General features: G+C 67.2%; 60 protein-coding genes and 3 pseudogenes (1 of these 63 running past the window's edge). 40 read left to right on the top strand and 23 right to left on the bottom strand.

All coding sequences use genetic code 11. From position 1 onward, the window contains the following. Window positions 1-346 precede the first annotated feature (346 nt). The gene (locus tag ACEXOX_RS28575) at window positions 347-1,360 is read left to right on the top strand and encodes a zinc-binding dehydrogenase (RefSeq protein WP_406524022.1); all 1,014 of its coding nucleotides are present in this window, start codon (window positions 347-349) and stop codon (window positions 1,358-1,360) included. Between the two features lie 86 nt (window positions 1,361-1,446). Here ACEXOX_RS28575 and ACEXOX_RS28570 read toward each other — a convergent pair. Beyond that, window positions 1,447-2,549, bottom strand: a pseudogene (locus tag ACEXOX_RS28570) (M24 family metallopeptidase). Window positions 2,550-2,737: 188 nt separating this feature from the next. On the opposite strand from ACEXOX_RS28570, the gene ACEXOX_RS28565 reads away from it, so the two are divergent. After that, complete coding sequence (locus ACEXOX_RS28565; RefSeq protein WP_406524021.1) at window positions 2,738-3,610, top strand: GyrI-like domain-containing protein; 873 nt, start codon at window positions 2,738-2,740, stop codon at window positions 3,608-3,610. Window positions 3,611-3,634: 24 nt separating this feature from the next. On the opposite strand, the gene ACEXOX_RS28560 is transcribed toward ACEXOX_RS28565, so the two are convergent. Then, on the bottom strand, window positions 3,635-4,009 hold the full coding sequence (locus ACEXOX_RS28560; RefSeq protein ID WP_406524020.1) for a hypothetical protein: 375 nt from the start codon (window positions 4,007-4,009) through the stop codon (window positions 3,635-3,637). Window positions 4,010-4,196: 187 nt separating this feature from the next. On the opposite strand from ACEXOX_RS28560, the gene ACEXOX_RS28555 reads away from it, so the two are divergent. The 4 genes from ACEXOX_RS28555 to ACEXOX_RS28540 all read left to right on the top strand — a co-directional run bounded on the left by ACEXOX_RS28555 (window position 4,197) and on the right by ACEXOX_RS28540 (window position 7,719). Further along, window positions 4,197-4,706 carry a hypothetical protein gene (locus tag ACEXOX_RS28555; RefSeq protein WP_406524019.1) on the top strand — a complete coding sequence of 170 codons (510 nt, stop codon included), beginning with the start codon at window positions 4,197-4,199 and terminating at the stop codon, window positions 4,704-4,706. A gap of 72 nt (window positions 4,707-4,778) precedes the next feature. Then, window positions 4,779-5,081, top strand: coding sequence for a hypothetical protein (locus ACEXOX_RS28550; protein WP_406524018.1), 303 nt, complete (start codon window positions 4,779-4,781; stop codon window positions 5,079-5,081). 130 nt (window positions 5,082-5,211) lie between these two features. After that, on the top strand, window positions 5,212-6,450 hold the full coding sequence (locus ACEXOX_RS28545; protein WP_406524017.1) for an amidohydrolase family protein: 1,239 nt from the start codon (window positions 5,212-5,214) through the stop codon (window positions 6,448-6,450). 345 nt (window positions 6,451-6,795) lie between these two features. After that, window positions 6,796-7,719, top strand: a complete 924-nt coding sequence (locus ACEXOX_RS28540; RefSeq protein WP_406524016.1) for an FkbM family methyltransferase — start codon at window positions 6,796-6,798, stop codon at window positions 7,717-7,719. 70 nt (window positions 7,720-7,789) lie between these two features. On the opposite strand, the gene ACEXOX_RS28535 is transcribed toward ACEXOX_RS28540, so the two are convergent. From ACEXOX_RS28535 to ACEXOX_RS28510, 6 genes are all read right to left on the bottom strand, one after another. After that, complete coding sequence (locus tag ACEXOX_RS28535) at window positions 7,790-8,470, bottom strand: hypothetical protein (RefSeq protein ID WP_406524015.1); 681 nt, start codon at window positions 8,468-8,470, stop codon at window positions 7,790-7,792. Between the two features lie 47 nt (window positions 8,471-8,517). Continuing rightward, window positions 8,518-9,180, bottom strand: coding sequence for a hypothetical protein (locus tag ACEXOX_RS28530; protein ID WP_406524014.1), 663 nt, complete (start codon window positions 9,178-9,180; stop codon window positions 8,518-8,520). A gap of 9 nt (window positions 9,181-9,189) precedes the next feature. Next, window positions 9,190-10,785 carry a putative T7SS-secreted protein gene (locus tag ACEXOX_RS28525; protein ID WP_406524013.1) on the bottom strand — a complete coding sequence of 532 codons (1,596 nt, stop codon included), beginning with the start codon at window positions 10,783-10,785 and terminating at the stop codon, window positions 9,190-9,192. A gap of 282 nt (window positions 10,786-11,067) precedes the next feature. Continuing rightward, entirely contained in the window at window positions 11,068-11,826 is a 759-nt protein-coding gene (locus ACEXOX_RS28520; RefSeq protein ID WP_406524012.1) for a glycosyltransferase family 2 protein, read from the bottom strand. A gap of 2 nt (window positions 11,827-11,828) precedes the next feature. After that, a complete protein-coding gene (locus tag ACEXOX_RS28515) occupies window positions 11,829-12,617 on the bottom strand; it encodes a GntR family transcriptional regulator (protein ID WP_406524011.1) in 789 nt (262 codons plus the stop codon). A gap of 924 nt (window positions 12,618-13,541) precedes the next feature. Next, window positions 13,542-15,170 carry a tyrosine-type recombinase/integrase gene (locus tag ACEXOX_RS28510; RefSeq protein ID WP_406524010.1) on the bottom strand — a complete coding sequence of 543 codons (1,629 nt, stop codon included), beginning with the start codon at window positions 15,168-15,170 and terminating at the stop codon, window positions 13,542-13,544. A 174-nt stretch (window positions 15,171-15,344) separates the two neighbouring features. Between ACEXOX_RS28510 and ACEXOX_RS28505 the strand changes: the two genes are divergently transcribed. The 3 genes from ACEXOX_RS28505 to ACEXOX_RS28495 all read left to right on the top strand — a co-directional run bounded on the left by ACEXOX_RS28505 (window position 15,345) and on the right by ACEXOX_RS28495 (window position 17,773). Further along, window positions 15,345-15,536, top strand: a complete 192-nt coding sequence (locus ACEXOX_RS28505; protein WP_150249860.1) for a DNA-binding protein — start codon at window positions 15,345-15,347, stop codon at window positions 15,534-15,536. Window positions 15,537-15,826: 290 nt separating this feature from the next. After that, window positions 15,827-16,765, top strand: a complete 939-nt coding sequence (locus ACEXOX_RS28500) for a recombinase zinc beta ribbon domain-containing protein (protein ID WP_406524009.1) — start codon at window positions 15,827-15,829, stop codon at window positions 16,763-16,765. A gap of 123 nt (window positions 16,766-16,888) precedes the next feature. Then, entirely contained in the window at window positions 16,889-17,773 is an 885-nt protein-coding gene (locus ACEXOX_RS28495) for an MBL fold metallo-hydrolase (protein ID WP_167515118.1), read from the top strand. On the opposite strand, the gene ACEXOX_RS28490 is transcribed toward ACEXOX_RS28495, so the two are convergent. Continuing rightward, the gene (locus tag ACEXOX_RS28490; protein WP_406524008.1) at window positions 17,755-18,555 is read right to left on the bottom strand and encodes a helix-turn-helix domain-containing protein; all 801 of its coding nucleotides are present in this window, start codon (window positions 18,553-18,555) and stop codon (window positions 17,755-17,757) included. The two genes, ACEXOX_RS28495 and ACEXOX_RS28490, sit on opposite strands and share 19 nt — an antisense overlap. Before the next feature lie 344 nt (window positions 18,556-18,899). Here ACEXOX_RS28490 and ACEXOX_RS28485 point away from each other — a divergent pair, with 344 nt between their 5' ends. From ACEXOX_RS28485 to ACEXOX_RS28440, 10 genes are all read left to right on the top strand, one after another. After that, a complete protein-coding gene (locus tag ACEXOX_RS28485; protein WP_398173144.1) occupies window positions 18,900-19,604 on the top strand; it encodes a beta-ketoacyl-ACP reductase in 705 nt (234 codons plus the stop codon). A gap of 644 nt (window positions 19,605-20,248) precedes the next feature. Beyond that, entirely contained in the window at window positions 20,249-21,226 is a 978-nt protein-coding gene (locus ACEXOX_RS28480; RefSeq protein WP_406524007.1) for a ParB/RepB/Spo0J family partition protein, read from the top strand. Between the two features lie 70 nt (window positions 21,227-21,296). Continuing rightward, a complete protein-coding gene (locus tag ACEXOX_RS28475) occupies window positions 21,297-21,530 on the top strand; it encodes a hypothetical protein (protein ID WP_406524006.1) in 234 nt (77 codons plus the stop codon). Window positions 21,531-21,675: 145 nt separating this feature from the next. Continuing rightward, window positions 21,676-21,918 carry a hypothetical protein gene (locus tag ACEXOX_RS28470; protein WP_125045492.1) on the top strand — a complete coding sequence of 81 codons (243 nt, stop codon included), beginning with the start codon at window positions 21,676-21,678 and terminating at the stop codon, window positions 21,916-21,918. 36 nt (window positions 21,919-21,954) lie between these two features. Then, entirely contained in the window at window positions 21,955-22,230 is a 276-nt protein-coding gene (locus ACEXOX_RS28465) for a hypothetical protein (RefSeq protein WP_406524005.1), read from the top strand. Further along, complete coding sequence (locus ACEXOX_RS28460; protein ID WP_406524004.1) at window positions 22,227-22,427, top strand: hypothetical protein; 201 nt, start codon at window positions 22,227-22,229, stop codon at window positions 22,425-22,427. Before ACEXOX_RS28465 ends, ACEXOX_RS28460 begins: the two co-directional genes overlap by 4 nt. A gap of 211 nt (window positions 22,428-22,638) precedes the next feature. Further along, a complete protein-coding gene (locus ACEXOX_RS28455; RefSeq protein WP_406524003.1) occupies window positions 22,639-22,896 on the top strand; it encodes a hypothetical protein in 258 nt (85 codons plus the stop codon). Further along, complete coding sequence (locus ACEXOX_RS28450; protein WP_150249825.1) at window positions 22,893-23,234, top strand: VRR-NUC domain-containing protein; 342 nt, start codon at window positions 22,893-22,895, stop codon at window positions 23,232-23,234. Before ACEXOX_RS28455 ends, ACEXOX_RS28450 begins: the two co-directional genes overlap by 4 nt. A 128-nt stretch (window positions 23,235-23,362) precedes the next feature. Further along, window positions 23,363-23,560, top strand: a complete 198-nt coding sequence (locus tag ACEXOX_RS28445) for a hypothetical protein (protein ID WP_406524002.1) — start codon at window positions 23,363-23,365, stop codon at window positions 23,558-23,560. After that, window positions 23,560-23,859 carry a hypothetical protein gene (locus tag ACEXOX_RS28440; RefSeq protein ID WP_125045498.1) on the top strand — a complete coding sequence of 100 codons (300 nt, stop codon included), beginning with the start codon at window positions 23,560-23,562 and terminating at the stop codon, window positions 23,857-23,859. Before ACEXOX_RS28445 ends, ACEXOX_RS28440 begins: the two co-directional genes overlap by 1 nt. Window positions 23,860-23,987: 128 nt before the next feature. Here the strand turns inward: ACEXOX_RS28440 and ACEXOX_RS28435 are convergent, their stop codons facing one another. From ACEXOX_RS28435 to ACEXOX_RS28400, 8 genes and pseudogenes are all read right to left on the bottom strand, one after another. Beyond that, window positions 23,988-24,212: a hypothetical protein gene (locus ACEXOX_RS28435; RefSeq protein WP_406524001.1), complete on the bottom strand. Its 225-nt coding sequence runs from the start codon at window positions 24,210-24,212 to the stop codon at window positions 23,988-23,990. 4 nt (window positions 24,213-24,216) lie between these two features. Beyond that, window positions 24,217-25,260, bottom strand: a complete 1,044-nt coding sequence (locus ACEXOX_RS28430; RefSeq protein WP_406526496.1) for a UDP-N-acetylmuramate dehydrogenase — start codon at window positions 25,258-25,260, stop codon at window positions 24,217-24,219. 17 nt (window positions 25,261-25,277) lie between these two features. Further along, window positions 25,278-25,667, bottom strand: coding sequence for a serine hydrolase (locus ACEXOX_RS28425; RefSeq protein WP_406526495.1), 390 nt, complete (start codon window positions 25,665-25,667; stop codon window positions 25,278-25,280). Further along, complete coding sequence (locus tag ACEXOX_RS28420; RefSeq protein WP_406526699.1) at window positions 25,631-25,780, bottom strand: hypothetical protein; 150 nt, start codon at window positions 25,778-25,780, stop codon at window positions 25,631-25,633. The genes ACEXOX_RS28425 and ACEXOX_RS28420 overlap by 37 nt, the downstream gene beginning before the upstream one ends. Before the next feature lie 62 nt (window positions 25,781-25,842). Beyond that, window positions 25,843-26,154: pseudogene (locus tag ACEXOX_RS28415) on the bottom strand (serine hydrolase); the annotation flags it as partial. After that, window positions 26,103-26,306, bottom strand: coding sequence for a hypothetical protein (locus ACEXOX_RS28410; protein WP_406524000.1), 204 nt, complete (start codon window positions 26,304-26,306; stop codon window positions 26,103-26,105). The pseudogene ACEXOX_RS28415 and the gene ACEXOX_RS28410, both read right to left, overlap by 52 nt. After that, on the bottom strand, window positions 26,306-27,613 hold the full coding sequence (locus tag ACEXOX_RS28405; protein WP_406523999.1) for a UDP-N-acetylglucosamine 1-carboxyvinyltransferase: 1,308 nt from the start codon (window positions 27,611-27,613) through the stop codon (window positions 26,306-26,308). The genes ACEXOX_RS28410 and ACEXOX_RS28405 overlap by 1 nt, the downstream gene beginning before the upstream one ends. A 5-nt stretch (window positions 27,614-27,618) precedes the next feature. Further along, window positions 27,619-28,404, bottom strand: coding sequence for a hypothetical protein (locus ACEXOX_RS28400; RefSeq protein ID WP_406523998.1), 786 nt, complete (start codon window positions 28,402-28,404; stop codon window positions 27,619-27,621). Between the two features lie 146 nt (window positions 28,405-28,550). On the opposite strand from ACEXOX_RS28400, the gene ACEXOX_RS28395 reads away from it, so the two are divergent. The 4 genes from ACEXOX_RS28395 to ACEXOX_RS28380 all read left to right on the top strand — a co-directional run bounded on the left by ACEXOX_RS28395 (window position 28,551) and on the right by ACEXOX_RS28380 (window position 32,135). Beyond that, the gene (locus ACEXOX_RS28395) at window positions 28,551-29,105 is read left to right on the top strand and encodes a helix-turn-helix domain-containing protein (protein ID WP_406523997.1); all 555 of its coding nucleotides are present in this window, start codon (window positions 28,551-28,553) and stop codon (window positions 29,103-29,105) included. Next, entirely contained in the window at window positions 28,997-29,941 is a 945-nt protein-coding gene (locus ACEXOX_RS28390; protein WP_406523996.1) for an XRE family transcriptional regulator, read from the top strand. The genes ACEXOX_RS28395 and ACEXOX_RS28390 overlap by 109 nt, the downstream gene beginning before the upstream one ends. A gap of 92 nt (window positions 29,942-30,033) precedes the next feature. Then, window positions 30,034-30,696 (top strand): ParB/RepB/Spo0J family partition protein, encoded by a 663-nt coding sequence (locus ACEXOX_RS28385; protein WP_406523995.1) that lies wholly within the window; start codon window positions 30,034-30,036, stop codon window positions 30,694-30,696. After that, on the top strand, window positions 30,693-32,135 hold the full coding sequence (locus tag ACEXOX_RS28380) for a ParB N-terminal domain-containing protein (RefSeq protein ID WP_406523994.1): 1,443 nt from the start codon (window positions 30,693-30,695) through the stop codon (window positions 32,133-32,135). The genes ACEXOX_RS28385 and ACEXOX_RS28380 overlap by 4 nt, the downstream gene beginning before the upstream one ends. Window positions 32,136-34,202: 2,067 nt before the next feature. Here the strand turns inward: ACEXOX_RS28380 and ACEXOX_RS28375 are convergent. The 5 genes and pseudogenes from ACEXOX_RS28375 to ACEXOX_RS28355 form a co-directional block, all read right to left on the bottom strand. Beyond that, window positions 34,203-35,249 (bottom strand): annotated as a pseudogene (locus tag ACEXOX_RS28375) (M4 family metallopeptidase); the annotation flags it as partial. Window positions 35,250-35,325: 76 nt separating this feature from the next. Further along, window positions 35,326-35,946: a hypothetical protein gene (locus tag ACEXOX_RS28370; RefSeq protein WP_406523993.1), complete on the bottom strand. Its 621-nt coding sequence runs from the start codon at window positions 35,944-35,946 to the stop codon at window positions 35,326-35,328. A 169-nt stretch (window positions 35,947-36,115) separates the two neighbouring features. Continuing rightward, complete coding sequence (locus tag ACEXOX_RS28365) at window positions 36,116-36,502, bottom strand: hypothetical protein (RefSeq protein ID WP_406523992.1); 387 nt, start codon at window positions 36,500-36,502, stop codon at window positions 36,116-36,118. Between the two features lie 18 nt (window positions 36,503-36,520). Next, entirely contained in the window at window positions 36,521-37,315 is a 795-nt protein-coding gene (locus tag ACEXOX_RS28360) for an FHA domain-containing protein (RefSeq protein WP_406523991.1), read from the bottom strand. Window positions 37,316-37,875: 560 nt separating this feature from the next. Then, on the bottom strand, window positions 37,876-38,487 hold the full coding sequence (locus ACEXOX_RS28355) for a ScbR family autoregulator-binding transcription factor (RefSeq protein ID WP_406523990.1): 612 nt from the start codon (window positions 38,485-38,487) through the stop codon (window positions 37,876-37,878). Between the two features lie 293 nt (window positions 38,488-38,780). On the opposite strand from ACEXOX_RS28355, the gene ACEXOX_RS28350 reads away from it, so the two are divergent. From ACEXOX_RS28350 to ACEXOX_RS28340, 3 genes are all read left to right on the top strand, one after another. Next, on the top strand, window positions 38,781-39,326 hold the full coding sequence (locus ACEXOX_RS28350; protein WP_406523989.1) for a hypothetical protein: 546 nt from the start codon (window positions 38,781-38,783) through the stop codon (window positions 39,324-39,326). After that, window positions 39,313-40,851, top strand: a complete 1,539-nt coding sequence (locus tag ACEXOX_RS28345; RefSeq protein WP_406523988.1) for a terminase large subunit domain-containing protein — start codon at window positions 39,313-39,315, stop codon at window positions 40,849-40,851. The genes ACEXOX_RS28350 and ACEXOX_RS28345 overlap by 14 nt, the downstream gene beginning before the upstream one ends. A 430-nt stretch (window positions 40,852-41,281) precedes the next feature. After that, window positions 41,282-43,033 (top strand): hypothetical protein, encoded by a 1,752-nt coding sequence (locus ACEXOX_RS28340; protein ID WP_406523987.1) that lies wholly within the window; start codon window positions 41,282-41,284, stop codon window positions 43,031-43,033. A gap of 17 nt (window positions 43,034-43,050) precedes the next feature. On the opposite strand, the gene ACEXOX_RS28335 is transcribed toward ACEXOX_RS28340, so the two are convergent. Next, window positions 43,051-45,939: a BTAD domain-containing putative transcriptional regulator gene (locus ACEXOX_RS28335; protein WP_406523986.1), complete on the bottom strand. Its 2,889-nt coding sequence runs from the start codon at window positions 45,937-45,939 to the stop codon at window positions 43,051-43,053. A 206-nt stretch (window positions 45,940-46,145) separates the two neighbouring features. Here ACEXOX_RS28335 and ACEXOX_RS28330 point away from each other — a divergent pair, with 206 nt between their 5' ends. From ACEXOX_RS28330 to ACEXOX_RS28265, 14 genes are all read left to right on the top strand, one after another. After that, on the top strand, window positions 46,146-46,814 hold the full coding sequence (locus ACEXOX_RS28330) for a hypothetical protein (protein WP_406523985.1): 669 nt from the start codon (window positions 46,146-46,148) through the stop codon (window positions 46,812-46,814). A gap of 101 nt (window positions 46,815-46,915) precedes the next feature. Continuing rightward, on the top strand, window positions 46,916-47,344 hold the full coding sequence (locus ACEXOX_RS28325; protein ID WP_406523984.1) for a head decoration protein: 429 nt from the start codon (window positions 46,916-46,918) through the stop codon (window positions 47,342-47,344). Then, window positions 47,341-48,390, top strand: coding sequence for a major capsid protein (locus tag ACEXOX_RS28320; RefSeq protein WP_406523983.1), 1,050 nt, complete (start codon window positions 47,341-47,343; stop codon window positions 48,388-48,390). Before ACEXOX_RS28325 ends, ACEXOX_RS28320 begins: the two co-directional genes overlap by 4 nt. Continuing rightward, window positions 48,387-48,587, top strand: coding sequence for a hypothetical protein (locus tag ACEXOX_RS28315; protein ID WP_406523982.1), 201 nt, complete (start codon window positions 48,387-48,389; stop codon window positions 48,585-48,587). Before ACEXOX_RS28320 ends, ACEXOX_RS28315 begins: the two co-directional genes overlap by 4 nt. A gap of 65 nt (window positions 48,588-48,652) precedes the next feature. Further along, the gene (locus ACEXOX_RS28310; protein WP_406523981.1) at window positions 48,653-48,973 is read left to right on the top strand and encodes a hypothetical protein; all 321 of its coding nucleotides are present in this window, start codon (window positions 48,653-48,655) and stop codon (window positions 48,971-48,973) included. A 91-nt stretch (window positions 48,974-49,064) separates the two neighbouring features. Beyond that, a complete protein-coding gene (locus ACEXOX_RS28305) occupies window positions 49,065-49,544 on the top strand; it encodes an XF1762 family protein (protein WP_406523980.1) in 480 nt (159 codons plus the stop codon). 246 nt (window positions 49,545-49,790) lie between these two features. Further along, complete coding sequence (locus ACEXOX_RS28300; RefSeq protein WP_406523979.1) at window positions 49,791-50,036, top strand: hypothetical protein; 246 nt, start codon at window positions 49,791-49,793, stop codon at window positions 50,034-50,036. Further along, the gene (locus ACEXOX_RS28295; protein ID WP_406523978.1) at window positions 50,005-50,529 is read left to right on the top strand and encodes a DUF6879 family protein; all 525 of its coding nucleotides are present in this window, start codon (window positions 50,005-50,007) and stop codon (window positions 50,527-50,529) included. The genes ACEXOX_RS28300 and ACEXOX_RS28295 overlap by 32 nt, the downstream gene beginning before the upstream one ends. A 24-nt stretch (window positions 50,530-50,553) precedes the next feature. Beyond that, complete coding sequence (locus ACEXOX_RS28290) at window positions 50,554-51,405, top strand: Scr1 family TA system antitoxin-like transcriptional regulator (protein ID WP_406523977.1); 852 nt, start codon at window positions 50,554-50,556, stop codon at window positions 51,403-51,405. Window positions 51,406-51,467: 62 nt separating this feature from the next. Next, on the top strand, window positions 51,468-52,412 hold the full coding sequence (locus ACEXOX_RS28285; protein ID WP_406523976.1) for a hypothetical protein: 945 nt from the start codon (window positions 51,468-51,470) through the stop codon (window positions 52,410-52,412). Continuing rightward, a complete protein-coding gene (locus tag ACEXOX_RS28280; protein ID WP_371858695.1) occupies window positions 52,409-52,831 on the top strand; it encodes a DUF6087 family protein in 423 nt (140 codons plus the stop codon). Before ACEXOX_RS28285 ends, ACEXOX_RS28280 begins: the two co-directional genes overlap by 4 nt. Window positions 52,832-53,477: 646 nt before the next feature. Further along, the gene (locus ACEXOX_RS28275; protein WP_125045532.1) at window positions 53,478-53,951 is read left to right on the top strand and encodes a phage tail protein; all 474 of its coding nucleotides are present in this window, start codon (window positions 53,478-53,480) and stop codon (window positions 53,949-53,951) included. 98 nt (window positions 53,952-54,049) lie between these two features. Then, a complete protein-coding gene (locus tag ACEXOX_RS28270; RefSeq protein ID WP_406523975.1) occupies window positions 54,050-54,217 on the top strand; it encodes a hypothetical protein in 168 nt (55 codons plus the stop codon). Window positions 54,218-54,271: 54 nt separating this feature from the next. Further along, window positions 54,272-54,599 carry the 5' portion of a hypothetical protein gene (locus ACEXOX_RS28265; RefSeq protein ID WP_406523974.1) on the top strand. It continues 272 nt past the right edge of the window, so only the first 328 of its 600 coding nucleotides appear in the window; its start codon is at window positions 54,272-54,274; its stop codon lies off the right edge, out of view.

Here is a 54,599-nt window from a genome sequence, read left to right as displayed (position 1 = left end):
CACGCTCCCTCACGTCCGCCCACCGCCTTCCTGACCTTCCGTCCCGAACCCAACCGCACGACCAACTGACCCCATCGTGAACCACCCCACTGACAATTCCCCGGACCAGCCGGCTGACCAGGGAAAACGGCCCTCGGACCGCAAGAGCCGACTGCCCCTCGCGCCACGTCATCGGACGTCAGCCCGCATCACCCCGCATCAGCTCATGACAGCTCACCTCTACGGACCGGAAGACCCAACCTTGACCTCAACCAAGGTTGAGGAAACAGAGTGAGGGCCAACGGCACGGCCACCCGCCCCGCCGGCCCGCCCGGCGGGCAGCCACCACCCGCACCAGGAGAACGCCATGCACGCAGTCCGGTTGCACGCCTTCGGCCCCGCCGAGAACCTCGCGTACGAGCAGGTCGAAGATCCCCGCCCGGGCCCCGGCCAGGTCCGGATCGCCGTGGCGGCGGCCGGCGTCCACCTGCTCGACACAGCCCTGCGCGAGGGCCTCACCGGCGGCCCCGCACCGCTCCCCGACCTGCCGACCGTCCCCGGCCGCGAGGTCGCGGGCACGGTGGACGCCCTCGGCGAGGGCACGGATCCCGTATGGCTGGGCCGCCGGGTCGTCGCCCACCTGGGCATGAACCCCGGCGGCTACGCCGAGAAGGCCGTCGTCGATGCCGAAAAGCTGCACGACGTCCCCGGAAACCTGGACGAGGCCCAGGCCGTAGCCATGATCGGCACCGGTCGCACCACCATGGGCATCCTGCTCTTCGCCGACCTCACCGCCGACGACATCGCGATCGTCCCGGCGGCGGCCGGCGGTATCGGCTCCCTGCTCGTCCAGTACGTGAAGAACGCCGGCGCGACCGTCATCGGCCTCGCCGGCGGCCCGGCCAAGACCGAACGTGTACGGAAGCTGGGGTCCGACCTCGCCGTGGACTACAAGGAGGCCGACTGGCCCACCGGGGTACGCGCCTTCCTGGACGGGCGTGACGCCCCCGGCGCCACCCTCGTCTTCGACTCCGTGGGCGGCGCACCGGGCCGCGCCGCCGTGAACCTGCTCGCCCGCGGCGGACGCCACCTCGTCTTCGGCTGGTCCTCGGGGGGCCTGCTGACCGGCGGGCCGCTGGAGTTCGCCGACGGTGAGCTCGCCGAACGTGGCATCACCTCGGAGCACGTACTGGGCCCGGCGATGATGGCCAAGGCGGGCGGCGACCACCCGATGCGCACCCTGGAGACCGCGTCCCTCGCCGAGGCGGCGGCCGGCCGTCTCGTACCGGACGTGCAACGTTTCCCCCTGGCCGAGGCGGCGGCCGCGCACCGCGCCCTGGAGAACCGCGGCACGATGGGCAAGGTCGTCCTCATCCCGTAGCCGTAGCCCATAGCCCGTAGCCCTTCCGGCTACGCCTCACTCACCGCCCCCTTCAGCCTCACCACCTCCACCCCTCCCCCTCCCCCTCACCCCACCACCCACAACCCCCGCTCACTCGCGTTCAACCACCGCCCGCCCGCCTCCGTACACGTCACGATGTCCCCGATCCGCACGCCGAAGCGTCCAGGAAGGTAGATTCCCGGCTCGACCGAGAAGCACATTCCGGGCACCAGCGGCAGCTGCTCGCCCTCGACCAGGTACGGCGGCTCGTGGGTGAGGGCGCCGATCCCCCGGCCCGTACGGTGGGCGAAGTACTCGCCGTAGCCCGCCGCGTTGACGACCCGCCGGGCCGCGCGGTCGATCTCCTGGCAGGCCGCCCCCGGGCGGACCGCCTCGAAGGCGGCCTGCTGCGCCTCCCGTACGACGCCGTGCACCTTGCGTTCCTCGGCCGACGGCGGCCCTACGTGCACGGTCCGCCCGGTGTTCGAGCCGTAACCGTCCCGCAGGCCAGCGAGATCGAGCACCACCATGTCACCGTCGGCGATGACCCGGTCGCCCGCCTCGTGCCGCGGGTCGGCCCCGTTGGGCCCCGACCCGACGACCGCGAAGGCGACGACCTCATGGCCGTTTTCAGCCAGCAACCGTGCGACGTCCGCCGCGACTTCGCTTTCCCGCCGCCCGGCGAAGCGCAGCCCGAGGACCGCCTCGTACGCGGCGTCCGAGGCCGCCGCCGCGGCTGCCAGCCGTTCCACCTCGAAGGTGTCCTTGACCGCACGCAGCATCGGCAGCGCCTCCGTCACCGCGAGATACGAGGTCCCCGGCGCGGCGCGCTGCAACGCCAGCAGGTCACGGGCCCACGTCATGTCCGAAACGCCGTAACGCCCGGCCGGCTCCAACCACTTCGCAAGGAGGGCGTACGGATCCGCCCCTCCGCCCAGGCGGCCACCGACAGCGCGCCCGCCCCTGCGGCCTGCTCCGCGACGGGCCGCTCGTCCGCCGGTACCAGCAACCGTGGCTGCCCCCGCACGGGCACGATCAGCGCGGTCACCAGCCCCCTGAAGCGCGCCGGCGTGTAACCGCACAGCCACACCATCAACGGCCCAGGCGTCACGATCGTCCCCGCCAGCCCCGCGTCCTCCGCGGCGCGGGCCGCCCGCGTCAACCGCCGCCCGTAGTCCTCGGCCCTCATCGAAGTCGCCATGGCGAGAACCTACGCCTCTACGCGCGAGCCCCACCCCGTCCAACACGTCACAGAAAGGCCGCGGGCAGCGCCCCGGGCCGCCCCCTCCGCCGCACCCACCGAACCGGGCACAAGATATCGGGTACGGGACCATGCGGTCCTCCTAACGTCATAGACGTAAGGGAAGGAGATCCGGAGTGCTGGAACGGCTGAACGAGGCCCTGGAACACATCGAGGCGCACATTCGCGGCCGGATCGAGGTGACCGAACTGGCGAGAATCGCCATGACGTCGGACTACCACTTCCGTCGCATGTTCTCCGCGCTCGCCGGGATGCCGTTGTCGGAATACATCCGCCGCCGGCGGCTCACGGTCGCGGGAGCCGAAGTCCTCGCCGGAGACCGGACACTGCTGGACATCGCGGTGCGGTACGGATACGGCTCGGGTGAAGCGTTCGCGCGGGCTTTTCGCGCCGTACACGGCGTGGGCCCGGGAGAGGCCCGGCGGGACGGCGCTCCGCTGCACGCCCAGCCCCGGATGTCCTTCCGTCTCATTGTCGAAGGAAGCAGCAGTATGCGATACCGGATCGTGGCGAAGGAACGGTTTCACGTCGTGGGAAAGAAGGCGCGGGTCCCGCTCGTCCATGAAGGGGCGAACCCGGCGATCGCGGAGTTCGTCCGGAGTATCGGCCAGGAGACGATACGGCGGATCGCCGCTCTCTCCGACCAGCAGCCGGAAGGCGTCGTAGCCGTGTGCGACGACCTCGACCCCAGCCGCGCGGAGGGCACCGACCTCGACTACTACCACGGTGTGGTGACCCAGGCGGACGCGCCGGACGACCTGGACGCGCTGGTCGTCCCGCCGGGCACCTGGGCCGTTTTCGAGCATTCCGGGCCGTTCCCGGAAACGCTGCAGATTCTGTGGCGCGACGTGTTCACCCAGTGGTTTCCGTCCAACCCGTACCGGAGCAGGCCGGGCCCTGAAATCCTCCGCACCCGCCTCTCGGAAAACGGAAACGAGGCAGACGCGGAACTGTGGATTCCGGTGGAACGGATGGCGATTTCCGACTGACGCGGCCCGTCCGGCCTCGTTGTCCTATGCCTCGGCGGCTATGGGGTCGGTGCCGGGGCCCGGGGCGGCCTGGGAGCTGTGCACCGCCGAGAGGAAGTAGGCCGCAGCCACCGGGTTCTCGGCAAAGGGCGGTTCCAGCCGGGCGGCCCTGATGAGCAGCCCTATGGGGGACTCCCGTTTGTACAGCAAGACGTCCTCGGCCTCCCGGGACGGCATCGGCGACGGCAGATGGGCTATGCCGTCGTCGGTGAGCCACCTGCTGATTTCGGAGGCCCGGCCGATGCTGAGACGGCCCCATTCGGCGTTGTACTGCTCACGCAGCCAGCCCATGGAGACGGCTGCCACCCCGTTGCCGTCGTCCAATTCGCGCCAGACGGCTTCCCGGTCCCGGTCCCGCATAGTCCCCTCGCCCTGATGTAACGGATGACGGGATTGTCGCATCAGTGCCTCCCGGCACCGGACGGGGGCGGTGCTGGCCGGGGCCTTGGGCGTCATGCGTTAGCGCAGCGTTAGTCGGGCGACGGCGAAAAAACAGCGGTGGCCGGCAGTCTTGTTCTCACCAACCGACGCCGAACGGGGAGAAAAAATGTCGCACCTCACCACTCTTGGTCACGTCCGCAAGGCCGCCGCCGCCGTGGTCATCGCCGCCGCCGCATTCGGGCTCACCGCCTGCGGCCAGGGCGGCGACAGCAAGGCCGCTTCCTCACCGTCGACGGCCTCGTCCGCGTCCTCGTCGTCCACTTCCTCGTCGTCCGCCTCCGATGGCGACCGGCAGGCGCCCGCCACCTCGACCAAGACCACCCAGAAGACCTCCCACGGCGCGTCGTCGAGCGCAGCCAAGGAGACGGGGGAGCGCTGCACGAACAAGTTCGACTACGCGGACGACCCGAGGTCCAACGCCGAGATCAACAGCATCGGCGCAGAAACCGGCCACTGCCCGACCCCCAAGAAGAAGAACGCCACACCGCCCGGCACCCCCAAGAAGCCCGGCGTCAGCTGCACCAACCAGATCAACTACGCAGGCGACCCCCGGTCCAACGCCGAAATCAACACCATCGGCGACAAGACCGGCTACTGCCCGCCGATCAAGCACTAAGGGGCTCTCGCGGTACGCCCCTCGTCTCGCCCCCAGCAGAGCATGTCCGTCTCTGCTGGGTACTCGTCACAGATGACGACACGAAAGGCCAAGACCGGCACGTTCGCGGTCGCAACCTGCGTCGCCATCACCCTGATTCTGCAGTACGAGACAGAAGCGTCCTGGCTCCGCTCCGCCCTGTGGGGAGCCCTGGCCACGCCACTCGCCTTCTGGATGTCCTGGGTGCGGACCCGCATGAACGAGCACGCCAGGGGTGGGGCCGCCGCCACTCACGCTGACGCACGGCCCGGCCGGCGAACGATCCCCGGCATCCCCACCCGCCTCCTCCTGTCGGAGATACGGGCGTTCCCCGGACGGATCACCCCGACCCGGTGACGCTCAGCGGCGCGACGTCACCGAGAAGGCGACACCGACTGCGCCTTGTTGCTCACGCGGGCCGTCTATACCCTCGACCTGACGGGTCGTCAGGTAAGTCGCCGGCGCGGCGACCGCTGAGAGGGGCCTCATGACTGGCCAGACGAACGGTACGCACGGCACCACCGACACCACCGACATCCCCCGCGTGATCAGCGTCGACGACCACGTGATCGAACCGGCGCACCTCTTCGAGACCTGGCTGCCCGCCAAGTACCGCGAGCTCGGGCCGAAGCCGTTCACCGCCGGCATCGGCGAGCTGGCGTACGTCGGCGGCAAGTACAAGTTCACGACCGATCCGGCCGGCCAGCTGACGGACTGGTGGCGGTACGAGGGAGACCTCTTCCCGTACAAACGGATCATCGCGGCCGTCGGGTTCTCCCGGGACGAGATGACGCTCGACGGCATCACTCGCGAGCAGATGCGGCGCGGCTGCTGGGACCCGAAGGCGCGCCTCGCGGACATGGACCTCAATCATGTCGAAGCGTCGCTGTGCTTCCCGACCTTTCCCCGGTTCTGCGGGCAGACCTTCGCCGAGGCCCGGGACAAGGAAGTCGGCCTGGCGTGCGTCCGTGCGTACAACGACTGGATGGTGGAGGAATGGTGCGGGGGCAGCGGCGGTCGGCTGATTCCGCTGTGCCTGATCCCGTTGTGGGACGTAGATCTCGCCGTGCGCGAGATTCGGCGTAATGCCGCCCGAGGGGTGCGTGCCGTGACCTTCAGCGAGATCCCCACCTACCTGGGGCTGCCGAGCATTCACTCAGGCTACTGGGATCCATTCTTCGCGGAGTGCGAGGCGACGGGGACGGTCGTGTGTATGCACATCGGCTCGTCGTCACAGATGCCTGCGGCCTCGCCGGATGCTCCACCGGCCGTGCAAGCGTCGCTTTCCTTCAACAACGCCATGGCGTCGATGATGGACTTCCTCTTCAGTGGCGTCCTGGTGAAGTTCCCCCGACTGAAGCTGGCGTACGCGGAAGGGCAGATGGGCTGGATTCCGTACGCGCTGGAGCGAGCGGACGACGTGTGGGAGGAGCACCGCGCCTGGGGCGGCGTCCGCGACCTGATCCCAGAGCCGCCCTCCACGTACTACTACCGGCAGATCTTCTGCTGCTTCTTCCGCGACAAGCACGGCGTCGCGTCGATCGAAACGGTTGGCGTCGACAATGCCACCTTCGAGACCGATTATCCGCATGTCGACTCGACATGGCCGCACACCAAGAAGGTGGCCGCAGAACACGTCGCCGGAATGCCGCCGGACGTGGCTTACAAGGTCCTCCGGGGAAACGCGATCCGGATGCTCGACCTGGATTTCGACAAGACGCGGTGATGGCGGGCGGGCAAGTGTCCCTTCACCCAAGGTCCCCGCGCCTCGTGAGATCGCGTCGCGGCTCGGCATCGCGGCGGGTGAATCTGTGCGTCCGCATGGCGTACGAGTTCCTCGCCGACGGGAAGCCGGTGCGGCAGGCGACCAACTGAGAGCTGTACCGCATCATCGAGGGCACGATCGTGGTGCTGCCCGAGGGTGGGCGGCCGTACGGAGGATGGCCGGTCGGGGCGGCGGACATCATCGTGCCGCACGCGCACTGCGAGATCGTTTACGAGGCCCCCGCCGAACGCCGTACGTAGAGTGATCCGGACCCGCACGGCCGGCACGACTTCTCCGGGGACCCAGGTGACATCTCTCCTCACGCAGTTCAAGCTCGACCTCTCCCGCTGGTACGTGCGCTACGCCCCCGGCACGCTCGGCAAGGCCGGCATCGTGGAGTCCTATCTGAACGCCGGACTGCGCGACCACCCACGCATCCGCCGGGCCCGTACGCGCTTCGGCGCGACGTTCGTCACCGACACCCAGGACCTGATCCAGCGGTACATCTACCTCTTCGGGGTGTGGGAGCCGCACCTGACGCGGTGGCTGGAGCGTCGGCTCCGGCCTGGCGACGTCTTCGTGGATGTGGGCGCGAACATCGGCTACTACAGCCTGCTCGCCTCACGGTTGGTCGGTACGGAGGGGGCTGTGGTTGCTCTGGAGGCGTCCCCCGACTTCCACCGCGTGCTGCGCAAGCAGGTGGCGATCAACGGGTGCGGAAACGTTCGTGCGGTGAACGCCGCGATCTCGGACCGCGAGGAGATGCTCACCTTCATCCTCGCCAGCTCGCACAACATGGGGGCCAACAGCATCGTGCCGTATGCCGGTGAGGCCGAGTCCACCTTCGAAGTGGCTGCTCAGCCGCTGTCGGACGTCCTCCGCCCTGATGAGATCGCGCGAGCGCGAGTGATCAAGATCGACGTGGAGGGCGCGGAAGGCTCCGTTGTACGGGGGCTGGTCCCGCTGCTCGACCAGCTTCGGCCCGACGTGGAGCTGGCCATCGAGGTGACGCCGCAGCGGATGCTCGAACTGGGCGAGTCGGCCGAGGAATTGCTGGGCGCGCTGCGGACGAACGGTTTCCACATGTATCGCCTTCAGAACGACTACACCGCCAGCCGTTATCCGGCAGCCCTGCGACGCACATCAGCGGTGCCGGTCCGGTGGCGGGAGCCGATCACCGAGGAGAGCGAGCTGCTCTTCTCCCGCATTGACGCTGAAGTCCTGCCGTAGATTCGGGAGTGGACGGTGCAGCCATTGCGCCGGTACGCCAACACGTCATCGCCTCGACTCCACCAAGGGCTCAGCCGAAGGGCGTCGCGGGCGCCTTGCCGTCGGTGTGTGTCCCGCCGGGCGAGGTCTGCGCTGGGGTGGACAGCGGTGAATACGGCGAGGCGGGCTGAGATCCCTCCTGAGGCATCGTGTGGTCCGGCTCGTCGAACGTCACGCTGTTCAGCAGCGCCACGATGTCGGAACAGTATGCGTCCCAATGCCCCTCGCACGGCGTCGTGAGGTTGAAGGAAACGAGACACTGCTCCTGGCCCTCCACCCCCTCGGGTACCGGAAGGTACACCTGCATTTCTGCCATCGGCAGGTTCAGGTCTTCCCCCGATGCGGAGGTTTCAGCGGGAATGTGGAAGCCGTTCACGCCCGTCAGCACCGCTGCAGGCCCGACCGGGGTGTCGAATACCGTTCCGGCCCAGGAATCTCCCCGCGCGGCGATCAGAGCACGCACCATGCCGTCCGCCGCGACTGCCGCATCCCCGAATGCGAAGGGCGTCACCGTGACGAGCAAGGTGCCGAGGGACAGTTCACCTTCGTAGGAGCGTAGGCAGGTTCCCGCGTACAGTGTTCCGGACTCTTCGAGTGCCTGCGACACCTTCTGCAGGTTAGCCACAAGGTTCTCGTAGGCTACGGGTCTCGCTTCGAGAGCTTCCCTTGAGACGCGCGTGATGAGTTCCTGCCGTGCTTCTTCGACGGTCATCCCTATGGGAATTTCCGTGAAGCCCGCAGGTGCGATGAATTCCAACTTCAGCTGCCCGTCTGGTCGTGGTGCGGCCCCGCAGGAGGGGGAGGAGGGGAAGGCGGCGAGACGGGGAACTGGGCCGCCTGCTGACGGCGGAAACGCTCAAGCAGTTGCAGGTTCTCTTGATGCCAGCGCCTCGTGTACCGCGGCCCGAGAGCTGCCCCGGCCAGGCACAGAAGGCCGACGAGGCACGAGCCCACTGCCGTCGGCACCGTCTCACGAACGGCCCACGCCAGCGCGAAGAAACCGGCGGCGAGGACGCAGCACACGCCGATCAGCCGAGCCGGGCGCCACCCCTCATAGGCTTTGACCTGCCTCTGCGCACGCGCAGCACGCTCCGGGTGGATCAGCGGCGGGACAGTGGCCGACGGATCGTGGGAGGCAGTCCCTGGCCAAGGCTGAGCAACGGCGCTCCACGAGCCGGCTGCCTGCACGCGCGCCAGGGTCGCCTGGGCGCGCTGCCGGGCCCCCGGGCTGTCGTCGCGCGTGAACAGCAAACGGCGCTGCCCTCGTCCGTAAGGCTCGTCCGCACTGAGCGCATAGCCCGACTCCGCGCCGATCCAGGTAATCCGGTCAGCACGCATCGCCCCGAACCCGGTGAAGACGACTTCGACAGTCGGGCGTCCGTCGAAACGTGCTGCTACCGCCGCCTCGTCCTCGTCTCTCATGCTCTTCTCTCACCCGCCGTCGTTGCTGTCCCGGTCTTTCGCGCTGCCCTTCTTCCACGCATTCTCCATGGCGACCAGCAGAGGGCCGGCACCGGGAATTCCCATCTCTACGGCCTGACGGCGGTCCGTCGGCTTGAAGTTCTCGAACACGGACGGGTCCCCGAACAGCCCTGCCCAGGAGTCGACCAGCCCGAAGTTGGAGGCCGCGTCCGCCGCACGGCTCTTGAATATCGCGGTGCCCAGCTTGCCGCCGACGCGGACTGCACCACCGAACGGGATCGTGCCCAGCGCATCCTGCGCCAGCGTCCGGTTCGACACGACATCTTCTCCGCCCGCCATACGAGCGGTGCCGTGCAGTACGAGCGCTCCTGCCGCGAAGCCGGACGATGTGACCTCCAGGCCGGCGGCCAGCGGCCCTAGAACGATCTCCGAGGGAGGAAAGACGAGACCGAGAGCAGCGATACCCACTCCGGCAGCGCCGAGTATGGCACTGACCGTCGACAGGACATCACCGACGGCAGCAATGGCATTGGCGTGATTCTTCACCCAATCCCAGGCTTGATGCGCCAGAAGGGAATTAGCCTCGGCCAGCGACTTGATGGCGTCGCCGATTCGGTCCAGCAACCCCGGCTCGTCGGGAGCTTCTTCCGCGGCTTTGCGTACCGCCTCAGCGATCTTCTCCGCAGCCTCGTCATGCTGCTGCTTGAGGCGTTTCGCGTCCTCGATGAGAGTGTTGAGAGCGTTTCTGGCAGCATCAAGCTCTTTGACTGCCCGGTTCAGCCGCTGCTCTGCGTTGTGCAGCTCTTCATCGGTGTCGAATGTCTGCCCTGCCAGCCCCAGGTTCGGGTTCCCCTCAGCGTCCCGCACGCGCGAACGAGCGGTTACCGCGCGGGCCTCCAGGTCAGCCGACCGGGACTTCATACTGCTCAGTTTCGCGGACCACTCGTTCAGCTGGAAACCGCAGTCATAGAAGCTTTGCGTCGCAGCGTCGACCAGCTTCGGCAGTTCCTTCACCTGCGCGGAAAACGCGTCCGCGGCGACGCCCTTCCACGCGTCCCCGCCGCGGGTGATGGAGTTCAGGGTCTGCCAGACCGAACTCAGGTTTCTGTGCGCCTCGAACGACTGGTCCGTGAGTGCACGCACCGCCGAGAGGCTTCCGGGGGCCGGATCGAAGCCGAGTCCCGGGAATCCTGCAGCCTCGGTAGGTATCTTCCCGCCACCGCTCATGGGCCCCCTACCCGAAGACCCGGGACGTGCCACCGGGTGCCGATGCCGATGCCGAATGCGGCGACGAGGAACCGGGGAAGTCCCCTCAAGGCCCTTGGCGAACGCTTGCTGAATTCCCGTCTCGCAAGCTCGGTACGATTCCGCAGTGGCTTCGACCGATCCGCGTACGGAGTTCGCCAGCCCGGCGATCTGCCCGATTCCGTACTTCCACTTCGACTGAAAATCGGAACAGGCGGAATCCAAGGAGTTGTGCCCCAGCTGCCCTGCGGTGGCTTGATCCATCTTGCGCGTCACGGTCCGCATCCCGATGACGCTCTCGTCGAGCTTTCGCGAGATGGAGCCGAGTTCGTGCACATCGACTTTGAAAGTCCCCGGCAAGAGAGCCCTCCCCTTTTCTCCTGCGCATGTCTGCCGTACAGGCAGAGCAGCCTAACAGCGACAAGATCCCGGCGGGGCGGGGAGGGCCAACCATTACCACGCCTTAACGGAGGGAGTGGTGTGGCGGGGGCCGTTGTGCAGCAACCCAGCCTGGTTCCGAGCAACGTTCATCCGCCACCGCGACATGGCATTGTCGTGTCGGTATCCGGGCCCGGCGGGCCAGATGGCGGAGAGCGGCTGAAGGGGAGTCCGACATCCCCCTCAGCCGCTCTCAAGTAGTGACTACGCGGTCCCGTACCGCCAATCATTCATCGCCGCCAGAACCCGAGCGCGCGCCTCCACCACCGCGAACCGCGCCTCCCGCTCCCCCTCATGAACATGAGCCGCCTGGCTCGTCGCCTGTCCAGGCCACTTGCGGTACAGCAGCCCCGTCTCTGCGGAGAAGTGGCCGCGGCTGACCGCGCTCAGGGCCATCAGCAAGCCCGTGTCCTCGCTTGCCGGCAGGGCCATCCAGCCGCCCAGGGCCAAGAGCAGATCGCGGCGCATGAAGAGGGTCGCCGGGTGGACCTGGGCGCGGTAGTTGTGGGTCTTCCAGTGTTGGAGGACGGCGCCGCGTTCGATCGGGCCCTCGGGCGGGTCCTGGTCGAAGCCGACGGTGGAGCCGTCGGGGAGGAGGTCCAGGGCGCGGGAGGTGGCCCAGCCGAGCGAGGGGTCGGCGGTGAGGGCCTGGAGGTCGCGGGCCAGGGCGCCCGGGGTCAGCATGTCGTCGGCATCGAGCACCTTGACGTACTCGCCCTCGGCGCGGGACAGGCCCAGCGTACGAGCGATCGCCGCGCGTCCCTGCCTGCCCTGGCCGAAGGATATCCGCGGGTCGTCGGGCAGGTGGGGCGTTACGGCGTCGGTCTCGCCGTCCTCCTGGATCACCCACTGCCAGTCCCAGCCGTCGGGCAGTTGCTGCTCGGTCAGCGACTTGTACGCGTCGGCCAGGAACTTCGCGGCCGGCGGGTGGACGGCCGTGATCACCGTGATGAGGTTCGTCATCGTCACCACCGGTCCAGACGGGTCGTGAACACCAGCTCGACGCGGTCGCCGGGCATGGTCACGTCGGAGACGTCCACCACCCGCCCCTCGGTGTCGATGGAGATCTTGCGGAGCACGATCACGGAGACGCCCTTCTGAAGGCCGAGCTCCTCGGCCTCCTCTGTTGTCGGAGGCCGGGCCGTTACCCGCTCGACGATGTGGTCGATCTCGATGCCGATGGTGTGCAGCTGGCTCTGCGTGCCACCCGGCCACGGCTCGTTGGACTCGTCGAGAAGGTCCGGGTTGGCCGCCACCACGTCGTGGCCGAGGCGTGAGCACACGAGGCTGAGAGCCCCGCCCCCGTCGCGCGGGTAGGTGCGGTAGCTGCGTTCGAGCAACCGGGTGCCTACGGGTACGGCGAAGGTTGCCGCCAAGTCCTCGTCGGCCTTCGTATCGCGGTACCGGGCCTTGAAGACGAGATCGGAGACGGTGAGTCCGGTGTCGTGCTCGGTGGCGCCGGTCTGCCGGCGCTCGTCCTGTGTCGCGCGCGCCCGGTCCTTTTCCCACTGGTGACGTTCGTTGGTGCGTTCCGCGCGCTGCGGAGGCTCGCGGACGAAGTTGCCGACGCCGTGCCGCTTGTCGATCAGCCCCTCGGCCAGCAACTCACCCAGCGCGTCGCGCATCGTCGGAACGCTGGTCTTGTACTGCTTCGCCAGTGTGGTCTCCGCCGGCAGACGCTCTCCCGGCCTGAGCCGACCTGCGCGGATGCGCTGACGCAGTTCGTCAGCGATCCGCTCGTACTTCTTGGCCATGGGGTGCTCACCGTCCCTGATCGTCGGACGGTTGCAGAGTAAGTCCTGAAGAGGAGTAGACGACACCAGGACTGGGCTGTAGGGATTACTTCTCAAGAGCACCCGGGCCAGCTCTGCCGACCCGTTTACCAACACCTCGCGCCCAACACAGAACAAGGCGTCCGATGATGCCCCCAGCCACCGCCTGAAGAACCGCCGGCGGTCGGCGGGAAGTTGAGGTGAGGCGAGGTGAGACGAGATGAGTCGGGCCCGCTACCGAACGACGCAGATCCCCGGCATCGGCAGATTCCACCCGCCCTGCAGATGGACGAGCACCCGACGGGCCAGTCCCCGAACCTCAGCACAGCCTGGGTCGAGCAGCCTCAGAGCTTCCCTGCTCCACCACTCCGAGTTCTTCCGGCCGCTCATACCGGCGAAGATCGCATCAATCGCTTGAAGATCAGGGATCACCGGGCCGGCGCCACCACCGGGTCAAGTGACAGCAGAAAGCCCCAGGCCACCACCGGTGACCTGGGGCTTCTCACTCCCTGAGCCCCCTGTCGGATTCGAACCGACGACCTACGCTTTACAAGAGCCTTCCGGGTGGGAATCGAGCCGGATAAGCATCGGTTCGGAGCGATCCCTAACCCGCCCTCCAGAAGCGGTAGAACACCACCTGGAGGGGCGTTTCTCCAGCTCAGGGGCCTCTCAGCAGATGTCTGGGGAGCCTGCTCTGCCGCAGGCCCTTCATCGGTTTTCCTCATCTTTCCCTGCCTGTCCCCGGCCTTCTGTCCACGTTCTGTCCACGGACAGCCCCCGACCGCCTCTCCTTCTGGGAACCGGCCCGACGCCAGAAAGCGAACAGGGGTTCCCGCAGGTCAGCGCCGCCCTAACATCTGCTGGTCCAACGCTTCACATTCGCGCTCGCCACGCATAACCACGCCCTCACGCTGACATCACCTGGCAGGGGGCGGAGCGGCCGTCGACTCCGCCCTGGCCGTCCCCGCCGACCCCAGGCTCTTCTGGTTCTGGGGCCGATACGACGAGGGTCAGCTTCGGGGCAGTACTGTCCTCCGTCGCGCTGGCTCGCGGTACGAGGGTGACCGGTGCGTTCGCCGCTGCCTGGTCGAACTGCGGCATGAGCGAGGTGTAGGTGTCGGCGGTGAGGGAGTAGTTGCTGTGGCCGAGGAGAGCTTGGATGGCCTTCATGGAAAGGCCGGCCGCGAGGCTCAGCGACGCGGCGCAGTGGCGGAGGTCGTGGAGACGGATCGGAGGAAGGTCGAGCCTTTTGACCAGGCGGTCGAAGGCTTGCGAGACGTTGTCCGGGTTGTGGGGGCTTCCGTCCTCGGTGGTGAACACGCGGCCTGAGTTGATGTAGGGGCCGTACTTCTCGGGTTCGGCCAGGTGTTTTGCCTCCCAGGCTTCGCGCTCGGTCCTCTGCGCCTGGCGTACGGCTCGGAGCAGTGCGCGGGTCACGTCGTCCAAGGTGACGGTGCGGCGTCCGCTGCGGCTCTTGGGGGTGTCTTCCCAGACTTCGCTGTAGGTGCGGCCCTTGACCAGTTGCTCGACGACCTTGATCGTTCCGGCTTCCAGGTCTGTTTCTGTCCAGGGGAGGCCGACGGTTTCGCCGCGTCGTGTCGCTCTGAAGACCGCGAGGTGCCACATGGGGTACATGCGGTGCCCGGTTGCGCCGTCGAGGAACTGCCCGGTCTGTTGTGGAGTCCAGACCATGACGGGGCCGGGGATTTCTCCTGTTTCGCGCCAGCGGGCGACACGTTCGTCCGTCCAGACGAGAGCTTCAGGGCGCTCGTACTTAGGGAGGACGACGCCTTTGGTGAAGTTCTCCGTGATCAGCTTTTCGGCGACTGCGGCGTCGAGTGCGGCAGAGAGGGTGTCTTTGAACTTCTTCTGTGTGCCCGGGCCTGTCTCTCTGCGGGGCTTCTGGCGTGCCTCGCGAAGTGCTGCTTTGGCCTCGTCCCATCGCTGGCGCAGGTGCGGTGGGCGGGGCTTGGGCGCGGACTTCCACGCTCGGTGGGCGTCGTCGCACTCGGCTTTGGCCTGCTGTGCTGCGAGCCTGTTGGCCGCCTTGGATTCGTTGAGGGCCCAGATTTCTTCGAACATCTCCTGGACGTGGCGCTTCCGCAGCTGGCACAGGGGGAGGTGACCGAGGGCGGGTATGAAGATCCGCTCGACGTAGTCCTCGTAGTCCTTGCGGGTGCTGCGCTTGAGGTCGACGCGCTGGCGCAGCCAGCGGCGCAGGTACTGAGCGACCGTCTCCTTGGAGTCGATGTCGACGCCGCCCTGGGCCTCGTCCCAGAGCTTCTGTGCCGCTTCCTTCGCGTCGGTCTGGGTTCGGAAGCCGCTCTTGCGGGGCCGGCGTCGTTCGCCGCGCGGGCCGTCGGGGAGGTTGAGGTAGTAGGCCCAGGAGCCGTGGTCCCGTTTTTTCAGGTCTGGGCAGGCCGAGCCGATCTCGCGGCGCTTGGGTTTGCCGTCGGGCCTGAGCACCGGTCGGCCGGCGTCGTCGAGTACCGGCTCCGTGCACGAGCATCGCTTGTAGGTGGTTCCGTCGAACACGCAGGCTCCTGTTTGAGCTGGGGTTTCCTTGCGTGTCCTGATCTTTCTGTAGCGGAGTTCGGGCTTCCTTGGGTCTCGTATGCTTCCGGTCAGGTGGCGCGGGGATGAAGGATTTGACCACCTATGACCATATCTGCGATTGGTTCTGTTGCGCCTTCCTCTGAGCGTGGGGACATGTCCGTGGAGGAGGTTCTGGCGCTTCCGCTTGCGATCAGCGTGGCGACGGCTGCGCGTGCTTTCAAGATCGGGGCGGACAAGGCGTACCGGCTGATCGAGGAGGGCCGGTTCCCAGCGAAGCTGATTCCGTTGGGCGATACGACGAAGGTGGCGACGGCGTCCGTCTGGGAGGCGCTTGGGCTGCGTTAGCCGATCTTTTGCTGCGGCCTGTTTGCCGAAGAGCCGCCCACCTCCCGCCTTCTTAGGGTCGCTACGCGGCGATTCGCCCGTGCCTTCCATAGCCCCAGGCAACCAAAAAGCCAGGAGTGAGGGAGGTCACTTTTCGATGTCGTGTTCGATCACCGTGTTTGACCTGCGTAAATACACAGCGGCGTCAAGTGAACGGAGAGCCCTCCTATGTCAGCCGAGTACATTGGCCTATTAAGGAGCTAAGGGGCCGCTATGGGCAAGGCGGTCGCACTCCCGATGGATGGAGATTCATGGCACGGCTATCGGGTTACGTGCGTCCTGGAGAGCTGCACCAGCAGGAGGCCCAGGGCTTGCGTGAGGGTGCTTCACGACTGCTCTTGAACGAGCCCGTAGGCGCGGTCGTGCGCCAGCTCGCCGACAAGGGTTACACCAACGCGCGTGGGAACCCCTGGGCTGCCGAGGCATTCGTGCGAGCCATCCTCAACCCGCTCATGGCGGGCCTCGACAAGGACGGCGAGCCCATCGAGGACTTCGGGGAAACGGTCCTCACACCGGACGAGCACCAAAGACTGAACGCACTGTTCGCTAAGCGCCGCGGCGAGCAGACTCCGCCTCGCGAACCGTTCGACTACCTGCTCACCAGCGGCTTGTCCGAGTGTGGTCGGTGTGCCTTCCACATGCAGGGGGCTCGGGTGAACGGCGACGCAGACCCCGGCTACCGGTGCCCGCCCCCCAAGGAGGGCCGCGCTTCGTGTGGTGGCGTCCGCATGAACGCCAACCGTCTGGAGGACGCCGTAGCCGAGCAGGTCCTCGCTGATGTTCTGCGCCCGGGAACCCACGAGCGGCTGCTTGAAGTCCAGGAGGACGTCAGGGCCGAAGCAAGACGTCTGCGCGAGCATGTCGACGGGGCCGAGGAGCGGTTCAAGGAACTGGGCGGCCTGTACGGGCGTGGCCTGTTGGTGCGCTCGGCGTTCCTGGCCGCGCAGAAGGCCACCAAGGAGGATCTGCGGCAGGCTCGGGCCCGGCTTCGGTTCCTGGAGCAGATCGCGGACGTGCCGATCTCCGGCGTTACCGATTTCGTCGCGTGGTGGAGGACCGCTCCGCGGGCCTCTCAGCGAGCTCTCATCGCCTTGGAGGTTTCCAAGGTGCGTGTCATGCCGTCAGGTGGTGGGCGGCACGCCGATCCGCACGAGCGGATCGTTATCGACTGGCGTTCCCCCGCCAACTGATCTTCTTTTCGTGCGCCTCGCCGGCTGGGGCGCACCGCTATGTCTGCCGCCCTGCCCAGCAAGTTGGAGCCTGCTTTGTCGTCCCCTTCCCTCGTTCCGCTGTCGTCCACCACGTGGGCGTGGATGCACAACAGCACCGCCTGGGGCTACAGCAACTGCGGGCTCGTCGCCTCTGATGGGCAAGCCCTGCTGGTGGACACCCAGTTCACGTTGGCCGGCATGCGTCTGCTGTTGGACGCAGTCGAGGCGGCCGTGCCCGGAGCGGAGATCACTACTGTGGTGAATTCGCACCAGAACGGGGACCACACGTGGGGCAACCAGCTCCTGCCGGACGCCGAGATCATCACGTCGGCTGCGTCGGCCGAGCATGTGTGCAAGGAGATCAGCCCGGAGCAGATGATGCTGCTCGGCCGGGCGGCTCCGACGTCTGCGGTCACCGCGTACGCCGCTGAGCACATCGGCGGGTTCGACTTCAGCGGGATCACCGTGACTGGTGCGACGCGTACGTTCACCGGCACGCTGGAGCTGGAGGTTGGCGGGGCGGCGGTCGAACTCATCGATCTCGGCCCCGCACACAGTGAGGGTGACGTGGCCGTGCATGTCCCCGAGGATGAAGTGGTCTTTACCGGCGATACGTTGTTCATCGGTGCCCACATGATTGTGTGGTCCGATTCCCTCAGCGCGTGCATCGAGGTTTGCGATCGGCTACTGAGTACGGGCGCCACAACGTTCGTACCGGGTCACGGTGAAATCACCGGCCGGGCAGGCGTGGTCACCTTTCGCGACGGCCTCGCCCGTGTCCACGAAGACGCCACTTCCTACGCTTCGAGTGGCGTCGAGTTGTCCGACGCGGCCCGCCTGATCAAGGGGGCTCACGCCGGCGTTCTCGCGCATCCTGAGCGGCTTTTTACTGCTGTTGCCGCTGCGTATAAGGAAGCGGGCGTAGAAGGTGCCCCTTCCACGACGATGGGGCTCGTTGAGGGAATGGCTCAGCTAGCGAGGGAGTAGTCGGGCGACATGATGAACATCATGCGCTGGCTACGGTCGCTGAGCGGTGCGTAGCAGCGGAAGATCACCTCGAATTCTTCTTCACCGCGGTTCGGTAGGTACATCCAACGCCGGTGGCCGTCTGGGTGGGTGACGCTCGTGAGGTCGTCAGTAAGGAGCCGGGCTGCGACCTTGTCGCGCTTCTTGATGTCGGCTACGACTTCGGCGAGCCTGCGGTTCTCCGGCTGGGACTCATGTACGAGGCGGAGTTGGGACGCCATGGGCTTGGCCCAGGACTCTTCCCAGTCGATCAGCTGCAGCCGGGCTTCGGGGTAGGTCAGGCACCAGGTCATGATGTTGATGCCGTACTTGACCCAGGGCCAATTCTGGACGCACAGGTCGTTGTACTTGAGCATGTCCCACGACGCGTCAGATATGTACGCGGGCCAGGGCTGGCCCTGAATTACTGCGGTTGTCGAGGGGTCGATGACTGCGGCCGGGCGGTAGAGGGGCGGCGGCTCTTGCCCCTTTGCGTACACGAACAGGGTGTATCGCTTGGCTTCGTTGAGGTCGAGGATGCGCACGATGCGCTCCAGCCAATCCGTTTTCGGGTTCGCGATGCCGCCGGCTTCCAGGCGCCTGTACCAGCTCTCCGTCACACCAGTGAGCACTGCCATTTCGGCTTGTGTGAGGCCGGGCTTGTTTCGCGGCCCGAACTTGGCGGTGAAGCCGGGGACGAGGTTGGGGTCCATCTTGGCGCGCCACTCTCGGAGAAAATCGCCTGCGCGGTGCCTATTGGACATTGGGGCGTTACCCCTCCTTGACGGTAAAAGTATCGGAAAGACGCCGATGACCTTAACGCCCCCTTGACGCTCCTTCGCAAGTGCCTCCATGATCATCTTTTCACCCGCGACCCGCCCAAAATGGGACATTAATCGCCTTTCCCTCGCTTCAACAGTTTGTCAACTACCGCTACATTTCGTACCGGTCACCCTGAGTAGCCGGGAACGTTCAAAAGCGAGCGTTCCGTTTGTGCGAGGGTTGCTGCACCGCAGGAGGTCGTCCGGTCGCCGGGCACCGGCCCCGCGGGCGCTCTGTCACGGCAAACGGCAGAGCTGAGCACCAGAGCACCAACTGAGAGGTACCCATGAGCCGCAGCGTCTTCATCACCGGTGGTAACCGAGGCATCGGACTGGCGATCGCAGAGGCCATGGCCGCCAACGGTGACAGGGTCGCCGTCACCTACCGGTCGGGCGAACCGCCCGCTGGCGTCCTGGGCGTCAAGTGCGACATCACCGACCCGGAACAGGTCGAGGCGGCGTTCCGGCAAATCGAAGAGGCGCACGGCCCGGTCGAGGTGCTGGTGGCCAACGCGGGCATCACCCGCGACACCCTGCTGATGCGCATGTCCGAGGACGACTTCAGCGACGTCATCGGCACCAACCTCACCGCCGCCTACCGCCTGGCCAAGCGCGCCACCCGCGGCATGTTGCGCGCCCGCAAGGGCCGCATGATCTTCATCGGCTCGACCGTCGGCCTGCGCGGCGAAGCGGGCCAGGCGAACTACGCGGCAGCCAAGGCCGGACTGGTCGGATTTTCTCGCTCCATCGCACGTGAGCTGGGCTCGCGGGGAATCACGGCCAACGTGGTCACCCCGGGACTGACCGAGACGGACATGACCGCGGTACTGCCGCAAGAGATCAAGGACAGCATGATCAAGCAGATCCCCGCGGGCAGGGCCGCCCAGCCGGAGGAGATCGCCGCGGCGGTGCGCTTCCTTGCCAGCGATGAGGCGTCGTACATCACCGGGGCCGTCATCCCGGTCGACGGCGGCGCCGGCATGGGCCACTGAGCGGCAGCTCGGCCACATCAGCAGAGCAGCACCTACAGTCACCCGGCGCCGCGCTCGGGCTTGGTGATCGCGGACGGGGGTTGGGCGCGTCAAACGGAGGGGCAGGCGACAAGCGGCCTGACTTGGCGAGGAGTGAAGTGATCGATGAACAGCGCATCTTGGCGCTGTCGAAGCAGCCTCGGAGCGGTCGACCGGGCAGTGAAGAGCGGGGCCTTGCAGCGACTGCTCGTGTCCTGAGTTACCTGCACGGCGAGACGGACAGATTGGCGATGCCGATCCGCTGGAGCGCGGCCCTGTGTGTCACAGCTAGCCAGGTTGATTCGTCTATGCAGGTGAGAGAAGGCGATCCGGCCGAGGTGTGCGGCCAGTGCCCGATCGCCCGCGAGTGTTCTACCGCCCTGGCAGCGGGTGCGCCCGTTGAGGTGCGGCGGTGGCGTGAGCGCGTAGACGGGGGTTAGGCGCTCGCGTCCCGTGGCGCGGTAGAAGGGGAGCCCGTGGGGCGCCGGAAGAAACCGGCGCCTCACGGGCGCTTTGCTTTCCTCAAAGTGGCTGGGCTGGTGCGGTGTTGGCACAGGTCAGAGAACACCTGACTGCGGCTCCGCGAGTAGACACCCCTCTTGAACGTAGTAGAATTTAGCTATTGGTTGAGGGAAGAACTCACCACCTACCTCTTGGAGAAACCCGTGCAGCGCGTCCTGAAGATGAGCCAGGTCCACCGCAATCCCCGCCAGCCCCGCGAGCACTTCGACGAGGCGGCCCTTCAGGAACTCGCCTCCTCCATCGACGAATACGGCCTCATGCAGGCCATCGAGGTCCGCCCCGACAACGAGCGCGGCGGATACGAGATCGTCGCCGGCGAGCGCCGGTGGCGCGCCCACCAGCTGCTCAAGCGCACCAAGATCCGCGCCACCATCACCAGCGAGAAGAGTGAACTCCGTCGCTTCAAGCGGTCGGTCAGCGAGAACGTGAACCGCGAGGACATGACTCCCCTGGAGGAGGCGCGAGCCTTCCAGCGCATCCTGGACGAGGAAGAAGGCGCCACCCCGGAGTCCGTCGCCGCCGACTTCAGCAAGACCACGGCGTACGTCAAGCTCCGCCTGGCCCTGCTGGATCTGCGCGAAGATGTCGCCAAACTCGTGGAGTCCAAGACCATCGGCACCCAAGCAGCAGTGCAGATCGCAGCCCTGAGCCACGCCAACCAGGCCGCCGTACTCGCCAAGTTCAGCCGCGGCGAACTGGCCTCGGACAATGAGATCGTCCACTTTGCCTACGCCATGCGCCAGCAGCAGGAGCAGGCCGTACTGATGATCACCGAGGAGCTGACGGAGGAGCAGCGTACCGAGCGCGCGGCAGTGCAGAAGAAGACCCGTACGACACTCGACAAGATCGAACAGGTCCGCGCGATGCTGGACGAGATCGGCGCCAGCGACCCGCTGAAGCTCGCGCAGGCCCTGGAGGGCGGCGTCGGGGCACGCCTGGAGCAGTTGGACCGCGTAGCGGAGTCCCTGACGAAGGCGCGCTTCCAGCTCAAGCAGGCCAAGGCGCACTCCGACGCCAAGGAGTTGGTCCAGGTCAACCCGGAAGCCGTCGCGGAATCGGAGTCGGAGCCGGCAGCAGCCTGACGCGCAGAAGGCGGGGCCGCGAGCCCCGCCTCGCCTCAGAAACCATTCCCGACCGCAAGGTGCCCCCTCCATGTCCGCTCACGCCGAGCGCCCGCAGTGGCAGATGATGACCAAGTACGACTTCGATGCCCGCCTCCCCAGCACGTGGACACTCGACATACCTACCGGACCGGCGCGTATCGCGGCGGTCCCCGACGCGTCCGGCACCCCCGCTCTTTTCGGAGAGGCCGCGCCTCCCTCGCGGGCCGGACGCACACACTCCTGCGAACCGAAGGACACTCAGGGGCAGGAGCCTCTTTTCTGAGTGGGTGCCACCTTCCGTGCCGCCTGCCGCGACCGCCCCGCCCGTTCCAGTGGGGTTGCGGCCGGCGGGAGAGCGTACTGGACACTCCCACCAAGCATAGTAGAACTTACTTACCGAAGAGACGTCAGACACCCGAAGGAACCTCATGCTCGCCACATTCGCGACCGTCGACTGCTACAGCACCCTCGGGTTCACACCCGGCGAATGCGACGAGTGCGAGGGGCGCGCCGTCGTCACCTTCCACCGCGGGCCCCACGAGGAAATCCGCGAGTGCGAGCAGTGCCGAGGCACCGGAGTGCGGCACCCATGCCCCCACTGCTCCGACGGCACCGACCCCGTCACCGAGGACACGTGCGAGACCTGCAACGGCTACGGCTCGCTTCATTAACCTAAAATAGGCCGCTACTTTACGTAGGATGTAACCATGCGAACTGGCGACGCACTCGCCCATCACTCCCTCACCACCGGACAGCGCACCAACGTCACCGCCAGCCCCGGCGGGATTCTGCACCTGAGCGTCACACTGGCCGATGGCGCGATCCAGCACTTCACTCGCAACCCACCAGGCGGCCCGGAAGACTGGCGGGCCGGCCTCCAGGAGGGCCAGCACGGCGCCTGCGCGTTCAACGAACCCGTCTCCGCCACATGGGGGCGCGGCTTGGACCTGATCGCCTCGCGCCACACAGGGGGCACGAAGTGAACGACGTCCGCGCGGACTTCCGCATACGGACCGGCGTAACCCCGGTCCGCTGGCAGTCGGGCACCCCGCGACCCTTCGGGTACGTGAACGGGCACGCCGAGGACCCCATCACCGGGGAGACGCTGGTCTTGGTGCGCTGGCCCGGCGCATCGACGGACATCCCCCATCACCCGGACGATCTCGCCATTATCGACTGACCGCAGCCACTAAAATAGGCCGCTGCCTTTGGTCATGTTAGATTCGTGATCGTTGGCAGGCCCGAGGCACGGCCCGCACAACAACCCGACCTCCGGACGGGCAGCGACCCCCGCGCCCAGCCCGCCCGGATGGCCCGTCCGATACGGGCCACCCCTCCGGCCGGGGCCCGCTCCTCCGACAGCGGGCCCCGGCCCATCCACGGAGAACCAGATGCCTGCCGAGACCACCACCTACGATTCAGACCTGTATGAGGCACTGATCGCCGAGCGATACGGCCGCCCCATGAGCGAGATCCTTCAAGAACACCACCGGGCGCCCCTGCCCGAACTCCTCAAGGAACGCCACCGCCGCCCCGCGCCGCCAGCAGCGAACCGTCCACTGCACAGCCCGACGCCGGACCCGGACGCAGCCCGGCACCGAGCCGACCTCGAAGCGGCCATCGCCCAGCGAGGGACGAAAGCGGCGTGAGCGTCACCGAAGAACAGTTCCGCCGGCACGTCCGCCAGCTCGCCGCCGCACGCGGCTGGACGCTGGCGTACCACACCCACAACAGCCGCCGCTCCGACGCGGGATGGCCCGACGAGGTCTACGGACATCCCCAGACACGACGGACATTGTTCGTCGAACTCAAGACGGACACCGGCCGCATCCGGCCAGCCCAGCGCGAGTGGCTCACCCACCTCGCAGCCAGCGGTCTTGAAACCGCGCTGTGGCGCCCCAGGGACCTCAGTCTCATCGTCGCCACCCTCGCCCCCTCCGGGCCCCGAGCCCAACTACCCGAATCATGGACAAGGAACACACAGTGACAGCCACCGACCCCACCACGGACACCACTGCGGCACCCGGCCCCTGGTGCAACAGTTGTGACAGCTACTTCAACCTGATCACCAACACCTGCCGCTGCAACAACCGCTGACCCACCAAGGCACGCTCCATGGCTGACACCACCTGCACCACCCCCGACCAGCAGGTTCCGCCCGACCTCGACGCAGCTCTGGCTGAGATCGCCAAGCTCGCCAACGACCTGTGCGAGCACCTAGCGGACGGCCAATGGCGCGTAGCCGACCGCATCCGGCACCTCGCCGAGACCGTCACCACACCTAACGACCACCCAGGGGAACGCAAATCCTGATGCACGTACGGTTCGACACCCCGCCCATCCCCCACCGCAGCCAGGAGACCCACGAGACCGCGCAAGCCCTGCGAGGCCGCCCCGGCGACTGGGCCCACATCGACACCCACGACACCATGAACCGGGCCTCCAACCAGGCGCACCGGGTGCGTACGGGCAAGCTCGCCGCCTTCCGGCCCGCAGGCGCCTTCGAGGCCAAGGCGCACGGCACCGAAGACGGAGGGGCCGAGGTCTGGGCCCGCTACGTCGGCCCGCGCACCAGCGGCCATTCACGACAGTTGCCCCATGCACCTGTATGAGATGTACGCTCGTTGGTGAGACCCCGCGGTATCCCCCGTCCGCGGGGTCTCGCTGCGTCCGGGCGCTGTTCGCTTCGTCAGGTGCGCAGGCGGCAGCGACCGGCCGGAGGCGGTAGCGGACGACGAACTCAGCCCTCGGCACCGCCCCACTGTTCCGGCCCGCCGCCCCTCCACTCCACCAGCCGCGGGTCGTCCAGCGGGATCGCGTCGGCGTCCTCCGCTACTCCTGCACGCCGCAAGAACTCCCGCACGTCCCGCCTGTCGTGCGCCAGTCCAGCGATCTCTCCGCGTACGGTGACGCGTCGGCCGCCAGTCGGCGACGGCGGATGCACGATGACAGGTGGTACGGACATAACCTCATCGTGTGGGCGCGCCGTTCACGGTGCACGTAGCAGGGGGCCGGACGGGTTCAGGGTGCAGGTGGATGGTGGTGGTTTCCCGAACCTGGCGAGCCAGCGTTTGCAACGCTGCGGTGAACGCGGCTGAGGTCGCCCCTTGGACGGTCAGGGTCAAGGTACGGCGGGTTGAGCAGCGTATGCCGGGGGTGATCTGTTTGCCGGGGTGGTGGCCGGTCAGCTGGAGCAGCCAACCGGCGCTGGTGCGAAGGGCGCCGAAGTCGTCGCGGTAGACCGGTCCGCCGGCCGTCCGGACGAGGTGGGCCTGGGCGTGGGTGAGGGGCGGGTTGAGGAAGACCGAGCCCGCCTGTCGTGCGTCCGGTCCTGTGTCGGGCAGGCTCAGGCCGCGTCGGCAGCGGTCGGCGAGAACGCCTGCGGCGGCTTCCCCCAGGGGCGGGCGCGCGCCAGGGCGGGTACCGAGGGCGTCAGCGAGGTGGGGGTTGGTGACTGGTGCTGCCCGGTGGGCGCGGGTCAGGTGCAGCGTGAGCTGGAGGATGGTCCAGCGGCCGGGCCGGGTTTTGAAGGTGCTGGTGCGGTAGCCGAATGCGCACTGACCGGGCTGGAGTTCGGTGATCGTGCGCTGCTGCCAGTCGTAGACAGTGAGGTGGGCAAGGGTGTCGGATATCTGCTGGCCGTAGGCGCCGGTGTTCTGCACCGGGGCGGCGCCGGCGGTGCCGGGGATGCCGCCAAGGTACTCGACGCCGGACAGGCCCTCGTGGACGCAGTGCGCGACGAGATCGGCCAGCGGTTCTCCTGCCTGCACGGTGACTTCCACGATGTTGTTCCCGTGCCGGCGGAAGGTGATGCCGCGGGTCGCCATGCGCACCGCGGTGCCGGGGTGTCCGGCGTCGTCGGCGAGGGTGTTGCTGCCGCCCCCGAGAATGAACGGCGGGGTGGGAAGGCCGCGTGCAAGGTCGGCCCAGTGGGCGGGATCGGTGTGGGTGAACAGCCGGTCGGCGGGGCCGCCCAGGCGCAAGGTGGTGTGGTCGGCCAGCAGCTCACTCATCGGGGCCCTCCCGGAGGTCAGATGGCGGAGATGGCTTTGAGGGCGAGGGATCGCAAGGGTGCGATCCGGGTTCGGGCGGCGCCGTGGTAGACGGCGTTGGTGCAGATGACCAGGTAGCGGCCGGTGTTGGGGGCCAGGTAGAGGCTGGTTCCGGTGAAGCCGTGGTGGTAGGCGGTGCGGCCGCCGTCGGCCAGCACCCAGGACAGGCCGCGGTCGAGGCCCGGCTCGATCGGGGCGTGCGAGACCAGGCTGGCCCGCAGCCAGCCGCCCAGTGCGCCGCCGTCCTGGTAGGCGGTGATCAGGGCGTGGGCGTAGGTGGCGAGGTCGCCGGGGGTGGAGAAGACGCCTGCGTGGCCGGCGATGCCGCCCATCAGGGCGGCGTTGTCGTCGTGGGCGGCGCCCCAGATCCGGGGGCGCCGGGCAGGCGCCGTTCGGTCGGGGCGACGTGCTGGGACCGGGTGACGGGGCCATAGCAGGTGCGGTGCATGCCCAGGCCGGTCCACAGTTCGTGGCCGAGCATGTCCAGGGGGTCTGGTGGAGGTGGGTCAGGGCCAGGCCGAGCAGGATGTAGCCGCGGTTGATGTAGCGGTGCGGTCCGGGGTCGGTCTCCAGTGGTTCGCGCATCAGCAGTTCGTGCAGCGGGGTGTTGGTGTTGCGGTAGTGGTCCAGGCGGGTGGAGGCGCGCAGGCCTGAGGTGTGGGTGAGCAGCTGCCGGATGGTCGGGTTGCCGCTGGGGGCTTCGCCGGTCGTCGGCGGCAGGGCGGTGCACACTGGTTCGTCCAGGTTCAGGAGCCCGGCATCGAGGGCGCGGCCGGTCAGGGGCCAGGTGGCGACGACCTTGGTCAGGGAGGCGATGTCGTAGACCGTCTCGGCGGTGGGGGTGCGTCGCCGCATTCGGGGGCGACGGTGCCGGCCGTCAGGATGCGCTGCTGGCCGTCGGTGGTGCCGCAGATGACGACGCCGCCGGGGCTGGCGCCGTCGTCGACGACGGCGGTCAGGGCCTCGTGCAGGCGGGCGGTGTCGGCGGCGGGGAACGGTACGGGCATCAGGGCGCCTCTTCCGGGGTGGGGGTGATGTCGGCTCCCAGCGTGGCGAGGTTGGTCAGCAGGTGGCCGTAGCCGCGCCGGAGATGGAAAGTTCCCCGGATCGTAGAGGTGCCGTCGGCGGCGAGGGCGGCGATCAGCAGCGCGGTCACCGCACGGATGTCCCCGGCAGCGACCTGCGCCGCTCGCAGGCGCACGGGCCCGCGGACGCGAATGGCCGGGCCGCGGGAGGTGAGGTCGGCGCCGAGGGCGCGCAGACCCGCACAGTGCGTGTCGCGGCGGGGGTACACCCGCTCGGTGATCAGCGAGGTGCCCCGTGCCTGGGTGAGCAGGGCGGCGAGTTGGGGTGCGGTGTCGGTCGGCACGCCGGGGTGCGGTCCGGTGGCGGCCTGCACGGCGCGCAGGCCGTGGTGGTGCGCGCGCAGGGCGCCGTCCGCGCCGTCGGCGACCTTAAGGCCGGCGGCGGCGAAGACGTCGGTGAGCCCGCGGGGGAGGTCTGCGGTGCTGATGCCGTCGAGGGTGATGCTGCCGCTGGTGGCGGCGGCCATCATGATCATGGTGGCGGCCTCGATGCGGTCACCGGCTACCGCGAACGTCCCTCCGGCGATCCGGTCGCTGCCGGTGACGTGCAGGCCGTCCTGTTCGGCGTGGACGGTGGCGCCGCGCTCGGCGAGGAAGCGGGCGGTCTCGGTGACTTCGGGTTCAACGGACGGGTGGGTGATGCGGCTGGTGCCCGGTGTGCGGGCGGCGAGCAGCAGGGCGGTCACCGTGGCGCCCAGACTGGGTCCGTACGGTGTGGCCACATCCACGGTGAACGGGCGCAGTCCGTGCGGGGCGCGGGCGTGGATGCCGGTGGTGTCGGCGGTGACGCGGGCGCCGGCGGCCTGCATGGCGGCCAGGTGCCGGTCGATCAGGCGTGGGCAGAAGGCGTCGCCGCCCGGGTAGGGGAAGACGACCTGCCCGGCGCGGGCCAGGACGGCGGCGGCCAGGACGGCGGTGGTGCGCACACGGTGGCCCAGGTCGGCGTCGATGACCGGGCGAACCGTCGTGGCCGGGGTCACGGTGAACCGGCCGTTGTCGGCGGTGGTGGCGGCTCCGGTGCGGGAAAGGATCTGGGCGCATACCTGGGTGTCGATGATGTCCGGTGCGGCGGTCAGGCGAACGGGGGTGTCGGCCAGCAGCGCCGCGGCGTACAGGTGCAGGGCGATGTTCTTGCTGCCCTGGACGGGGATTCGGCCGTTCAGCCGGTGGCCGCCGGTCACGCGCAGGACGGCGGTGTCGTGGGCGGCGCAGACAGGGGTCAGGGTCATCGCGCTCACCGGATCCGGGATCCGGCGGGCAGGAAGCCGCCGATGTGATCGCGCGGGTAAAGGACCGTACCGGGGCCGATGAGCGTGCCCGGAGCCAGCACGGTTCCGGCGGGCAGTGCCACCTCATCGCCGATGACGGCGCCGAACTTCGTCTGGCCGGTGCCGATCCGCTGCCCGTCGAGGGTGACCGTGATCTCGTCCAGGGCCGGTTCGGCGACCGGTCCGCGGTCGCACCGCAGGGCGGTGGTGGAGCAGAACGATCCGATGTTGACGCGCCGCCCGATCACCGAGTCGCCGATGAAGCTGGGGTGCTTCATGAAGACGTGCCCGATCAGCAGGCTGCGGGTGATCTCCGCGCCGAACCCGATCCGGCAGCCGGGGCCGATGATGCTGTGGTCGCGGACGAGAGCTCCGGCGGCGACGATGGCGCCGGCCCCTACCACCACGGGGCCGATGACCTGGGCGCCTGCCTCGATGCGCGCACCCGGCTGCACGGTGACCGGCCCGTGGACCAAGGCGCCGTCTTCGATGTACCCGCCTTCCTGAGCCAAGGGGTGCGCGGGGTCGGGGGTGTCGAGGAGAGTGGCCAGGGCGGCCTTGATGTCGAAGACGGTGCGGCACTGGGCCAGCAGACCAGCAAGGCCCGGGGGCAGAGCGTCGGTGTCAGTGAAGTACGAGGGGGCGAGGCGGGCGTCGGCGGCCGGCCTCGCGGGCGCTGCGGCGGAGAGGGGCTGCACCAATTCCTCCAGGGTTCGAGGGGCGGCGCCGAGTGCCGGCCGCCGCACGTCCACGTCACCGCACAGGGGAAGGTGCCGGCAGGGGTGCTGCCGGGAGATGCAAACGCTTTTGCATCCGATGCAAAAGGGTCTGGCCGCATCGGCTGGGTATCTCTACGGCGACAGCGCGGCTTCGGCTCTCGAAGCGGACGGGGTGTGTGATGGCCAGTACCTCAGATCCTGCCTCTACAGCCTGCTCCCCCGGGGAGTTGGTGCGGCGAACGCGCAAGGAGAAGGGATGGACCCTCGCGTACCTCGGGCAGCTCACCGGATACTCCACGGCCCAGGTCTCCCGTTATGAGCGCGGCATCTCCCCCATGACTGATGTGGCCGTGCTGCGGTGCTTCGCCCACACCCTGGGCATCCCTTTGAAGTCCTTCGGTCTCGCCGCTCCCGCGCCTGTGGCCGAGGTACGACACGGCCAGGTAGTCGGACCGATCTCGGCGTACCCCCGCCTTCCCGCCCATACAGTGGGCAGCCCACGGCAGGAGGATGGTGAAGCAGCAGTGCGGCGACGGCAGTTGCTGGCGAACCTGGCGGTCACGGCCGCCGCAGCCGCAGGCGCCCCCTCCTGGGCGGCGATACGGCCCCCACCAACGAGGCGGCCTTGGGGGACATCCTCGTCAGCCGACTACGGGATGCGATGCTCGGCCTGGGCCAGCGGCCCCCCGGCGTGCGGCCCGAGACCCTGGGCCGGGACCTGTCCCGCGCCCTGACCGACTTCCACACCTGCCAGTACGCCAGCCTCGCCATCCGGCTGCCCCGGCTCATCCAAGCCGGGCATGCGCTGACCATCAGCAGCGACAGCCCTCAGCATCACCTGCTGCTCGCCCACAGCTACACCCTGGCCACCCGCATGCTCATCAAACTCGACGAACAGCAGCTCGGCTGGATGGCCGCCGACCGCGCCCGCCAGCTCGCCACCACAGCCAATGACCCACTCGCGGTAGCAGAGGCCGCCCGAAACCTTGCTGTCCTGGCACGCAAAGCCCACTGGCACGACCAGGCGCTCTCCCTCGCCCTGGCCGCCGCCGACGACCCCGCCCTCCGCGCCGCCGGACGGCGGGGCGCTGCTCAGCGCGGCCTGCTCATCCAGTCCGCGGCCTACACCGCCGCCCGCAACGGCGACCGCGACGGCATGCGCGACCTGACCGCCGAGGCCGCATCGATCGCCGACGGGCTCGGAGGAACCACTTTGCTCCGCGACCACGGCGGCGGCTTCAGCCCCGTCACCGTCCAGCTTCACCTGATCTCCGCAGAAAATTCCGCAGGCGACCCTGCAGCGGCGCTCGCCGCGGCCCGCGCCCTGCCGCCCAGGGCCCTCCCCAGCGACGAGCGGCGCTCGCGCTACCACACAGACGTTGCCACCGCCCTGGCTCACCGCGGCCGCCGCGACGAATGCGTACGCGCGCTGCTGGCCGCCGAACAGCAGGCCCCAGAAGAGACGCACGCGCGCCCCGCGGTGAAGTCGCTCATCTCCGGACTGCTGGTCTCCGGGCGCACCACGCCGGAACTACGTGGTCTCGCCGCACGAGCCGGCATTCTCGCCTGACCGGACAAGAGTTCGGACACCGTCCAGCACTCGGTTCTTGGCCCCTGTCTTTGGTCGTTTAGGCTCGAATACGGGCGTGGGGCTGGAGTTCCGTGTCCACCTCTCGTATCCCGGCCTCGCTCGCGGACCTGGCCGTACCTGTCGATCAGCTCGCCGCCTACCACCGCAATCCGCGCACCGGTGATCTTGATGCGATTGCCGAGTCGCTGTCGGCGAACGGCCAGTACCGGCCGATCGTCGTCAACAAGGGCTCGCTGACCGGGCGGCCAAACGAGGTTCTGGCGGGCAATCACACGCTGAAGGCGGCCAAGCGGCTCGGCTGGGACGAGATCGCGGTCACCTGGCTCGACGTGGACGACGACGCGGCAGCGAAGATCGTCATCGTCGACAACCGCACCAATGATCTGGCTGGGTACGACACGGCGCTGCTCGCCGACATCCTCACCGATCTGCCCGACCTCCAGGGCACCGGGTACGACCAAGCGCAGTTGGACCAGCTCCTTGATGACACGGCCCTGCCGGCGCCGATCGAGCTGCCGACCGACGGGGCCGGGACGGGCGCTGCGGCCACGGTGGACTACTTGCAGTGGGGCTACCTTCAGTGGTCGTCGACGCGGGTGAGGATCACGCAGGCCGAGGTCGAGCTGCTGGACGCGCTGTACCGGCAGTTCGTCGACGCGCACGACTCGGACATGGGCTTCGGGTGGCACGTTCTCAACGAGGAGCACCAGGCCCGCGAGGGGGACGTGGCGTGAGCAACCGTCTCGACGTGTGCTTCGACCCGGCGTATCCGCTGGAGAAGCTGCGCCCGGCCGACTACAACCCGCGGCACTTGTCCGAGGAGTCGTTCGTGCGTCTGCAGGGTTCGCTGCGTCGCCACGGCGTGGTGAAGCCGGTGATCTTGAATGCGGACGGGACGTTGGTCGCCGGCCACCAGAGGACCAAGGGCCTCAAGGCGATCGGGCAGACGACGACACCGGCGATGATCTTGCCGCAGAAGGTCAGGTTGCAGGATGAGATCAAGTTCAACCTCCTTCACAACCGCGTCGAGACCGAGTCGTCGGTGGTCTACGCGGAGCCGGGGCCGATTGGCGAGTGGTGCTGGATTCCGTGGCAGACCATCGAGGTGGAGGAGTCGAAGAACCTGCCGTTCCAGCAGGCCATCGCGTTCATGACGGCGGCGCACGGACCGTGGGGGTCGGTCGTCATTGATGACCAGGGCCGCGTCGTGTTGAACGCGGAGTACGCGGCGGTCGCCAAGACGCAACGCTTCGACGTGCTGGCGTGGACGGTCGCCTCGTTCGACGCTGGGCAGCTCGTCGAAGACCTCACTGGTGAGTACGGCGTGTACGACTGGTCCGGCCTGGAGGAGCAGGCGCCGGTGTGGAACCAGCACATCGTTCAGCCCAACCGGCTTCGCGAGCACTCCTCGAAGGCGAAGAAGGACCAGGTGCGCTACAAGTCGGAGGTGTGGGAGCGGCTGGTGCTGCCGTGGCTGACGACCTCGCACCGGGTGGTGGACTTCGGTGCCGGCCATGGCGACTACGCCCGACACCTGCGTACGAGTGGTTACCGGGTGCAGGACTACGAGCCGTACCGCACCCTGAAGGGCAAGTACGCGCTGGATATTCGCAGCATCGTCGGGCAGATCCGCGGCCTGGAACGCGACCTGCGCGCGAACGGCCTCTTCGAAGTCGTGGTGCTGGACTCGGTGATCAACGCGACGACGTCCCTGGAGTACCAGCACTGGGTGCTGCTGGCGGTCAACGCGCTGTGCGCGGCGGACGGGCAGGTGTGCATCGGCACGCGCAATCTGGACAGGGAGCTGGCCTACGAGCATTCCGAGCACTCCATCAGCCGCGACTCGACCCGGCTGAGCTTCCTTGATGCGCACAACGTGGACATGCGCTTTACACGGGGGAAGTGGCAGCGCATCCGGTATCACACGCCCGAGTCGCTGCGGGGGCTGCTGTCGCGCTACTTCGAGGAGGTAAAGCTGAGCGATACGACACGGGCCACGCTCAAGGCGGTGTGCCGCAAGCCGCGCCCCTTCCCGATCGAGGACTACGAGGAAGCCCTCGATAACGAATTTAACATGCCTTACCCCAATGAATTCCGACACAATAAACATGAGGGGATTGTGGGAATTCTGATAGAATTGATCAAGAATAGGAATGCCATTTTGGAGGGGTAGAGGAATGAAATCATGGGCGAGCCCGGGGAGGGTTCGCATAGAGATTGAGAGCCGCGCCAGCTACCGCATCATGTGGCTGGCCGGCGTGCGCCAACTCGACCTGTCCCAACATTGTTTGAAGGTGTTCGCGGAGTGCGACCGGCACAACGTCAACCCGAATCGGCGCACCCAGGTCTTGCACCTGTCGGCAGAAAATCCCCTGCCGCCTGGTATTTGTGTGCGCTGCCCATCCCGTGGGACTGGGCCCGCAACGCTCATTTGGCTTTTGAGCATGCACCGGGCGCAACGTGGGAGGGTGACGCCCTCGTGGGCGGCCTGCGCGTACGGCTCACCAATGCGGTGCCGGTCACCGGATGGGGAGAGCACAGCATTCCGCTGGACGCGCCCCGCCGGTCGTCGTACCGGTACCGCACCTGCCGAAACTGGCAGTTCGCCTGGTGGCTACGCACTCACCGTAATGTGCCTGCCGCGCCACCTCCTCCGTATACGAAAGCGGGTAATGGGCCGCAGCAGTTGACACTGGAATAGCGCGCAGCGCCGTCTCCGAGATGTACCTCCGGAGACGGCGCCACCAACCGATAACTCAAGTGATGAACCTTGTTCGCCGATGCCGTTTTTGTGTCAACACGGAACAGTACGACGGCGATTTCGAGAGCATCTGCCTCGCCTGCGGCCATGCCGACGGCTAACACTCTGCTGGGCACGCGGGGGTTCCCGGCACGAAATTTGCGTTAACTCATCAGCATCCGCACCGGTGCACGACTCGGCCGCCGCCGCTAAGTCGCCGAGCGGACCTGTCCTGGCTGATCGACTACCGCTGTCTCAATCTACCGAACGGAAACCAAGCAACTGTCCTGTGTCTCTTGAACTCGCCGCCACGCTCTACTACTTCAAGCGCCCCCTCAATCTGACGATGCAGGATACGGCCGAGGGTAAGATCGGGGGAACTTGACTACATGGCATTTCCCTGGCCCCCCAGACCCTGCGAGGGGAGTCGCGCAATATCTAGCCAACTCCTTTCCGGCGGCCCCTCCTCGTATACGGCGCTTACAGAAGGAAGGTAAGGAGCCAACGAGGTTGGGTCAATCTCGCGTGCTTCCGACGACTCCATTTTTTGGACGCCCTCCTCGTTGAACAGCGCGACGCCTCTTATTCCTTCACTGGTATCGAATCGCGGGCGATACCGAATTCCGCTAAAACGATACTCGCCAACTTCGTCTAGTGTTCCGCCAAAAGTACGGGCGTAACTCTGGGGGATGCCATAGGAAGCCATGGAAGATATCTCGTTTGTCACGCCGAACGCGATGGCTCCCGGGCTTGCTAGATCCGCCAGGTTCAGACTCTCAGGAAACGCACAGGAATGCATAACTCGTTCTTTGATTAGACGGTCGACCAGTATTAAAGGATCCCCTCCGGCCGCAATGTCTGGCCCTAGCGCCTCCATTACGCCGACCGCAGGAAAAGTGCCTGCATAACAGGTGCCACGCGGGGACTTTAAGTCGAATCTCCCCGTGCCGCTCGAGGAGAACCACCAAGGTTCCATATTCCGGTGGGTGACCCGATACAGTGTCACTGAATCCAGAAGAGAGAAACAGGGAAAGCGATTCCATGCGTACGTCGGGTTCGGCGGCTGCTGTACGGATACGTCGCGACGTCCCATCATGTCCACCGTCCTGCGGCTTCCTCTGCCGCCTTCGACACAACATGCTCCATACCGTCACGACCATCAGATAGAACGTCGATCACGCTGCGCCCTCCCAATGGCACCAGCGGTGCACGGAGCCAGGATGCGATAGTCCACCAGACCTCACTGTGCACATCGAACGCCTTGAGAACCTCGGACAGTCCCGGTAACACGTGACGTTCCTGGAACTGGAACGCTGGATAGACAGCAACGCCGTCTTTGGTTCTCAACACCAGGATTTCGCGATGAGCAACTTTCACCTGCAAGTCCTTTTGGGAAGCGCCAAGCAGTATGCATACGTGTTCGGCTAGATAGACCGGTCCTATGCACCGCCGCCAGGCTCGTCCCGGACGCTCGACAGGGCTCACTGTTTTCTTCACCGGAACCCCGACCTGCTCCCATGCATTTAGCACTGCATGCACTTCCTCACCCTCGCCGTAGCGGGTGCGCGCAGCAGAGACAGTGAGCATGGCAAAGTCGGTGAAGTATGCCTGAGGTCGGAGCTCGCCGCCTGTCAGGACGTCGTACCAGATCTGTCCCGCCTTCTCCCAGGCAAGGCCGCCGAGGGCGGAGGCGACCAGGTAGAAAGCATGGTTGGGGATACCAGAGTTAATGTGAATTCCGCCATTACCGCGGTCGGTTTGGACGTAGTCTTCCATCGTCGCCGGTTGCGGATCCTTACCAAGGATGTCGTCGTCATATGCAGTGCCCGGGGCCTTCAAGGAGCACAGCGCACTGCCATCAACGCGCGGGGTGAATAAGCCGGCGCCGATCAGCCAGTCAGCCTGGGAAGCGGTCTGTCCGAACGTGTACTGCTTGATGAGCGAGCCGAAGACATCGGACATCGACTCGTTGAGGGCACCTGGCTGACCGTAGTAGGCGAGGTTCGCCGTGCACTGGGTGACGCCGTGGGTCAGTTCGTGGCCGATGACATCGATCGGGATGGTGAAGTCGAGGAAGATCTCGCCGTCACCGTCACCAAAGACCATCTGTTCGCCGTTCCAGAAAGCGTTGTTGTGGCTCTCGTTATAGTGGACAGTCGCTTTCAGAGGCAGGCCCTTACCGTTGATTGAGTCATGGCCGTACACCTTGAGAAATAGGTCGTACGTCGCTCCAAGGCCGGCGTACGCGCGGTTTACCGCGTCGTCGCGGCCCGGCTTATCGCCCTCGTTGCGTACTTTCTTTCCGGGCAGGTCTGGGTGATGGCGTGCGTCGTATATGGTGCGGTGCGGTCTGTGAGCCTCCGCGTCCCACGGCGGGGCGGTGGTGGGTGCACCGAAGGCCGTGGCCATCCGGCGGCGAGTGCGCTCGAAGGCGTCAAGTTCCAGGGTGCGGCGCGCGGCTGCGGCGAGGGTGGGATCTTTAGCGTGGGTCAGCCTATCCAGTAGATGTGGGGGCACGATGGTGCAAAAGTACGAAGATCCTCCCATGGCCCCTCCTCCCAAATCTTCTGCTCGCAAAGGTACTGCTCTACCCTGCGCACGTCGACGCAGAGGACTGCTAACATCAATCGCCATCTCCCTCATGCGAAACACCCAGGTCGACACGCATCTTGTGTCGCATTACACGGAGCAATTCCCAGTGTTCATCGAGCCTCGCCAAGGCCACTTCTAATGATTCTTCCGAGGCTGGGTTTCCTCCGTCTATTCGCTTCACTATCCCGTATGTTTGATTCATTTCCCGATTCACGCTTCCGGCGACACCCAGGACAGCGCCTGGCGCAATTAACTGGGCTTCCGCGTGGTGGTCGAGGTGAACTGCGCGCGCCGCATCGAGACGTTCACGTGCTTCGTCCTCGCCCCTACTGAGCAGCATGGCATGAGTCATATCTTTCAGGGCCGCTACATACTGCCTGGCTGCGGTATTTAGGGCTACATAGATTTCACGACGCATATTCCATATAGCGCGCATTTCCTGCACTGCCCGCTCTTCGGATCGAAGCCTACTGGAGGCTTCCAACTCCTGCCGCTTCATCCGATCAGCCGCACGTTGGGTTAGAAGTGCAGAAAACAGCGTTCCCGCTACACCAATAACTCCAACCATCAAGGCCACAGTTGTCGCAGATATCACATCTAGCCACTCTCCTGCACTTGCGCCACCCGCCATAGTGGAGCGGGCGAATCCCATACAAAATTCCTTAAAGGTCTTTACCGTGCCGGAGTTGTATCGTTTACACAAGAAGAGGGCAATGCCTAGTCAGTTCCGAAATCTGACTTTCCAGCAGTTAGCGACTGACTGCCCTCGACATCGTTTCTTCTAGTCAGGTTCAGGGCACGTTTGCGACAGCAGACGGTGACTACCTGGCGATGGCACGAAGGACTGAGTCGCCGATCGGGCCCAGCCACCCCGCAAACGAGGACAGCACCCCTGCAAGGGGACCGCTGGCGGTGACCACGGCGCCCGCTGAGGCCAGAAGGCGGGTGATCTGGACAAGGCGCTGGGCCACGGTAGGGCGGTCCGGAGTCGGGGAGCCGAGCTCAGCGTCAAGGGAGGCAACTTCATCGTTCACCTGGCAGGCGATGACGGGCGGGAGGCCAACGCGGTCGAGTTCTGTACGCAGAAAACCGAGCAGAGCCCGGGGGCCTGAAGCGGTGGTGAAGTCTCCATGCTGACCGCCATGGATGGTCTGGTTGCCGGCGACGTTGTTGATGTTGCCTTGCTGGCTGCCGATGTTGAAGGTCATCTGGTCCTCTCATGTGCGTCAGTAGCGGCTCGACGCCGCCAGCTCGAATGAGCGTCGACGGGACGTGGTGATGATGTGCATCACCAGTCCGGTGACCATCAGGAAGATGCCAATGAGGGCGGCCGCCCAGCCGAATAGAAAGACTGGTATGCCGTTGATGTTGTTGCCCAACACCTCGTGTGGGCTGGGAATTCGACCGCTATATCCGCCCGTGGCTGTATTCATGCGGCCCATGAGGCGCAGGACTCCCCATGCGAAGAAAGCAAAGCCCCCTATGAAGAGCGTCAAGCCGAGCAGGACAAGCCTTCGGGCTCTGGTTCGCGCTGCTGCGATCTGTCGGAGGAAGCTTTCCTGTCGTTGATCGATGTACTGGTGCCCACCTACGTTGTTGATGTGCGCGCCGTGTTGCTGCTCCACATCGAACCGCGGAGCGCGGTTCATCAACGGCAACCTAGCAGTGCGCTGCACAGCGTGGCCGCCTGGCGGGGCGTCGCCGGAGCCGTTGTACCGGATACTCACGTTCCCTAAGGTCAAGACGTCATTGTTGCGCAGCGTCCTGGGAGTGCTTAGAGGCTGGTCGTTCACAAGCGTGCCGTTGGCGGACCTAAGATCCTCCAGTACCACGTGTTGACCTGAGCGGATGAGCACTGCGTGTGTGCCACTGATGTACGGGTCGTCGAGGCGGATATCACAGCCAGGATCCCGTCCTAGAACCGACCGGACACCAGTCAGGCGGAGAGGGGTGCCGCGCAGGTGGGAAGGGTGCGTGAAGGTAAGTTGGGGATCGGAGTCATCCGGCAGATAACTCGTCATGATCCCACCCCCGTTAGGACTAGACAGAAAAACAGTCTATCTATGGAAGGGGGTACGCTGGCCGCGCAGAATCGAGCTTTCTCCACCATAATTCGCCATGGCGCGCGGTTGGTCACATGCCCGCAAGCGCCCGCTCAACCAGTGGCAAGCCCACGAGTGCCCTGCCTACTCTCTACCCTCAACCACCACGCAAACTGGGTCACCGCAGCCTGAGCGCCTAGAGCGCGCCACGGAGTTGGTCACCGATTCACGCGCGTGCTCGTTCCGGTGTCTGAAGATGCGGGCGAGTCGCTGGAGAGGTGTGGCTGAGGGACGCAGTATCAAGGTCAATGGCAGCGCGATCAATACGGTGACAGCCAGCGGTATCCACCGGATGCTGGCTACGCCGGGTATGGTGCCGCCGAAGGTTCCGGCGGCACCACAACCTGATAGATGCCAGAGAAATTCAGCGCCAGCGCGGTCATGCCGGTGACCGGATCGGCAGCCGTGAGAAAGCTGCACTGGCGGGGAGTGTTGAGAACCCAGGCGTAATCCCGGCAGCCGATCACTCCAGCCGGGCCTCAGGCGGCCTGGTCCCATTGGCGGCTGAAGGTCAGCAGCGGCCTGACAGCCGGGTCAGCGACCGCCGGCAGCAGGTACTTCCACAGGTTGGTGACGCGGCGGTACAGGTCAGTGCGCCGAGTGGAGATGTGGGACAGGAGTTGAGTGCCGGAGTAGGAGGCGACCAGCGTCCAGGCCAGCTCTCGTACGTCCACGTCCGGTAGCACTTCTCCCTTGGCTTGCGCGACTTGCAACTGCCCGGCGAATTCATCAATCCAGTAGTTGTACGGGGAAGCATCCTGGAGGCCGAAGTCTCCTTGCTCGATCGCAAGGCGCACTCCGGCGCGTAGCTTCGGGTTGGTCTGAAGTTCGCCAGCGAGGTAGAGCGTCTGGTCGATCAGCCGCTGGAGGCCGTCTTCGCCAGGCGGCACCTCCAGCCCGTCGCCCTGACCGATCATGACCGCATGGGCGAGGGCTTCCTTGGACTCGAAGTGGAAATACAGGGCGCCTGGGGTAACCCCGGCACGCTTGATGATCTTGCTGACGCTCGCTTCGCTGAATCCGTACTTGTCGATTAGCTCGGCAGCCGCTTGAAGGATCGCCTCCCGCGTCTTGACCGCCCGTTCCTGCACTGCGCTACACCATTTCCCTTGGCAACCACATGGATAGTACGAAAAAACCGAGCGTTCTGTCGCATTGGGTGTCTGTGCGACAAAGTTGATCATTATGAGCGGTCTGGCGACCCCTCCTCGCGGTCGTGCCCTCGGGACCTGGAATTCGAGTTCGATCAAGGAGGTATGAAGGCGAAGGCGCGGTTCTTGTCCTGCGCCACTGCCCCGCCTGAGTGGTCGATGCCCGCAGGTCAGCGGTTGATGGCTTCGGTCAGAGATCATGGACGGACGGCGCGGGGCCCAGGGAGTTGTTCATGGGCCGCCCCAATCGCGCCACGCGGGCCGCCATCACCCAGCGCCGCGCCGACGCCATCGATCTGAAGCTGGCCGGGGTGGACTGGCTGACGATCGGCCGGAAGCTGGCCGCGGACCCGGCGATCAACTCCGACCGCGTCGCCTACCCGCAGGGGTACGGCATCGACAAGTACAAGCGCGGGCTGGAGCCGCCGAGCGACAAGCGGCTGATCGAGCTGGCCTGCAAGGACGTCACCAAAGCCTTGCGGGAGCGCAGCACGGCGCTGGACGCGAACACCGACGAGCTGCGCCAGGTGATGGCCGAGCGCCTAGAGCGGCTGTTCTTTCCCGTCTACCGGTCGGCGATCCGCAGCGGCGATCTGCAGGCGGTGGACCGTGCGGTGCGCATCATCGAACGCAGCAGCCGCCTGCTCGGACTGGACCGCCCGACCCGCACCGAGGTGTCCGGGCCGGATGGTGCCGCGGTGCAGGTGGAGTCGGCGGGGCTGGAGGAGCTGGAGCGCCTGATCGGCCTGGCCGGCGGTGCCGAGGATGGGGAGAGCTGACGAGGCGGCGGTCCTCCGGCTGTACCGGTCGCTGCCTGCGCAGCGCCGCCGCGAGATCGCCGCCGCCTCCACTCCACAGCTCAGGGCCCAGCTCGTGCTGATCGAGCGCAAGATGGCGCTGGACCGCTCCCCCGGCGCGATGGCCGCAGTGCTCACCGAGGGCCGGGAGATGCAGGCCCCGCACCTGGCGCAGATCGATGCCGCCTTCGAGCGGGTGGCAGCCGGGCGGCCGACCAAGCTGCTGCTGACCATGCCGCCGCGGCACGGCAAGTCGAGGCGGGCCGCGCGGTGGGCGCCGTTGTGGTACCTGCGGCGGCGCCCGGAGCACCGGGTGATGATCGCCTCGTACTCCTCCGACCTGGCCGATGATCACGGCCGGTGGATCAGGGACGCGATCGTCTCGTACGGCCCGCAGATCGGCATCGGGCTGCGTCCGGGCTCCTCGGCGGCGAATCGATTCGACATCGCCGGGACCGAAGGCGGCTTCGCCGCTGCCGGTGTCGGCGGTGGCCTGACGGGTAAGGGCGCGCACCTGGCGGTCCTAGACGACCCGATCAAGGACGCCGCCGAAGCTGCCTCGCCGACGATGCGCCGCCGGCTGTGGGAGTGGTGGCAGGCGGTCCTGCTCACCCGGATCGAGCCCGGTGGGTCGGTCATCCTCATCCAGACGCGCTGGCACGAGGACGACCTGGCGGGTCGGATCCTGGCTGATGAGGCGGACCGCTGGACCGTCATCAACCTGCCCGCGCTCGCCCTGTCCGAGGATGACGCGCTCAGCCGGCCGGTGGGGGCCGCGCTGTGGCCCGAGCGGTACGACGAGGCGGCGCTCGCCGAGATCCGCCGCTCCGTGGGCGAGCGGGTGTGGTGGTCGCTGTATATGCAGCAGCCCCGGCCGCAAGAGGGCGGGGTGTGGCAGTGGCCCTGGATCACTGACCATCGCATCAGCGCGGCCCGCTTCCGCGGCATCGACCTGGCGCGCATCGTCGTCGCCGTCGACCCGGCCGGCGGGGAGTCGGCGGTCGGCGACGAGACCGGCATCGTGGCCGTCGCCCGCGACCGGGCCGGGCACCTGTACGTCCTCGACGACCGCTCCGGCAACCGCGGGGCCGACGCGTGGGGCCGGGAAGCGTGCCTGCTGGCGATCGAGCTGCGTGCGGACGCCATCACGGTGGAGTCCAACTACGGCGGCGACATGAGCAAGCAGGTCCTGCGCCAGGCGTGGCAGGAGTTGCAGCGCGAGCAGCGCACCGAGGGCCTGCCCATGCCGGCGGTGCTTTCGGTGACGGCCAAGCACGGCAAACGGCTCAGGGCCGAGCCGATCGCCCAGCTCTATGAACAGGGCCGCGTCCACCACGTCGGGGCCTGGCCAGAACTGGAACAGCAGATGGTCACGTGGGTCGCCGGAATGGACAGTCCGGACCGGATGGACGCCGCGGTTCACGGGCTGACGCAGCTCGCGGGCACAGACCCCAGCGGCACGGGCGGTACGCCGTACCAGGACGGGAGGCTGTCCGGGCGCCGCTGACCGCCGTCGCCGGGCCGCCGGACTACGAGCTTGTCGCATCAGCACCTTCGGGGCCGACTTCTTGGCTCGGTCGAGGCTCCCTGGGCGCGACCGAAGACGGGTTTCCGGGGCTCGGTTCACCGGGGTTCGGTTCACCGGAACCAGGTGGATCGGGGGTTCTAGTAAGTACCTATAACCAATAACTACAGAAGAACCCCCTACCCCCGCAGCAGTGCGGGGGAATCCGGCCTTAAGACTTCGAAAAGCGTCGCCGTCAGGACGCCTGCGCGGGCCTACAAGCGCCCCGTGGGCGGAACGGGGCCGGGAGATCATTTGCGAGCTTCAGGGGCCGGTACAGGCCGTCCTGGAGCCCTTTTTGCTCTTCTCTGCGGGTCCGGTGGGTTCCGTCGGGTGACCTACGCTGATCAGTGGCGCGGGGCTGACGCTGTGGATGTTGCTGGTGGGTCTGCCTCGTTTCCTCATCGATGCCTGGTCGTGGCTGAACTACAAGCCGGTCATGGCCGCCTCGTACGACGGTCGCCCGCACCGTGCACTGGCTCCCCAGATTCAGTCGACGTGGCTGCCGGACGAAGCGGTGCGCCGCCTGGCCGCGTACAAGGTGCTGGCCGCCTACGACTCGAACCAGGCCGGGGAGCTGGCTGTCGTCGCCGGCAACGAGGAAGCTTCGGAGCGGCGCGAGTTCGGCGACCCGGCGGCGCTGGTGGACACCACGCTGGCCCACCTGCTGGGCAAGACACAGCAGATCGTGGTGCCCGGCGCCGAGCACGCCAAGAACGAGCAGGCCACCCCTGAGGCGGTGGCCGCCGCGCAGGCGCAGGAGCGGCTGCGGCAGTGGGCCGAATCCGAGCTGCTGGCTCTGAGGATGCAGGCGTGTGAGCGCAAGGCCGTGCTGCTGGGCGATGGGGTGTACCTGCTGGCGTGGGATCCGGCCAAGGGCAGGGTCCGGCTGAAGACCTATGATCCGGGCCTGTACTTCCCGGTGCTCGAAGACGACGCCGACCCCGGCGACTACCCTTCCCGTGTCCACCTGGCCTGGGAGATTCCCGAGGATCCGCGCCGCGGCATCAAGGCGAAGGTGCGGCGCATCACCTACGAGCTCGGCCCCGTCGAACCAGCCCACGCCAGGCCCGCCATGGTCGGGCAGCCGGAACCGGAGACGGCCGGTGCGAGCGGGCTGGTGCTGGCCGCGGACGAGTTCTACGACGAGAGCACCGGCATGGTCCACCGCGCCTATCCGTGGGCGCCGGACCGCCCGTCCGCGCAGACCTGCTACCTCACCGACGCCGAGTGGGACCTCGACAGCCTGCGGTACGGGCAGCAGCTCGACGACCTGCCGATGGACAAGGCCGTCTTCCGTACCCGCTCCGACGGCGCGGTTCTTGACCGGCTGGACCTGCGGATCGACTTCCTGCCGCTGGTACACATCACCAACACCGTCGCCGACGGGGAACACTTCGGCCAGTCCGCCCTGGCCAAGGTGATGCAGGTCCTCGATGAGCTGGCGGAGACCGATACCGACTCCGCCCGCGCCTCGGCGACCACCGGTGCTCCGATCATCGGCCTGGCCGGATCGCACGCCGAGGTGGACCGGCTCACCGGCCGCCCGAAGCCGCTGGCCGTGGCGCCGGGGACGGTGTTCCAGCTCGCCGACGGCGGACGCATGGACGTGCTGGACACCTCCAACCAGCTCGCCGAGCTACGGGCTCGCGTTGAGGAAGTCCGGGACCGGGCCGCCGTCAACGCCCGCATCCCCGCTGTCAGCTTGGGTACCGTCGATCCGTCCGACGTCCCCAGCGGCTATGCCCTCCAGCTGTCTCTCGGTCCGTTGGACTCCCTCGTCGACGCCATGCGCCTGGCCCGCGCCCACAAATACAGCTTGCTGCTGAAAATGGTGCAGCGCATTCACCAGGCCGGGCACGCCGACGGCTGGCCTTACGGTCAGTGCTTTCCCGCGCGGCTCATGTTTGGCCCGCACACACCCACCGACCGCACCGCGATCCTCGATGAGGTGGTGAAAGGTGTAGATGCGAGGGTACTCTCATTGGAGACTGGTATCCGCATGCTCCAAGACGCAGGCTATCCCATCGAAGATGCACGCGAAGAGGTGCGACGGCTCACAGGGCAACACGCGGGGCAGGAGGCCCTCCATACCCCGCATCAAGCGATTAGTGGGAAGTCGTGAGTATCCGGAATCTAAAGTTACGCAGAGAGCAGTGACCGCACGTTGGCAGCATCTGGTGAGCCTAATTGCGCGTATAGCGTGAGTGCTTCCCGCCAGCAGGCGCGGGCGCGATCAGTGTGCTTGGTGCGCCGGAGGGCGTGGCCAAGGGTGGTGAGAGCTTTGGCACGGATCCAACTGCTACCGGTGCTGTGTAGGGTGGCGAGGGCGTGTTCGGCGAGACCTGCGGCCTGCACCGGCCGACTGGCGGCGAGATGCATTTCCGACATCCGCCAGTACGCCAGGGCCTCCCAGAGGCGATGCCGGTTGCTCTGAAAGATGAGTAGCGCCTGATTCATCTGCTCCAACGCCTCTTCCGGGCGACCAGCCCGCGCCAAAGCTAACCCGAGAGTGTACTTTCCGTTGGCCAGCCGCAACGTAGCACCGATTGCGTGGTAGATGGCCAGGGCCTGCTCGCAGAGTTTCACTGCTTGAGCGACGCGGCCGGTCTCCAGGTAAACGCGAGCGAGATTGTTCAAGGCGCTTGCTTCGCTATTATGATTGCCATAATGACGGAAGACTTCGAGCGCCTGGAGTTGATATTGCTCCGCATTCTCGTACTGGCGCTGCACCGACGCCAAGATGGCGCTCTCGTTGAGAGCGTGGGCGGAGAGCACCGGGTCCGTGCAGTGAAGCCGGAATGCTAGGGCAGCCTGCGCGGCTTGCTCCGCCTCCTCGAACCGGCCAGCCAAAACGTGGACGTTCACCATGGGGCAGTGCAGTCGGCCTTCGGCTTGGGCGTCCTTTTGTGGCCGCGCAACATTCAATAGGTGAGCGTTTACCTGCGTGTACTGCGGGGCGTGTGCACCGGTTTCGGCCAGGTCCTTGGCTACGAACATCAGATCGGCCGCGCGGCGGAGCGCCGATCGGTGGCCTGAGGCTCGGGCGCATGCGAGTAGGTTCCTAGCCTCGGAAAACAGCCACTCCAAAGCCGTGTCACGGCTCTCGAAGGAAAGCCCGGGCCACTGCGTGGGTTCGAGGTGATCGAGGATGGGGTCACCGGGGCGTTCGATCACGTACTCCTGTGCGGCCGTGGACAAGTAGAAGTCAAGCAGTCGCGACATCGCCGCCTCTCTCTGATCGGGGGATGCGTCGCGTTCTGCGCAGGTCCGCGCATACAGGCGCACAAGGTCGTGATAGCAGTAGCGGTCCGGGGCGGTTGACTCCAGGAGCGAGGCATCTACCAAGGGCTCCAGCAGGCGCCTGGTCTCCACCGGGCTCAAGCCGAGCACGGCAGCCGCGGCAGTGAGAGAAATATCTGGCCCGTCAGGCAGACTGAGCAGGTGAAAGGCGCGGGCCTGTTGGGCGGGCAGGTTCCGGTACCCCAGTTCGAAGGAGGCCGTGACCGTGAGGTCGCCCGCGCACAATTCGTCCAGCCGGCTCCGTTCATCGGCGAGCTTGCGCGCCAGGTCAGCAACGGTCCAGCTGCGGCGGGTGGCCAGGCGGGTAGCAGCGATCCGGAGGGCGAGAGGCAGGAAGCCGCACGCCGCCACCACGTCGATGTTGGCCTCATCTCTCCTGCCCGTGATGCGGGTGAAGAGGGCTAGGGCATCCTGCGGATCCATGACATCCAGCTCCACCTGATGAGCACCTGCTAAACCAGTCATCCGAGTGCGGCTGCTGACCAGTACGGCGCAGCCCTGGGTGCCCGGAAGAAGCGACCTGACCTGCGCGGCGTCGCGCGCGTTATCCAGCAGGATCAGGATCCTGCGGCCGTCGAGGGCGGAGCGGTAGAGCGCGGCACGCTCCGATACTTCGCGGGGTAGGGCAACATCTGGAAGGCCCAAGGCCCGCAGAAAGCCCCCGAGTACAGCCCCAGGCTCGGCGGGAGCGGGTCCGACGCCTTGTAGGTCCACGTACAGTTGTCCGTCCGGGAAGTGCGGACGGACGCGGTGCGCGACATGGACCGAGAGCGCGGTCTTGCCCACACCGCCGATCCCCGAGGTCGCCGATACCACTATCCCTTGCCCCTCCCCAGCAGTGAGTTGTCTGGCCAGCTCCTTCACCATGCGGCTGCGCCCGGTGAAGTCACTTAGGTCAGCAGGGAGTTGTGCTGGGCGCAGCAGCACGCCGCCGACGCCTTGCTTGCCGGGTGGCGGAAGCAGGTCGGGGTCGGCACGGAGGATACGCTGATGGAGCTCGCTGAGGTTCGGACCAGGATCGGTGCCGAGTTCGTCCGCGAGCAGCCGGCGGGTGTCGTCGAATGTGGCCAGAGCCTCAGCCTGACGTCCCCCGCGGTAAAGCGCGAGCATCAGCAGTTCCCGTAACCGCTCACGTAATGGGTGTGCCGCCGTAAGCGCCGTCAACTCCGCCACTGCCTCAGCATGACGTCCGATCTCCAGGTCAAGATCTAGGCGGGACTCCAGCAGGGCCAGGCGCCGCTCTTCCAAGCGGGCACGCTGGGCCGCACAGTACGGCCCAGGCGCATCGGTCAATGCATCGCCAGTCCATAAATCCAAGGCTTGCAGCAACAATTCGCGGGCGCGGCCGGGGCGGCCACAGCGGTGCTCCCGCTCGGCCTCGGTCGACAGCCGTTCGGCGACGTCCAGGTCAAGCCGGCTCTCGCCGATCCGCAGGACATAGCCACCGGACTCGCTGACCACCATGTCCGCATCCGAGCCCAGGGCCTTACGCAGCCGACTGGCGTAAGTGCGAAGAGCGGCAACAGCGGTGGCTGGCGGTTCCTGTCCCCACATGGCGTCGATCAAGTCCGGCACCGACGCGACCCACCCGACACGCAGTAGCAGCATGGCGAGCAGCGCCCGCTGCTGCGGCGAACCGGCATCGAGCCGCTGTGTCCCCCGCCAGATTCCGACCGGCCCTAACACTGTGAACCAGAGATGCTGCTGGTCTCCCACACCATCGGCCATAGCTCCCCTTGCGCTGCGCATGGTGCTTTGTCCTGCCAGTCTCCTTGCCCGGCCCTGCACATCAGCAAAGGTGGGCTCCTTTCCCATCCTGCCGGAGGGCCGTCGTGTGGGCTACGCCTGAAGGCCACGGGGCTTTTCAGAGGACGTGCACTTGGCTTCCGTAGACTCGATCTCGGCGCGGGGCCGTCTGGGAGTAGCACTCTTTGATGACCCGCAGCCTGCCCGCTTCGTGCACCGTGCTCGGCTACCGCAAGGACGGCCGGCCCATCTACCCGATCCTGGGCGCCTCCTCCGACGACGCGTCGAACGACGAAGCCGCCGTCAGCATCAGCCAGAAGCAGCTCAACACCCTCCTGGCGCGCGAGAAGGACCAGGGCGGACGGGCCGCCGTACGAGCCCTGGCCGACAAGCTCGGCTTCGCCAACGCCACCGAACTGGCGGACTACGTCAACGGACAGCGGCAGGCCGAACAGGAGCAGCTGACCGAAACGCAGCGCCGCGAGCAGGAACTCGTCGCGCGGGAGAAGGCGGTGATCGCCCGCGAGGCTGCGACCCTGGTCCGCGAGCGCGACGCCGCCCGCCGGGCGGTTCTGGCCGGCGTCGGTGCCACTGGCCAGAACTTGGAGGACGCCGCCGTACTGCTGCGTGTGGACGACGATGCGGACGACGCCACCGTCCAGCAGGCCGTGCAGGACCTCAAGACGCGCCGGCCGGAGCTGTTCACCGTGCCGCCCACCGGCACCGCGCTGCCTCCGGCCGCCCCGGGTGGCGCCCCGGCCTCGGTACCGCCGCCGCGCCCCGGCAACGCGACTGCCAAGCCCGGAGCCGCCGGGGCCGAGATGGCACGGCGCCGCGGCCTGCTGCCGCCGGCCTGACTCCGTGGACTGCGGGGACCACGCCCCGCCTCCTCTCCCGTGGACGACGCCACCGGCCGGTGAGTGTGTGACCGCTTCCAGCACCACCAGGAGCAGCGGCGTTGATTCAGCCGTACACCACCTCCGTGACGGTGACCGGTGACCGGGACTGGCTCGCTTCCCGGCACGGCACCGACGCCACCGAGACCATCACCCTCGACCTGTCCCACCTGACCCGCGGCACCCACTACGCAGAGCCGACCGCCGGCCAGCCGCACGGCTTCGTACGCTCCGGTGTCCCGGTGGGCCAGATCACCGCTTCCGGCCTGTATGGCGCCTACGACCCCACGGCCGACGACGGCCGCGCAGTCCTCGCCGGCCTGGTCTACGCCGAAGCGCCGTTCACACCCGGCACCAGTAAGGTCCCGGCCGCCCTGTTCTGGCACGGCACCGTCCACACCGACAAGATCCCCGGCGGCCTCGACCCGGCCAAGATCGCCCCGTCGCCGCACGGCGCGCAGATCCGCTTCCTCGGGGCGGTGGACGCATGAGCATCGCCGACCTGCTCAAGAACGTCAGCGTCGCCGACCTGACCGTCTACGCCCGCGCCATCCCCACCCCGGACGACTTCCTGCTCACCCGCAGCGTCTTCCCCGAGACGCAGGTGCACGATGTGAAGTGGCGCGTACGGCAGTCCAAGCGGCGCGTCAACGCGGCGATGTACCGCGCGTACGACGCAAGCGTGCCCTTCGCCAAGCGCCAGGCCCAGACCACGCAGACCGAAGGCACCCTCCCGGCCCTGGGGCAGAAGCTCCTGGTCGGCGAGATGGAACAGCTGCTGCTGGACGCCTCCCGCGGCGCGGACGAAGACCGGCTCGTGGACCTGCTCTACGACGACGTCGAGCGGCACGTCGAAGCGATCCGCTCGCGCCTGGAGCTGGCCGCCGCCGACGTCCTGCTCGACGGCCGCTTCACCCTGACCGGCGAAAACGGGCTGACAGTAGAGGCCGACTACGGGGTGCCGCAGGCCAACATGCCCACCGCCCCCAAGCCGTGGTCCGCGCCGGACGCGGACCCGATCGCCGACGAGCAGCGGTGGATCGGCTACCTCGACTCGATCGGCGCCCCGGCTCCGGAGATGGTGCTCACCTCCCGCAAGGCGTACGCGCACCTGGCCTCCAACGGCGCCTACCGGGCCGCCTACTACGGCACCCCGGCCGGCGGGCAGACCCCGACCGCCACGCTGAATCCGCAGCAAGTCAACTCGGTGCGCGCCACCTACGGCCTGCCGCCGGTGACCTTCTACAAGGCGCAGGTGTGGCAGAACGACGTCTCCACGCGGGTCCTGCCGGAGGACCGGTGGATCATGTTGCCGCCGGAGCGCGCGAAGTGGGGCCAGACCCAGTACGGCACCACCACCGAATCGCTGGCTCTCTCGCGCGGCACCAACCCGCAGATCGAGCGGGAGGACGCGCCGGGCATCGTCATCACCCGTGACGTGCAGGACGACCCGGTGCAGATCTGGACCAAGGGCGCCGCCATGGCGATGCCGGTCCTGTACTCGCCGGACTGCCACATCACCGCGACCGTCCTGTGAGCGCCCCCGTCCCGCAGGTACTGGCCGCAACGGTCCACGTCCTCGATCCCGTCAGCCGCGAACCGCTGGTGCTGACCGCCGGCGCCAAGGTCACCGATCCGGCGATCGCTGAGCAGATCACCAACGCGGTGTGCTGGGCCGACCCGCCGACAAGCCCCGCCACACCGGGCCGCAGGGCCAAGACCACCCAGGACTGACCACCACGGCGGGGAGCAGCCGCCGCTGCTCCCCGCCCCTACTTCTCTTTTCAGGAACGCCTCTCGTGCCCGCTGCTGTCCTGCGCTGGCTTCTTGCCCAGCTCGGCCCCGACACCGACGCCACCGATCTCACCGCCCGCTACGAGCGCCTGCACTCCGCGCGCGCCGTCGTCCTCGAAGTGCTGCACGAACGCCGCGCCGCGCTGCTCGCCGAGCCGCTGAAGGTCACCGTCAACGGGGTCGCCACCATCGACACCTCCGCCAACGTCACCGCCCTCGAACGCACCATCGCCCAGCTCGCCGACGAGCCCGCCCCCGACGACCCCACGGCCGTCGACCGGAGCCTGCTGAGCACCATCGAGCTGTGCCCGCGCCGCCGCCGGTGACCGCCCGCGCTTCCGGCCGGCCTGGTACCCCCGGTCCACTGCGCACACGGGTCGCCCTGATGCGTCGGGTGCTGCGCAGGTGGGTCAGCCGATGAGCCGGGAGGAGGCCAGGCGGGGTCTGCACTTGGTACCGGTTCGCTTCCGGGATGCCGTTGAATTTGTGCGGATGTGGCACCGCCACCTTCAGCCGCCCCAAGGGCACATCTTTTCAGTCGGCGCCGCTGACGAGGCAGGCATTCTGCGGGCTGTCGCGATCGTCGGCAGACCGGTCGCCCGCTACCTGGACAACGGCACGACCCTCGAAGTCACCCGTCTGGCCAGCGACGGTTCCCGCAACGCGGGCTCGATGCTGTACGCCGCCGCGTGGAGGGCCACATCCGCGCTGGGATACAGCCGACTGATCACCTATACCCAGGAAGGCGAGTCCGGCACGAGCCTGCGGGGCGCCGGGTGGCGCGTCATTGCCCGCCGCCCGGCCCGCCCCGGCTGGCACTGCCCGTCCCGCCCACGCGTCGACCAGGGCGCGGGAGGCATTCCCCGCATGTTGTGGGAGGCGTCGTGCTCTACCTGAGCCCTGTTTCGTTCCTCGACAACGAACAACGCCCGAGATCGCACACGGTGGCCTCCTCTGCACGCTCGCTGCATCGTTGGCCGCCCTGGCCCTCGCTTCCCCCTGCCCCTGGTGATCACGCGCATACAGCGCGCAGCAGGGCCGCGTTGCGCGCTACGGTAAGCCTGGCCTGGCGCAGGCCGTTCCGTCGGCGCGTCGCTGACGTTTCCCGCCGGCCGGATCAGCTCCTCTGACGCAGGAGGCAGGATGCCACTACGGTTCATCGCCAAGGACCCCAACACCGGCTCCGATCAGAGCCCGACCGTGTGGATCGACGAGGACAACGGAGACTTGGTGTTTCAGGGCTGGAAGGCCGACCGGAAAACCACCGTCGAGTGCAGGGAAGCTGGCTCGATCCCCGCGCACGAAGCCGTGGTACGGATTCCGGCGCGGATGACGGCGATTGTCAGGGAGGCGTGCGATGCCGCAGACCAGCGTGCCGAGCTTCGCTGAGATGCTGGAGGCCGCCCAGCACTCGGCGGTGCATCTGGAGATGCGCGACGCGTACGGCATCGACTCCGAAGACGGCCCCTTTCGGGCATGGCGCGAGGGCACCTGGACCGTGGCCGCCGACCGTGAGGCGCGGCGTGCCTGGTTCGACCTGGTGCGTGCCGCGGTGGGCCGAGGGGTGGTGATGCGGCGGGCGCGGATCGTGTCCGAGCCGGTGAGCGCCTACATCCGCTTCGAGTACGAAGGCACCGGGCTGAACATCGAGGCGGGTGAGCAGGTGCGGTGGTTGCCGCGGCGTAGAGCTTCGGACCTCGCGCTGCCGGGCAACGACTTCTGGCTGTTCGACGGTACGGCCGTGCGGTTCAACCACTTCACCGGAGACGGCGGTTCGGCCGGGCCGGAAGTGACCGACAACCCACAGGTCGCCAAGCTGTGCCAGGACGCCTTCGAAGCCGTGTGGTGCAGGGCCGCCCCGCACGACGAATACGCCATCTGACCCGCCGACTGCCCAACCGGACCCGTGCCTGCTTCCCCGTCCTCCAGTGCGCAGCAGGCCCGCGAGGCACTGGCCGCCCGGCTGTTCGATCTGCGTCGGGCGGCCGGGCTGAGCGGTCAAGAGCTGGCCGAGCGGTGCGGCTGGTACAAGTCGAAGTCCTCACGCATCGAGAACGCCCGCACCCTGCCCTCCGACGCCGATATCCGGGCCTGGTGCCGGGCCTGCGGAGCCGTCGAGGAAACAGAAGACCTGTTGGCCGCCGCCCGGCACGCCGAGACCCTGTACGTGCAGTGGCGGCGCCTGCACCGCTCCGGGCTGCGGCAGGTCCACGAAGCATCCCTGCCGCTGTACGAGTCCACCCGCCTGTTTCGGGTGTACTGCTCCACCGTGATGCCCGGCCTCGTACAGACGCCCGGATATGCGACCGATCTGCTCGCGGCCATCACCGCGTTCCAGGGCACGCCCGACGACGTCGCCGCGGCGGTCGCCGCGCGCACCGCCCGGTCGCGCGTCCTGCACGACAGCGGCCGGCGGTTCATGCTGCTGGTCGAGGAAGCCGTGCTGCGCTGCGGTGTTGGCAACCCTGCGGCGATGGCCGACCAGCTCGGCTACCTGCTGGAGGTGATGATCCTGCCCAACGTGTGCCTTGGTGTAGTGCCGTTCGGCGACCGGGCCCGGCGGATCTGGCCGTTGGAAACCTTCATGCTTTTCGATGACAACCGGGTGCACGTCGAGCTGCTGACGGCCAAGGTGACCATCACCGCGCCCAGCGAAGTCACCGCCTATGAGCGAGCGTTCGTGGACCTGTCGCAACTGGCGCTCTACGGAGCCGATGCTGACGCACGGATCAGGGCGGCACTCGCCTCGTTCGGGTGAAGCCGTGGAACTTCGTGGAACTTGCTAGGGGCTCCTCTCCGCTGAGCCGTAGCGTCCTGGGCATGAACGAGGTCGCCGCGTCGCCCGTCCCCAAGGTCACCGCCGAGAAGGCCGACGCATTGCCGATCGACGTCGCCACCATCGATGCGACCTGCGCCCGCGCTTTCGGCCTGCAGCGGGCGACGGCCCCGGGCCTGCCGGACCTGACACGGGCGCTGCGCGGTCACCTTGAACTGCTCATCCCCCCGGACCTGGCCGGGCAGGCGCCCCTGACTCAGGCCGCCGCACGGGACGCCACCAAGCTCTTGAAACTGCCCGACAACGCCGGGACGGCGCGCACTCGCGCCCGCGCGTTGGCGCAGGTGTGCCTCATACTCCTCGAACCGCACCGCCCCCGGCCGCACCCTCGGACGAGGAAACGCACGGGTGACCCGGGCTGGGGCATCCGTGTTCGCCATGCGCCGGGCCAGCGCCGCCGACGCCCCCGCCCTCACCGTCATGATCCTCAACCGCTGCCGGTGGCTGGAAGACCGCGGCCTGCCGAGCTGGCGCGACGCCGCCGAGAACATCACCTGCCAGGCAGGCGACGGGCACATGTGGGTCCTGGAGGAAGAGGGGGCCGCCTCGTCGGCTGCACCACCATCCAGCCCTTCTGCCCGCCCTGGGGCTGGACAGACCGAGAACTGGCCGAGCCAGCCGACCACCTGTACACGACGTGCACGGACCCGGCCTACTCCGCCCGTAAGCCCGGCACCCTCATCGCCTGGTGGGCCGTCCACCGGGCCGCCCTGAACAACAAACGGTGGGTGCGCCGCGGCTGCTTCGACCCCGCCTTGGTCCGCTACTACCAGTCGCAGCACTTCCACCTGGTCCGCGAGGTCCAGCGCACCACGAAACGTGTCTACCTCCTGGCCCGCCGTGCCGTGCCGATCGCCCCGGCCACAGTCACCGAACCACTGCTGCGCGCCGATCTCCAGCCCCTCCTGACCAAGGAGCCGACGCGATGAGCAGCGAGCCCCCACGACCGCATGATGATTCCGGCGACTCTCTGGAACATGTTGCCGCCCGGCATGACCACGCCCGCCAGCGCATGGTGGGGCGGCTGCGTGCCGTCGTACTCGCCCTGGGCCCGGTACGTGCCGCTCACCTGTACCCCGAGGCGCCTCGTCTCATCCTGCGCCACGACGGCTACCAGTGGACACCACTGACGACGGCTGCCGACTACGCCTCAGCCCAGCAACTTCTTCACGGACAGGTGGAACAACGCGATTCGGCTTGGGTGTGGCTCTTCCTGAGTGATATCGGGGTCAGGCCGTGGGCGCGTATCGATGCTGGTCAGCTGGGTAGTTCCGTTGATGTTCGCCGGCGAGGCGGTGCTACCAGCAGGCGTCGAGGTCGCCGTTTGCGGCGACGGCGCGGAGTTTGAGCACAGCTTCGACGCCGGCCAGGCCCCAGAGGGCGCCGCTGATGTCGAGGCGGTCGGCGATGAGGTGCCTGACTGCTCCCTCGATGATTCCGGTGGCGATGGGCCAGCCGGCCGAGAGTGCCTGGTCGTAGTGGAGGAAGTTGCTGTTGCTGCGCAGGTGCGGTCACTAAGTCTTCGGTGCTCTTGTCTCCGGTGCGGAGAAAGTACCGGTCCGCAGCCCACACCTTCTCCAGGACGTGGATGAAGTCGATGACGATGGCCGACCAGAACGCCGGCAGCGCCTGATCGCAGGCGTCCTTGCCGCACCGGGCCGGGTCCTCGGAGAGGGCGCCCTTGAGGGCGCGCTCCTTCCGCGTGCTTGTTCTGGCCTACTTGTGCGACGAGGCACGCCGCGCTCCGTGCCACTTCATGCAGGACGTCGGCGGCGGTTCCTACAGAAACTCGGGCTCCTGGCCTGAGCCGGTCCCAAGCTCGCGCGGCTTTCGATCAGCGGGGACCGCTGTGCACGTTGCGTACTTGTCGCCAACCGGGCAGTCGGGTGGTAACCGGCTAGAACTATGGGCATATTGACCGAAAAAGTATACGCCTGGCGCGTCATTGCAGGGTAGAAACATGCATCCGACATGTTTTACGGGAGGGGACCGAGATGAACGTGCTTCGTGGCGGGCGCTGGGCGATGCGTGGGGCGGCTGTCGCCAGTGCGGCCCTGCTGACGCTAACGGGGGCCACGTTGGCGACTGAGGCGGCCGCTGCATCCACTGCCGTCGCTGAAGACAACCCCTGCAATCCTAATTACTGCCCAGGTGCAAGCACCTTCATCATGAAATTCGACGGTGTTTCCGTTGAATTCATCTCATCCGTCAACGGCTGGGACACCAACACCCACACGCTGGTCCTGCAACGTGGGTCGTACCACAACCCTGTAGTCGACCGCTGGATTGACGACGCGATAGCCGGCCGCGAAGGGCGCCTCAAGAGCATGTCCGTCGTGGTGTACGACGATAAGGGGTGGGTGATGAAGCGGTACAACTTTGGGGGCGCATGGGTGGAGCGCATCGATAGCAACGGCTCGGGTCAGGCACTTCATATCAGGTACTTCACCCTTGAGATCACCGATTAGGGAGCAGGCAGGGACGCGAGGAGTCCTACTGGGACCTGGTCCAGTGGAGGGGCACCACCCTGGACGATCCTCAGGACGGCGAGGCGTACGCCCTCGCCATGGAACGCTGGCTGCTCACCCAGGACTGGGAGACATCCATCGCTGCCATGCCCGGCGGGGAGAAGCTTCCACTGTTCCTCGTGGCGATCTTTGCGCATGTGGGGGTCGTCATCGCCCTTGGGTGTGACTCTCCTGGAGTGAGCCTTTCCGATGTGGGTCGTTGCTGATCGCGTCGGTTTGCCGGATCGTCGTGTACAGAGTTCGGGTTCTTGGGGGCGGCGATGGTTTCGTGGCTGGAGGAGTTGGAGCGTCGCGAGGCTCGCGCACGGGAGCGGATCACGGAACTGCGAAAGCAGAACGAGGAGTTGACGACGAGCCTGGCCGAGCAGGAGGCCACCGTGTCCCGTCTGGAGATCACGCGGGAGACAATGACGGAGATCCTTTCTGGGGACGGTCCGGTCACCGAGCCGGACGGCACGGCCGAGCCCGCAGAGTCCGGAGGTGCGGCTCCGGCGGAGGCCGCCGAGGGGTTTGCGGTCGGCTCGCCGGTGGGGGTGCGGCTGGTGCCGGCCTGGTCGGCCGAGCTCGGGGTGGAGGCCCTGCCGCGCG

This window comes from Streptomyces sp. Ac-502 (assembly GCF_045222935.1).
Classification (GTDB): Bacteria; Actinomycetota; Actinomycetes; order Streptomycetales; family Streptomycetaceae; genus Streptomyces; species Streptomyces monomycini.
The sequence above is the reverse complement of the archived record's forward strand: the minus strand, read 5'-3'. Positions and strand labels throughout refer to the sequence as shown.

Excerpts from the sequence above, each read along its gene's own strand:
- ACEXOX_RS28575 (WP_406524022.1), top strand. The coding sequence starts at position 347 with ATGCACGCAGTCCGGTTGCACGCCTTCGGCCCCGCCGAGAACCTCGCG.
- ACEXOX_RS28560 (WP_406524020.1), bottom strand. The coding sequence starts at position 4,009 with ATGCGGGACCGGGACCGGGAAGCCGTCTGGCGCGAATTGGACGACGGC.
- ACEXOX_RS28555 (WP_406524019.1), top strand. The coding sequence starts at position 4,197 with ATGTCGCACCTCACCACTCTTGGTCACGTCCGCAAGGCCGCCGCCGCC.
- ACEXOX_RS28550 (WP_406524018.1), top strand. The coding sequence starts at position 4,779 with ATGACGACACGAAAGGCCAAGACCGGCACGTTCGCGGTCGCAACCTGC.
- ACEXOX_RS28545 (WP_406524017.1), top strand. The coding sequence starts at position 5,212 with ATGACTGGCCAGACGAACGGTACGCACGGCACCACCGACACCACCGAC.
- ACEXOX_RS28535 (WP_406524015.1), bottom strand. The coding sequence starts at position 8,470 with ATGACCGTCGAAGAAGCACGGCAGGAACTCATCACGCGCGTCTCAAGG.
- ACEXOX_RS28530 (WP_406524014.1), bottom strand. The coding sequence starts at position 9,180 with ATGAGAGACGAGGACGAGGCGGCGGTAGCAGCACGTTTCGACGGACGC.
- ACEXOX_RS28520 (WP_406524012.1), bottom strand. The coding sequence starts at position 11,826 with ATGACGAACCTCATCACGGTGATCACGGCCGTCCACCCGCCGGCCGCG.
- ACEXOX_RS28515 (WP_406524011.1), bottom strand. The coding sequence starts at position 12,617 with ATGGCCAAGAAGTACGAGCGGATCGCTGACGAACTGCGTCAGCGCATC.
- ACEXOX_RS28505 (WP_150249860.1), top strand. The coding sequence starts at position 15,345 with ATGTCCGTGGAGGAGGTTCTGGCGCTTCCGCTTGCGATCAGCGTGGCG.
- ACEXOX_RS28500 (WP_406524009.1), top strand. The coding sequence starts at position 15,827 with ATGGCACGGCTATCGGGTTACGTGCGTCCTGGAGAGCTGCACCAGCAG.
- ACEXOX_RS28495 (WP_167515118.1), top strand. The coding sequence starts at position 16,889 with ATGCACAACAGCACCGCCTGGGGCTACAGCAACTGCGGGCTCGTCGCC.
- ACEXOX_RS28490 (WP_406524008.1), bottom strand. The coding sequence starts at position 18,555 with ATGTCCAATAGGCACCGCGCAGGCGATTTTCTCCGAGAGTGGCGCGCC.
- ACEXOX_RS28485 (WP_398173144.1), top strand. The coding sequence starts at position 18,900 with ATGAGCCGCAGCGTCTTCATCACCGGTGGTAACCGAGGCATCGGACTG.
- ACEXOX_RS28475 (WP_406524006.1), top strand. The coding sequence starts at position 21,297 with ATGTCCGCTCACGCCGAGCGCCCGCAGTGGCAGATGATGACCAAGTAC.
- ACEXOX_RS28470 (WP_125045492.1), top strand. The coding sequence starts at position 21,676 with ATGCTCGCCACATTCGCGACCGTCGACTGCTACAGCACCCTCGGGTTC.
- ACEXOX_RS28465 (WP_406524005.1), top strand. The coding sequence starts at position 21,955 with ATGCGAACTGGCGACGCACTCGCCCATCACTCCCTCACCACCGGACAG.
- ACEXOX_RS28455 (WP_406524003.1), top strand. The coding sequence starts at position 22,639 with ATGCCTGCCGAGACCACCACCTACGATTCAGACCTGTATGAGGCACTG.
- ACEXOX_RS28445 (WP_406524002.1), top strand. The coding sequence starts at position 23,363 with ATGGCTGACACCACCTGCACCACCCCCGACCAGCAGGTTCCGCCCGAC.
- ACEXOX_RS28440 (WP_125045498.1), top strand. The coding sequence starts at position 23,560 with ATGCACGTACGGTTCGACACCCCGCCCATCCCCCACCGCAGCCAGGAG.
- ACEXOX_RS28435 (WP_406524001.1), bottom strand. The coding sequence starts at position 24,212 with ATGTCCGTACCACCTGTCATCGTGCATCCGCCGTCGCCGACTGGCGGC.
- ACEXOX_RS28430 (WP_406526496.1), bottom strand. The coding sequence starts at position 25,260 with ATGAGTGAGCTGCTGGCCGACCACACCACCTTGCGCCTGGGCGGCCCC.
- ACEXOX_RS28420 (WP_406526699.1), bottom strand. The coding sequence starts at position 25,780 with ATGCTCGGCCACGAACTGTGGACCGGCCTGGGCATGCACCGCACCTGC.
- ACEXOX_RS28410 (WP_406524000.1), bottom strand. The coding sequence starts at position 26,306 with ATGCCCGTACCGTTCCCCGCCGCCGACACCGCCCGCCTGCACGAGGCC.
- ACEXOX_RS28405 (WP_406523999.1), bottom strand. The coding sequence starts at position 27,613 with ATGACCCTGACCCCTGTCTGCGCCGCCCACGACACCGCCGTCCTGCGC.
- ACEXOX_RS28395 (WP_406523997.1), top strand. The coding sequence starts at position 28,551 with ATGGCCAGTACCTCAGATCCTGCCTCTACAGCCTGCTCCCCCGGGGAG.
- ACEXOX_RS28370 (WP_406523993.1), bottom strand. The coding sequence starts at position 35,946 with ATGGGATTCGCCCGCTCCACTATGGCGGGTGGCGCAAGTGCAGGAGAG.
- ACEXOX_RS28365 (WP_406523992.1), bottom strand. The coding sequence starts at position 36,502 with ATGACCTTCAACATCGGCAGCCAGCAAGGCAACATCAACAACGTCGCC.
- ACEXOX_RS28360 (WP_406523991.1), bottom strand. The coding sequence starts at position 37,315 with ATGACGAGTTATCTGCCGGATGACTCCGATCCCCAACTTACCTTCACG.
- ACEXOX_RS28350 (WP_406523989.1), top strand. The coding sequence starts at position 38,781 with ATGGGCCGCCCCAATCGCGCCACGCGGGCCGCCATCACCCAGCGCCGC.
- ACEXOX_RS28345 (WP_406523988.1), top strand. The coding sequence starts at position 39,313 with ATGGGGAGAGCTGACGAGGCGGCGGTCCTCCGGCTGTACCGGTCGCTG.
- ACEXOX_RS28340 (WP_406523987.1), top strand. The coding sequence starts at position 41,282 with ATGTTGCTGGTGGGTCTGCCTCGTTTCCTCATCGATGCCTGGTCGTGG.
- ACEXOX_RS28335 (WP_406523986.1), bottom strand. The coding sequence starts at position 45,939 with ATGGCCGATGGTGTGGGAGACCAGCAGCATCTCTGGTTCACAGTGTTA.
- ACEXOX_RS28330 (WP_406523985.1), top strand. The coding sequence starts at position 46,146 with ATGACCCGCAGCCTGCCCGCTTCGTGCACCGTGCTCGGCTACCGCAAG.
- ACEXOX_RS28320 (WP_406523983.1), top strand. The coding sequence starts at position 47,341 with ATGAGCATCGCCGACCTGCTCAAGAACGTCAGCGTCGCCGACCTGACC.
- ACEXOX_RS28305 (WP_406523980.1), top strand. The coding sequence starts at position 49,065 with ATGAGCCGGGAGGAGGCCAGGCGGGGTCTGCACTTGGTACCGGTTCGC.
- ACEXOX_RS28300 (WP_406523979.1), top strand. The coding sequence starts at position 49,791 with ATGCCACTACGGTTCATCGCCAAGGACCCCAACACCGGCTCCGATCAG.
- ACEXOX_RS28295 (WP_406523978.1), top strand. The coding sequence starts at position 50,005 with ATGCCGCAGACCAGCGTGCCGAGCTTCGCTGAGATGCTGGAGGCCGCC.
- ACEXOX_RS28285 (WP_406523976.1), top strand. The coding sequence starts at position 51,468 with ATGAACGAGGTCGCCGCGTCGCCCGTCCCCAAGGTCACCGCCGAGAAG.
- ACEXOX_RS28280 (WP_371858695.1), top strand. The coding sequence starts at position 52,409 with ATGAGCAGCGAGCCCCCACGACCGCATGATGATTCCGGCGACTCTCTG.
- ACEXOX_RS28275 (WP_125045532.1), top strand. The coding sequence starts at position 53,478 with ATGAACGTGCTTCGTGGCGGGCGCTGGGCGATGCGTGGGGCGGCTGTC.
- ACEXOX_RS28270 (WP_406523975.1), top strand. The coding sequence starts at position 54,050 with ATGGAACGCTGGCTGCTCACCCAGGACTGGGAGACATCCATCGCTGCC.